The organism is Saezia sanguinis, assembly GCF_963921665.1.
Classification (GTDB): domain Bacteria; phylum Pseudomonadota; class Gammaproteobacteria; order Burkholderiales; family Burkholderiaceae_C; genus Saezia; species Saezia sanguinis.
The window spans coordinates 57,672-115,342 of the sequence record NZ_CAWUGC010000012.1; the positions used below are offsets into that span (position 1 = coordinate 57,672).

The following is a 57,671-nucleotide window of genomic DNA, read 5'->3' on the forward strand; positions in this document are numbered from 1 at the left end:
GTACGTGGGCGCATGATGGAAACCTGAAAAACGATGGCAATGCGACACGGCTGGATAACAAAGGCTGGGGCGTCCTCGTTGGATATGACGCTTATGAAAATAACGGCACTGTCGCGGGTGTTGCGCTGGGTTACGAGCAAACCAAGCTGGATGCTGCGTCAACCCGTTTGTCCAGTGCTGATGTTGATGCGGTCCACATGATGGTATACGGGCGAAGCAGTTTAGGCCCGGTTGATCTTAAAGGTGGTGCTGGCTACAGTTGGCTCGATGTTGATACCCAGCGCCATGTCACCGTACCTACACTGGTGTCTAACAACGAAGCCAGTTACAAAGGCGGCTTGCTCCAGATGTTCGTAGAGGGCAGCCACATCTTCACACTGACAGAACAGGCAAGCCTGACACCGTATGCTTCACTGGCCTACCAGCGCGTTAAAACCCGCAGCTTCACAGAAAAAGCAGACACTGTTCCCGGCGTTTACACCCAACTGCACAACAACAGCACCAGCGACGGTCTGGCAACCAGCACACTGGGAGTAAGAGGTAACTGGCAACTGAGCGAAACAGGTACCAATCTTTATGCGGACCTTGGCTGGCAACACCAGTTTGGCAGCACTGCTCCCGAAGTCAGCCTGAATTTTGCAGGAGGCACACGCTTTAATGTCAGGGGTACAGAAGTCAACCGCAACGCTGTGCAAATTGGCATTGGTGCCAACATCATATTGCAGCCCAATATGCAACTCAGTGTCGGCTACGAAGGACTGTTTGGCAACCAGAGCCGTGACCATGCAGCCAAGCTGTTGTGGGAAATAAAGTTTTAGGACTGTACCTCTGGTCACAGAGGAGATGACATAGCGCTTGAACTTACGCGAGCACCACCCGCAGAAAAATAATTATTTTTAAAGCGGATTTTGTCATGGCCTGAAATGGTTTGATATGCTGCTTTGACAGAGAGCGCATCCTGGCTATAACGTGTGTTGATGCACCTTTCAGCGTGGCAACAAAGGTACATGTACTTTGTCTTTGTATATGCCGGAGTGCGCCATTGACCGTCCAAATACATCCGGTCTCAAAAGATCGCTTTAAAGAATCCATCCTTCTAAGAATATGCTCAGACAGTCCTGAAAACGTGTTCTGTTCAACGCTGTCAGTTGAAGGTGCTGATGTGGATGAAACATCTTTATTCGATAAATTTATCAATGCATTCCAGTGATGAAGTATTTGTTGACACCAGTTGAAACTCATTATTTAGTACTCTAATAAACTTTAGGTTCACTAGGTATTTCAACATAACTACAACATCATTTAGGAATACGGGCGGACAAATTCATGTGATAAATCTTTAAAAAATATTGCGCAATTGCATTGTGTTATTGTAGGATTAACGGGCTCAAAATAAAAACTAAAGGTTAAGACAATAATGAATGACAAGCGCAGTGCGCTGCTTGGCATAGGCCAAGTATTGGCGTGGACAATCGCAATTTTCACTGGCACCATGATAAGCACAGCTGTACAGGCCCAGCCGATGCCTTTGCCAGACAAGGCCGCTCATGAGTTGCTGTTGCAGCAGCAACGTGACCGTGAGCTGCGTGAGCAGATGGGTTCTGCGCCTAACGCGCGCCTGGAGGAAATGGGACAACTCATTCCCAATGAAACGCGCATACCCGATCAGGAATCACCGTGTTTTACCATAGAGCGCATTGAACTGACGGGTGAGCTGGCAGAAAAATTTCAGTGGGCACTCAAAGCGGCTGATAATGGGCCGGGACGTTCTGTGGACCAGGCTACCGGACGTTGTCTGGGAGCGCAGGGTATCAACACCGTGATGAGCCGGGTACAGAATGCCATCATCGAAAAAGGCTACATCACCACCCGGATATTTGCAGCCCCACAAGACCTAAACGAAGGCACGCTGACCTTGACCCTTGTTCCCGGGCGCATTCGATCCATCCGCTGGGGGGAGGGCTCACAAACCCGTACCAGTTGGCGAGCCGCGTTACCCATGCGCGAAGGCGACCTGTTGAACCTGCGTGATCTGGAGCAGGCGCTGGAAGTATTCAAGCGTGTGCCCACAGCAGACGCCGATATTCAGATTGAGCCGGGCGCACAGGCCGGCGAAAGTGACCTGGTCCTGTACTGGCAGCAGAAATTCCCGTTCCGCTTGAATTTGTCAGTGGACGATGGAGGTAGCCGCGATACCGGGCGCTACCAGGGTGCACTGACACTTTCTTACGATAACTGGCTGACCATGAACGACCTTTTCTACGTCAGCCTGAATCACCATCTTGCAGACAGCCAGGGCGGCAATTCACGCGGTTATGCACTGCATTACTCCATCCCCTTTGACGGCGACTGGTTGCTGAGCTTCAATGGCAACTACTACAAATACGAACAGGACATTGCCGGCATCAACCAGAGCTACACCTACCGAGGCAGCAGCCAGAATGCCGACATCAGTCTGAGCCGCCGTATCTACCGCGACTCCAGCAAAAGACTGAATGCCTACGTCAAAGGCTGGACACGTCGCTCGCACAACTACATCGACGACGTCGAAATTGAAGTCCAACGCAGGCGCACGGCAGGCTGGGAAATCGGCGCTGACTACAGACAATTCATTGGCAATGCCATCTTGAATGCCAATCTGTCCTACAGGCGTGGCACCGGTGCTGACAACGCCTTGCCTGCGCTGGAAGAACAGTATGGCGAAGGCACATCGCGTATGAAGATCGTGAACCTCAATGCCACATTGAATGTGCCATGGCAGATCGGCAGCCAGTACTTCAGATACTACGGAACCTTGCGCGTGCAATGGAACGACACCCCGCTGATCCCGCAGGATCAGTTTGCCATCGGCGGACGCTACACGGTACGAGGCTTTGACGGAAGAAACAACCTGATGGGTGACCGTGGCTGGCTTACGCGCAATGATGTGGGCTGGATCATTGGCAATACCGGGCAGGAACTCTATTTCGGACTGGACTTTGGCTGTGTCTCCGGGCAGGCCACCCGTTATCAGGTGGGGCAAAACCTGGCGGGTGCAGTGATAGGCCTCCGAGGCGGTTATGGGCACGTGAGCTATGACGCGTTTGTGGGCACACCGCTGCATAAGCCCGATGGGTTTGAAACATCCAAGTTCACTTCCGGATTTAATGTGAATGTCTGGTTCTGACACGCTGCATTATTTTGAGTGAACGGTATTTTTGAAAACCATTAACCGTTTTAAACCCAGGCAACAGGGTTTGCGTTCAGGTTGTTTTTATGGCGACAGAGGGCAATTTCAGTAGCCATAGATGCCTGTTTGAGAAAATTAAAATTCAGGAGTATAAAAATGAATCGACAATGCTACCGTACCATCTTCAGTGTAATTCGTAACCAGTTCATGGCCGTGCAGGAAACCGCGACCAGTCTGGGGAAGGGCAAACATGGCGGTAGCAAACCGGCAGTCGCAAAAAGGCGCAGCCTGAAATTGAAGCAACTGGCTTTAGCCATGCTCTTGGGTATCGGTAGCATGCATGGTGCAATCGCCCAGATTATCGCAGACCCGAATGCAGCTAATCAACACCGCCCCAATGTCACCACACCTCCTAACAGCAACGGCGTACCTGTTGTGAATATCACGGCACCAAGCGCTGCAGGTGTGAGCCGCAATCTTTACCATCAGTTTGATGTGCAGCAGCAGGGTGCGGTTCTCAATAACAGTGTTTTTAATACGCAGACTCAACTGGGCGGATGGATTCAGGGCAATCCGAATCTGGCCGGTGGTGCTGCACGTGTGATACTTAATGAAGTCACCTCCGGGAATCCCTCGCTGTTACGCGGCTACATTGAAGTTGGCGGCCAAAGGGCAGAAGTCGTCATCGCCAACCCTGCGGGCATATCCGTTAACGGGGGTGGGTTCATCAACGCAGCCGGGGTAACGCTGACCACAGGAAGGCCACAGTTCAACCAGTTCGGCAACCTTGAATCATACCGGGTTGCAGGTGGTGCGATCAACATTTCCGGTGACGGGCTGGACACCAGCACTGCCGACTACACGCGCCTTATTGCACGTGCCGTGGAGGTGAATGCCGGGTTGTGGGCCAATGACCTCAGCGTTACGGCGGGAACAGGAACGATTGCACCCGATGCAACGCCGATTCAACTGACGGTTGAAGACGAAGATGGCAAACCGCTGTATGCCATTGACGTGGCCTATCTGGGCGGTATGTACGCAGGGAAGATCAGCCTTGTGGGCACAGAAAGTGGTGTGGGTGTGCGCAATGCAGGTCACATTGGTGCCAGTGCCGGGCAGGTTGCCATTACCACGGATGGGCAACTGCTCAACACCGGAACCGTCAACGCCATGGGTAGCGGTGCCAGCATACAGGTTGCAGCCGCAGGCAATATCGACAATATAGGCACCATCACCAGCCAGGGCAACCTGCAGGTGCAAAGTCAGCAACAGTTAAACAACCGCGGATTGATTGATGGCGAAAGTGCACTGGTCAGCGCGCAGACCGTCAACAATGTCGGCACAGGCCGTATTTATGGCACCCATCTTGCGGTGCAGGCCGATACGCTGAATAACCATGAAGAAACCGTTGATGGGCAAACACAGGCTGCTGTGATTGCAGCGCGCAGCAGACTTGATATCGGTGCCAGAGAAGTGCATAACCAGGAGAACGCCTATATCTACAGTGCGGGGGATATGGTCATTGGCGGTATTCTGGACGTTAACCGCTTGGCGCAAGGGAAGGCGGAACTGATCCAAAACGATGGCGCCAAGATTGAGTCAGCCGGGAATATGTGGCTGCAGGCTCAGCAGATTAGCAATACCAATTCCAATTACACCTGGGAGTATGAGACTGAGGCACTGAACAACGGCAATACGATCACGCAGGTAGCCTATGACCCGAGCAAGCCATTTGATGTAACCGAAGTGAAAATTGTACGGTATGGGCAGGTTTTGAATATTGCGTTCACGAGTGTTGGACAATTGTGGCAAGAACTGAGAGTGACCCCGGAAAATTCCCAGGTTTTGTTTCCTGATGGGCGCCGGGCTTCGGCCATTTACATTCTGGATACTAGGCAGACCTCTTACACACCGGTCACGGTTACCAGCCAGCCTGGCGAAATTCTGTCCGGGGGGCAAATGGTACTGGACGGAGACCTCCTGAATGACAGGAGCCGTATCCAGGCTGGTGGAACGCTGGCGACAACCGGTAGTGTCCAAGTGGAAGATGCGCAGGAGAACCAGTATATTCAACGCTCTGGTACATGGCGTTTGTGGATCATGGAAGACGACCACATCAGTTCCAGCAATACCGGGGTGTTGAGCGACCGGGTGAACAATACGCTGGTTAGTTTGACGGTGGCAACACCGCAGTCGCACACCGCGATTACGGACGGCGGATTGAGCGTTCCCAATAATGCTTTTTATAAAGTCATCCCAGGCAGCAACAGCAATTACCTGATTGAAACCGATCCGCGGTTTGCCAACTATGCAACGTGGCTGACTTCGGACTACATGCTGACATCGTTGGGGCTCGATCCATCGTTGGTTCAAAAGCGCCTTGGAGACGGGTTTTATGAGCAACAGTTGATTCGTGAACAGGTTGGTGAGTTGACCGGATTCCGTTTTCTGGCAGGTTATTCAAGCGATGAGGAGCAATACCGCGCACTCATGAATGCCGGGGTGGAGTTTGCGCAGGCTTACGGGTTGACTGTAGGTGTGGAGTTGACCGCTGAGCAAATGGCACAACTTACCACTGATATTGTCTGGCTGGTGAGTCAGGATGTGGCAATGGCCGATGGCAGTGTGGAAACCGTGCTGGTACCCAAAGTTTATGCCCGCAATGGTACAAGCATTGTCACCCCTGACGGTTCACTGCTGAGCGGTAACAATGTACTGGTTGCCAGTGCAGACAACACGCCCATTACATTAAATAACAGTGCCACCATTGCCGCACGCCAAAGCATGGTGATGGATGTAGAGCACATGCAGAACAATGTGGGGCAGATCCATGCCAATGATCTGTACATCCACTCAGCGACAGACATTGACAATGTGGGCGGCACCCTGTCAGCCAATAACAGTCTGGTGCTGGACGCAGACCGCAACATCAATGTCGCATCCACGGTTGTGAATGGGCAGAATATCAATGGACACTTTACCGAAGTTGGAAACGTCGGCGGGGTTTATCTGACTGGTGATACAGCAGGCGGACAACTGGTGATGCAGGCCGGTCAGGATATCAATCTGAATGCCGCGCTGATTGCCAATGCTTCACAGGATGGCACTACCACTTTGGCCGCAGGTCAGGATATCAACATCGGGACTGTCACCACAGAGTACCAGCAAACGTTGTCTTCACGCAGCAGTTCAAGGCGCCACTCGGTTACTTCATCAGGAAGCCAGGAGGTCGGAAGTGTCATCCAGACGACGGGTGATTTGAATATGGTTGCTGGCAATGCGTTGACTGTACGGGGCTCCAGTTTGACCAGTGATGCCGGTGCAATCAATGCGAATGCAGATTCAATCACGATTGAAGCGGCACGCAGCACTGAGAATCTTTCACAATATAACCGCCATTCATCCAGCATGGGGTTGATGAATATTACGTCAACCACACGGTCTGAGCGTAATGAAGGGACTGTGGATTCCAGCAATTTGAGTGCTGAAAGGATCAATCTGGCCAGTAATCAGGATCTGAATATCATTGGCAGTAATGTGGTGGCCACCCATGATGTGAATCTTTCCTCTGCTCAGGGGGATGTCAATATTGTGGCTGGAACGGGTAACTTGATGCAATATGAGTACGAGCGTACCAAATCATCTGGGTTGTCATATACAGCTGGGCTGTCTGGATTGTCTTTGACCTATGGCATACAGCAAGACACCAGCAAAGACCGCATTACATCTGATTATGCTGTGGGAAGTACTGTTGGCAGTTTGGAAGGTAATGTTAATGTCAGTGCCCAGAATGGTAACTACAATCAGATAGGCAGCGATGTTATTGCCCTAAATGGCGACATCAATGTTATCGCGCAGGATATCAATGTGGTAGAGGCACGGGAAAGTAGCTACAGGGAAAGGTCAGAAGAAAGCAAGTCAACTGGTTTTACCATAGGTATAGGCGGGCCTGGCTCGACCGCAGTTTCAATAGTTCAGAATGCTGCAACAATGGCTACCCGTGTTGAACAGGCAGACAGTAGCAGAATGCGGAATTTGGCTGCAGGAGCAGTGGCACTGAATGTTTATAACAACAGCGATAAGCTGGCAGCAGAATACGATATGGCGAAAGATAGTCTCGCGGCGATTGGCCGAGGGGATTTGGCTGGTGCTATACCAAATACAGGCTTTAAGATTTCTGCCGGTGTAACGACTTCAAAGTCTGAAACAAGTTCAACGCAGAATACACAAACAGCTGCTGGGTCAACTATGCAGGCCAATAATATCAACCTGGTTGCCACTGGTAAACCTAACAGCACCACTGGGGAAAGTGAAGGTGGAAATATCACGATCCGCGGTAGTGATATTACAGGTAGTCAGGATGTACTGCTGGCTGCTAATAATCAAGTGAATATCCTTGCTGCGTCAAATACAGATAATTTTGAAAGTGACAGTCGCAAGACATCGGGTTCTTTTGGTGTCAGCCTTGGCGTAGATGCCAAAGGGGGAGTTAATCTGGGAGCCAATATCGGATTGGGTCTTGGAAAGGGAAGCGAGAACAGCTCGGAGCAGACTTGGACTAATAGCCATGTAACTGCAGGCAATACAATGACAATTATCAGTGGAGGCGATACCAATATCATTGGCGGGCAGGTTGCCGGAGAGACAGTAAGGGCGAATGTGGGTGGTGACTTGAATATCGAAAGTTTACAGGACACATATTCCTATGAGAGCAGTAAAAGCAATACAAATGTGGGTGTGAATGTGGGGGTTGCCATCACTCCTGCCGGTTTAGCACCCACAGGGGGCGGCTCTTTGAGTATGAGCCGTCAGAATGTTGAAAGCGACTATGCAAGCGTGAGTGAATATTCGGGTATTATGGCTGGCGATGGTGGTTTTGATGTGACGGTTGGGGGTAATACGGACCTTAAAGGCGCTGTTATTGCGAGTACTCAGGAGGCGGTAGACAATAACCGTAATCAGTTTACAACCGGTAGCCTGACTACCAGCGATATTGTTAACACCAGTTCTTATGATGCTACGGGTAGTTCAAGTAGCGCCAGTGTATCGTTGGATGCTAAGGGAAGCTGGAACGGAGTAGCCAACTCATCGGGGAATTATCGTGACAATGGTTCCGATAACAGTGTGACCGTGAGCGGAATCAGTGCCGGGCAAATCACCATTACTGATGAAGCTGAGCAGCAGCGCCGAACCGGACAGGCAGCAGAGGAAGCAGTTGCTGCCGTAAATGACAGCGTGAGAACCGGGCAGGGAGAGAATACCCTTGAACGGGTGGATACTGGCAAGATCAGCGCTCAAACACAGGCCAGTGTTGAAATAATGTCTGAATTTAACAGCCAGTTTAAACAGGCTAGTAATACTTACCTCAAAAACCAGCTTGCAGAAGCGACCAAACTGAGGGATCAGGCAAAAACATTATCTGATAGTGACCCCAATAAGCAGATTCTGCTCAGCCGAGCTGACCAGATTGAGAATGTCTGGGGAGCGAATGGATCTGGTCGAATTGCATTGACAGCAATTGTTGGGGCTGTTAGTGGAAATCTGACCGGTTCAGGGACTGAAATTTTGCAAGGTGCCGCAGTTAATGCAATCCAGAGCTTGGCTGCTCATGAAATCAAAGAGCTGACAGATAATTATCTGGAAGGCAATAGTGCAGCAAGAGCGGCCTTACATTCTATTCTGGCTTGTGGCGGTGCAGCAGCTCAAGGAGGTGATTGTGGTTCTGGTGCGCTTGGCGGTGCAGCCAGTGTGGTGATTAATGAGCTTATCGGTGGTAATGCAAATAATCTGACAGAAGAGCAGAAGACCCAGAGAGCCAATTTGGTTGAAAGTCTGGTTACCGGTGTTACCAATATTGTCGGAGGAGATGGTCAAATGGCCGGACTGGCCGCACGTATTGAAACAGAGAACAATCAGCTCAGTCATAGTAATGCTACAGAGTATCCTGTTTTAGGAAATCAATATCAAATAGATCAGATCATTGACTGTCCTCAAGGCGGAGGTAAATGTATTGTGATCAATAAGAGGCCTGATGATCCAATTTTGGGCGGTTATGGAGATGGTGTCCCCAATAATGTTGCAAGGGAGATTTCAGAGGAGCAATATTTACAATATGTGGCCGAAGGAAAGGCTCCGCCACGAAATCTGGAAGAAGTGGGATTATTGAGTCCAGGTTTACTTTCTGCTGGCATGTCTATGGATGCTGGACCGTGGACATTGTGGCTTTCTGCTTTTCTTGATGCTGGCGGGGAAAATCCTATAACAGGCAAACCAATTACTTCTGAAGAAAGGAAGGCATTATGGATAAATCTTATAGAACAAAAGGTGATGAGTCCTGCTCCTTGAAAAGATTGATATTTGTGGGTTACTTATAGTAACGGTATAGTTTTAATTAGGGCGTGTTAACACAATTTGAATGGTTGGAGAAAAGAGCAGCTAATTGGAAGCAATGAAATTGACCTCCAAACAATACGCCCTAATTAAAGATGCATTGTCCGTTCAAAGGGGCAATGTGAAGATCAATAATGAAGACGTACTCAACGCTTCCTTTATGTTGCAGAGAATGGCTGTAGTGGCGAGTTTTGCCTGAACGCTTTGGTAACTGGCATGCACTGTATACACACATGAGCCGCTGGAGTAAGGCTGGGGTGTTGCGCAATGTGTTTGAACAACTCCAGCTCGAACAGGCGCTGCTGAGCAAAATTGACTGCATATGCCTGGACTCTACCAGCGTCAAAGTACATCCTGATGAGATGGCTGCATTATAAAAACGGCCCCCTAACTGCGATAAAGTCAGATTCCAGTTGCGTATGGGCATGGTCCATTTTTCCTGTGCGTTTTGCAGTCCCAGATACAGCAGTTTAAGCAGACTATTTTCATTTGGGAAAGCGCCTTTGGTTTTGGTCAATTTTCGGAACAGGCGATGCGCCGATTCTATGGCATTTGTCGTGTAAATAGCCTTGCGGATATCGGCGGGGTAGCGGAAGTAAGCCGACAGGTTCTCCCATTTGCGCCGCTATGATTGAATGGCCATCGGGTAGTGCTGCCCCCATTTGGTTTGTAGTTTATCCAGCGCCGATTCTGCCGCCTCTTTCGATACTGCGCGGTAAATCGTCAGGTATGTGCCTTAGGAGTATACAAAACTGTACCATGTCATCCAAATGTATCGTTTTAGGGATGGTGGAATTTATGGTAGAAAAATAAAAAAGCAGCCTTAAAAGCCGCTTTGTTACTTGCTGTCTGGCGGAGAGAGCGGGATTCGAACCCGCGGTGGGCTATTAACCCACACACGCTTTCCAGGCGTGCGACTTAAACCACTCATCCATCTCTCCGTGGCAAGCTGCACATTATAGCGCAGAAACTAGGAGTGTTGCTAGGGGGTAGAGTATGGGTGTGGAGAAATACAGGGTGGCGGACCTGTATTTTTGCTTTTCGGGGCCGCAGGCGGAGCAGTTTTAACTGTAAAAAAGAGTTTTCTAAGTATAAATGGGTAAGCAGCCGAGCGTTCTTTACAATAGAATCTGCAGGTGACAATTTAGAAAGCCTATCTCGGTTGTTTGTGGTTTTGAGCCGGGGCTGTGGTAGGCGATTATAAAAATGCAGTGAATTTTGATTGGGCGAGCAGGAGTAGGGGTTGATGGAAAAGAATATCACGGTGTTAGGCGCTGGAATGGTCGGGGTTTGCTGTGCGCTGGCGTTGCAGCGTTTGGGCGCCCGTGTGACTTTGATTGACCGTGGTGAGCTGGGCAATGAGACTTCTTATGGCAATGCCGGCGTGATCGCCAGGAGTTCTTTGATTCCATTCAATAATCCGGCACTGTGGAAGTCCTTGCCGCGCTACAGCCTGAACCAGTCGGCGCAGTTGCGTTATAACCTGGGTTTTATGATGCGCAACTGGACTTGGGCTGTTCAGTACCTGTCAAACACGAGAAAGTCACGTTTTAAAAAGACGGTGGTGGCCCTGAATTCTCTGATCAGCCTTTCTTCAGATCTGCATCAGGCTTGGGTGAAAGAGGCGGGGGCCGAAAAGCATTTGCATGACCAGGGGTGGATTCACCTTTACCGCACTGAAGCCGCTTTTGCAGGGCAGGCGTGGGCCAGGCGCATTTATGAGCAATATGATGTTGCTTTCGAGGTGCTGGATTCTGCCGGGCTGTATATGCTGGAGCCCTCCATCAAGTCTATTTTTGAGCGTGCGGTGTGGATCAAGGATACGATGAGTATCAGCAACCCACGCGCCGTGGTCAAAGCATATGCGCGTCTTTTCACTGCGCAGGGCGGCAGTATTGTCCGCAGTGATGTGCGGCATGTGAGTAAGGCGAGTAATGGTCACTGGGTTTTGCAGGAGGTGACCGGTTTGCAACGGGAGGCGCCGTGCCTGGTCGTGGCGCTGGGGCCGTGGTCAGCAGATATGTTGTTGCCGCTGGGGGTGAGGATTCCGATGGTGTATGAAAGAGGTTATCACATGCATTATCAGGTTGCGGATGATGTGGCGCTGAACCGCCCGGTTTACGATACCGGGGGCGGTTATGTTTTGACGCCGATGGAAGAGGGGGTTCGCTTGTCTACAGGTGTTGAGCTCAATGACTACAATGCACCTGCAATGACCGAACAGTTGGATATGGCCCAGCAATTTGCACAGCAGGCGTTTCCGCTGGGTGCACGCAAAGACCAGAAGCCCTGGCTGGGCAGCCGGCCAACGCTGCCGGATTGCCGCCCCATGATTGGCGCTGTGCCTGACCATGCAGGGTTATGGCTGGCTGTGGGGCACCATCACATTGGCTTGAATACCGGGCCGGCCACAGGCCAATTGCTGGCTGCGCTGATGAGCGGGGAAGAGCCACCAATTGATCCGCAGCCTTTTGCGCCGGAGCGGTACCTGTAAATCAGCACTGTCTGGCGGAGGAATAGTCGCTCGTGCAGTACGATATTGTCTATGGGGATTTGCTGGACCAGCCTGTTGATGTGATTGTGAATGCCTGGAATCGCAATGTGATTCCATGGTGGCTGTTGTTACCGCAAGGGGTTTCGGGGGCCATTAAAAAGCGCGGGGGTTATCAGCCTTTTAAAGAGGTTGCCCGGGCCGGGGTGATTCCACTGGGAGGCGCTGTTTATACCGGTGCCGGCTGGCTGCCTTTTAAAGGGATTATTCATGTGGCGGGTATTAATATGTTCTGGCGTTCCACATACAAGTCCATTACGGGTTCTGTGCTGTCTGCCATGCAGATAGCCGGGCAGCGCAATATCGGCTCAATCGCGTTTCCGGTGATTGGCGCAGGTTCTGGCGGGTTCTGGGGCTATAGCCAGAGGCAGGCTCTGGATCTGATGGAGAAAACCTTTGCCGGGATTGAGTCTGACGTGCAGACCAGGATCGTTATTTTCCGTCGCACATAGAAAATGGTTTCCCAGCATTATTCAGGCAAGGGGCCAGGAGCCCCATGCCATCTTAAAACGCTGCTTTGGTTTTTGCCAGATAGTAAATGGACGCAAAACAGGCCAGAGCCAGAAGAAAAGCGCCATAGCGGATGCCTGAGTTTAGTGGCTTGCGGCGCAGGGCGACAAACCCCAGCAGAATGTAAACCAGCAGCAGCCCCAGTTTTTCGGTAAGCCACAGGGATTGTGGTGTCAGCGGATACTGTGCGGTCAGGAAGATCAATGTCACACCGGAGCAGAACAGGACGGTGTCGTTGCAATGCGGTACGATCCGTACCCATATTTGCCGCATGACAGAGGCATTCAGGCGCAGACAGATAAAACGAGCGATCAGCAGGCTGATGCTGATGGCCGCACATATCATGTGCAGGTGCTTGATGATGGGATAGTAGTTGGACATGGCTGTGGCTGGTGAAGTGATGGTGTCAGGCGGGGTGCAAGGCTGCGGGCCTAGATGGCATGATATGAATCAACTTGGCTGGGCTGTTGCATCAGTTGGGTGAGTTTTTCCATCATGGGCTCCACCTGTGACTCAATGGTCAGGTAGCTCAATTGCTCCTGGTTCATGAACCCTGCGTTGACGCCTGTTTGCATGAAGTTCAGCAGGCCGTCGTAATAGCCGTCCACGTTCAGCAGGCCAATCGGGTTATCATGGTAAGCGAGCTGGCGCCAGGTCCAGACTTCAAAAAATTCTTCAAAGGTACCAATGCCGCCGGGCAGCGCTAAAAACGCATCGCTGGCCTGTGCCATGGCCTGCTTGCGCTGGTGCATGGTATCAACAATGCGCAGTTCGGTAATTCCCCGGTGTCCCTGTTCTTTTTTGATCAGGCTTTGCGGAATGATGCCATACACTTCCCCGCCTGCGGCAAGTGCAGCATTGGCCACCGTGCCCATCAGGCCGGCATTGCCGCCGCCGTATACCAGCCGTATCTGGTGCGATCCGAGCCATTGCCCGACCTGTTGTGCTGCTTGTACATAAGCCGGCGATACGCCGGAGCGCGATCCACAATAAACGCAAATAGATAGTTTTTGATTCATAGATTTTTGTTGTTATTGATTTGTTAAGTCTACCACCAATGATGTGACAGCCGTATGACAAGCAGGCTCAGCCATATGCCGGCGGCCAGCAGCATACTTGCCATGGCAGCCGCGCTGCCTATGTCTTTGGCGCGGCCTGAGAGCTCATGGTGCTCAAGCGAGATACGGTCTACAACGGCCTCAATGGCAGAGTTAAACAGTTCAACGATCAATACCAGTGCAATGCAGCCCAGCAGCAAGACATATTCAACCCAGGTGCGGGCCAGCAGCCATGCACAGGGCAAGGCCAGCAGCAGAACAAAAAGCTCCTGCCGGAATGATTCTTCATACCGCCACGCAGCTTTAAACCCCTTGACAGAATAAGTGAAAGTCGAAAATGCACGGCGCCAGCCTTTGGGTGCTGGTTTATTGATATTGTCTGGTTGTGTCATAGGTGATTCATCAATGGGTTGCGGCAAATACCGGCTTGAACGCTGTGAGGTTTATATTATGCCCGTTTCTGCAGAAGAGGTATTGAAGTACAGGGTGGCCGGGTACGGGAAAAGCTGCGGAAAATGGACATTTTCAGACGCCTGTATTTCAGATGGCATTTTGAATTGTCAAGATAAAGCCGGGGATGGTACATATCCTGCCGGGAATACGCACAGAGAATGGCAAACCATTAAAATAACAGGTTATGCAAAAAAATATGAAGTCAAATCAAAGCTATCAGGAGTCGTCCATTAAGGTGCTCAAGGGGCTGGAGCCTGTCAAACAGCGCCCGGGCATGTATACCCGCACCGACAATCCCCTGCATGTGGTGCAGGAGGTGATTGATAACGCTGCCGATGAGGCGCTGGCAGGTTTTGGCAAGCGCATCAATGTCATCATGCATACGGACGGCAGCGTCAGTGTTGAAGACGATGGGCGGGGTATTCCTTTTGGCATGCACCCGCAGGAAAAAGCGCCGGTGGTGGAGCTGGTGTTTACGCGGCTGCACGCCGGCGGCAAGTTCGATAAGGGTGACGGCGGGGCTTACAGTTTTTCGGGCGGCCTGCATGGTGTGGGGGTCAGTGTGACCAATGCACTGGCCAAGCGGCTGGAGGTGACTGTGTACCGTGACGGTCAGGTTGCCCATATGGCTTTTTCCGGTGGGGATGTGATTGAGCCTCTGACTGTGCGCAAAGCGGGTTCCGTCGCCGGTGTCAGTGACCGCAAAAGCGGGACGACTGTGCGGGTCTGGCCGGATGGCAGGTATTTTGATTCGGCCAATTATCCGATGGGGGATATGGTCCATCTGCTGCGCAGCAAAGCGGTGCTGATGCCTGGAACCATTGTGACACTGACGCAGGAAAAGAACAAAGAACAGCAAAGCTGGCAATACAAAGGGGGGCTGAAGGATTATTTGCTTCAGACGCTGCCGGCAGACCCGGTGATTCCGGTGTTTGAAGGCGAGCAGTATGCCGATGACCAGGGTGAGCAGTTTGCGCAAGGGGAAGGTGCTGCATGGTGTCTTGCCTTTACCGAGGAGGGCTCACCGGTACGTGAGAGTTATGTCAACCTGATTCCGACCACAGCCGGTGGTACCCATGAAAGCGGCTTGCGCGAGGGCATATTTCAGGCGGTAAAAAGCTTTATTGATCTGCACAGCCTGCTGCCCAAAGGGGTGAAGCTGATGCCTGAAGATGTGTTTTCGCGTGCGAGTTTTGTATTGTCGGCCAAGATCTTGGACCCCCAGTTTCAGGGCCAGATCAAGGAGCGTTTAAACAGCCGCGATGCGCTGCGGCTGGTGTCCAGTTTTATCCGGCCGGCATTTGAGTTATGGCTGAACCAGCACATTGACAGCGGTAAACGCCTGGCAGAGCTGGTGATTCGTGCGGCACAGACACGCCAGCGTGCCGGGCAGAAGATTGAAAAGCGCAAAGGCTCCGGTGTGGCTGTGCTGCCGGGCAAACTGACCGATTGTGAAAGCCGTGACCTGCAGATGAATGAACTGTTTCTGGTGGAGGGCGATTCCGCCGGAGGTTCTGCCAAGATGGGGCGCAACAAGGAGTATCAGGCGGTACTGCCCCTGCGCGGAAAAATTCTGAATGCATGGGAGGTTGAGCAGGACCGTTTGTTCGGCAACGCTGAAATCCATGATATTTCTGTGGCGCTGGGGGTCGACCCGCACGGTGTGGGGGATGAGCCTGATTTGTCCGGGCTGCGTTACGGCAAAGTATGCATCCTGTCTGACGCCGATGTGGACGGCTCCCATATTCAGGTGCTGTTGCTGACGCTGTTTTTTAAACATTTTCCGCGGCTGATTGCCAATGGCCATGTCTATGTGGCCAAACCGCCGTTGTTCAGGGTGGATGCGCCGGCGCGCGGTAAAAAACCAGCCAGCAAGATTTATGCGCTGGATGAGCGCGAACTGAATGCCACTTTGGACAAACTGCGCAAGGATGGCGTACGGGAAGGCGCATGGGGCGTCAGTCGCTTTAAAGGGCTGGGTGAAATGAATGCCGAGCAGTTGTGGGAAACTACGCTCAACCCGGATACCCGGCGTTTGTTGCAGGTGGGGCTGGGCATGATGGATTTTCATGCCACAACCACGGTCATGACGCACCTGATGGGCAAGGGCGAAGCGGCAGCACGGCGTGAGCTGATGGAAGTGTATGGCGATGCGGTCGAAGTGGATGTGTAAGGCATTGCCGGCCATCTGCTGAAAGACCAACAAGTACTGGAAAGGCACCGATGTTATGGAAGATCTTGCACCCCAAGTGGACAGATGGCTGAGTGTGCTGATTCCTGCGGCGCAGGTGGTTTTTATCATCGTTGTGGCGCTGCTGCTGAAAAAGCTGTCGAGCCGGCTGGTGGAAAAGCTGAAATCGCATTACCACCTGCCCATGGAAGTGCTGGTTGGCATCCGGCGCTTGCTGTCTTTCATTATTTTTTCGAGTGCGTTATTTTTGATTCTGGACCGGCTGGGCGTGTCCGGGACGGTGCTGTGGACAGCGTTTACCGGGTTTGCTGCCGTGGCGGCAGTCGCTTTTTTTGCGGCCTGGAGTGTGCTCTCCAATATTTTTTGCGCGGTGCTGATCATAACGACCCGGCCTTTCCGCCTGTATGACCATGTGGAGTTGCTGGAAAACGGTGAAAAACCAGGGCTTGTCGGGCAGGTGATAGATATCAACCTGGTGTACACGACCTTGCGCGAAACCCATGACGATGACACCAAAACGGTATTGCAGATACCCAACACCCTGTTTTTCCAGCGGACCATCCGTTGCTGGCAGGGCAATTCAATACCCAAGCGCAAAAAGAAAGTTGAAGAAGCTGCCAAGGCGGATGAGGGCAAGTAATCCGCCCTATCACTGTGCCAGCCGGTTTTTAAACTTGTTTTTGAATGAAGCATGTGCGGTTGCTTCGGCCCCGATTATTCAAGGTAGCGTTTAGCCCATTCACCGGTCCATTGTTGCAGCGCATTTTCTACCGTGCTGTTTTCGCTTGCAGGCAAACCTAACACGGCTGCGGCCAGATTCAGCTCAACCAGTGGCTTGCTCGTATCTGCAGCAGGGGCGCCGTGCTGTTTGCTGAGTTTTTCGCCATTGGGCATGTATACCAGTGGCATATGGCAGTAACGGGGCGGGGGCTGGTTCAGTGCCTGGTACAAAAGGATCTGGCGCGCTGTGTTGTCACTGATATCTTCTCCACGCACAATATCGGTAATGCCCTGGTCGATATCGTCTACAACCACGGCAAGCTGATAGGCCCAGATGCCATCGGCGCGCTTGAGCACAAAGTCTCCGACAACCTCGTCCACCTGCTGGCTTTGCATGCCCTGCCGCCGGTCTTTCCAGTCAATACGGCATTGTGCATGGTCCGGCAAATGAAAGCGCCAGGCGCGTGGCAGTGCACCGGCTGGCAAACCTCCATGTTCTGGCCGGCAGGTGCCGGGGTAGATCAGCGCTGTATGGCGCTGGTGCGGGCGGCCAGAATGTTCTAGCGCATGGAGAATCTGCGCTCGCGTGCAGATGCAGGGGTAGGCACGCTGGTGCAGCAGCAAATGGTCCAGTACCTGTTGATAACGGGCGTTTTTGTGTGTCTGGTAAACAGGTTTGGCATCCGGCAGCAGGCCAAAGCAGGCCAGTTGGTGCAGGATAGTGTCTGCCGCAGCAGGATCGCACCGCTGGGTGTCAATATCTTCAATGCGTACCAGCCATGTACCGTGGTGGGCCCGTGCGTCAAGCCAACTGGCCAGTGCTGCAACCAGCGAGCCCCGGTGTAAAGGCCCGGTGGGGGAAGGCGCAAAGCGGCCGATATAGGCAGGTGCAGAAGTGGTGTTCATGAAATCAGCGGCAATGCCACTTTTGTTAGCGCCTGACAGGTAGCCGGTGAGGCCAGTTGGCTCAGCCACCATTTCAGTGCGTTGCCTTGAGGGCCGTCACGCCAAGCGCAGACCAGTTTCATGTCGGGCATGATGTATTCGGTGGCTTTGGTAATGAGCAGCCCCTGCTCAATGAACGGCTCAGCAATGGTATGCGGTAAATAACCGCCACCCAGTCCGCGTAGCTGGGCGTGCAGTTTAACGGTGAGCGACGGTACGGTCAGAACATCCTGCCCGGGCTGTATGCCCAATGTCATGGGGGTGTTAACGCGTGCTGTATCGGCAATGGCGATCACGCGGTGTTTGGCAAGTTGGCTGTTGCTTAACGGGGCAGGCATCTTGGCAAGCGGGTGGTGTGCTGCCACGCAATACACCATGGGAACCTGGCCAATCGATTGCGTGCAAAAAGTGCGGTAAAGGTGTTCATCTTCAATCGCCAGAATCAAGTCAGCCTGTCCGCTGGCCAATGCTTCCCAACTGCCGGAGAGCACTTCGGCCCTCAGCCGGATGCGTGTGGGCGGCGAGTTCCGGTGTGGCTTTGGGGAGGAGGGGTGTTGTTGGCCGCTTTGAGCCGGCAGGTTTTTGATATGCAGTGCATAAAATGCTTCAACCAGATCAAGCATGGTTGGCAGGTTGATGATGCTGTCCACTGCAATGGTGAGGACACTTTCCCAGCCTGTGGCAATGCGGCGGATGCGGTTGGCGACAGCATCCAGATCTTCCAGCACACGCAACCCTTCCCTGAGCAGCTCTTCGCCTGCGGCGGTCAGCTTGGCCTGGCGCGAACTGCGGTCAAACAGAAGCACATCCAGGTTTTCTTCAAGCTGCCGGATGGTATAGGTCAGTGAGGAAGGGACTTTGCCCAGCTCACGCGCAGCAGCGGCAAAACTGCCGCTACGGGCAATCAGGTCAACCAGCGCAATGGCCTGTGGCCCCAGCGCCTGGGAGGCATGTAAGAGGGGTGGAAACTTTTCATTCATATATTTTGAATGATAACGTCAAATTTATCTCATTATGTACCGGATGTTTGCTTTTTACAATACTCATATGACTTATATAAAACCTTATTTATATATTCAATAATTTTGTATTAAAAATTACCTAGGAACCATGGCGCCATTCATGGAATGGCGTACAGATGACACACTTTTAAAGGATCAAAAATGAAAAATTTTCAATCTCTGTCTCAAGGTTTATTTCCTTTCATCGGGCGTATTCTTATTGCGCTGTACTTTATCCCGTCTGGCTTTGGCAAATTGGGCAGCGGATTTCAGGGGGCGGTGGCTTATGCAACTTCTGCCGGTCTGCCTTTTCCGACTTTGGGTGTGATTGCAGGCATTGTGATTGAAATTGCGATCGGGATTGCCTTTTTGCTTGGGTTTCAGACAAAGTTAAGTGCCCTGGTCTTGGCTGTGTTTACAGTGGTGGCGGCATTTTTCTTCCACAATTACTGGGCAATGCCAGCAGAGATGCAAATGATTCAGTCCATTCTGTTCTGGAATCACTTGGCTTTGGTGGGCGGCATACTGGCTTTCATGTCTTTTGGCGCAGGGCGCTGGAGTGTTGACAGTTTGTTGCACCAGCCTCAGTGGTCCGGCAAAGCTGAATATACAGGAGCTCGGACAGGCAGTCATGCATGATGTGTTGTTGTCAATGACGGACGTAAAAAGGAGGCATATGCCTCCTTTTTTCATGGCCATCACTGAACGGAATCATGCAACTGGATCGTGCTGAAGCCTGAAGCATTGACCGCATGTAGCATCTGTTTTGGCTGATATGCGATTGGCGTGTTGAATGGCGCTGGTTGGGTGTTACGCACATTTAAGCGGCGATGCCTATATGTGGATAGTGCCGCGAAGTATCTGTTACGCATAAAAAAAGAAGCCTGTTAAGACTTCTTTTCGGGTTGGGGCATAAGGCGTTTACTGGTCAAACGGCATATGCATTTTTGAAAGGTCTTTTTTGGTTTCCACCAGCACCAGCGGACCTTCGTCAACCACGACACGTGGTTTGGGCTCACGTGGAATATGCGGCTGTTTGGGCTCATTGTTGATGGCTTCCTGAACTGCTGCTGCACGTTGCGGATCGGTGTTGACCCATACCAGGCCGGCATTTTGCGCCACGGTGTTCAACTCGCTTTGAGGCAGGGTATACGCACCGTTTTTCTGCTCGGCAGCCGCATTGGATTGGGGCTTGTGTTCCTCAGAAGCCGGTGGCGCAGTTTTCAGCAAAGCCTGTTGTGTGACAACAGAATCAGCCGTGACAGGCAGATGTTCAACGGTAACTGTCATTGCCGTGCCGGTGACTTTTTCCACAACATTGGGTTCTGCATTGCCGCCAGCCTGTTCCTGTGTTTCTACAGTTGCTGACTGAACGGATTCACCTACATAAATGGTGGATGAGCCGGCTGGAGCTGTCTGCTCAGTGTTCTCCGCGGCATCTGACGTGATGCTGACCATGGGCTCCGTTTCCGGGATTTCAGCGCCAAATGTGCTGTCATGGCCATTTTGGGAATCGCTGAAACCGTCTTCCCGTGGCCCTCTTTGGCGGCGGTCACGGCCATAGCGATCGCGGGTGCGGCGGCTGCGCTGACGGGGTGCTTCCTGCTCGCTGTTGATGTTGACGTACCCGTTCTGATTGGCCGCTGCATCGTCGCTGCCTTGCTCTTTGGCTGTCTGGTCGGCGCTTTCCGGCAAACCCTGCTCAGGCGCATGATCTGCAGAGGTGGCTGTATCAACTGCGGGTGTCTGGGCCTGGTTGCGCGGGCGCCGTTCGCGGCGTTCCCGTTTAACCGGAGCGGTTCCGGTGCCGGCTTCGCTGCTTTGTTTTTCAGCCTGGTCCTGCGATTCCAGCACGTCGTCCGTAGCTGCACTGGCTGCTTGATCGTCACGCTGCTGGTCACGCCGTTTGCCGCGGCGGTTTTCGCGTGGCGGGCGCGTGTTTTCTGCACCATTGGATTGCTCCGCTTCACTGCCGGCCAAAATGCTTTTATCAGTTTCGGGCTGGCGGCGCTGGTTGCGGCGCTGCTGTGTATTGTCTTTGTCGGCAGTCTGGCGGTTGCTGTTGCGGCGGTCACCCTGTTTTTCGCCGGTTTGCCGCTCGGTGCTGCGCTCTCCGCTGGCTTTGCGGCCTTCACCACGGTCATTGCGGCGGGTGGAGGAACGCTCGCCACTGCGACGGTTGCCGGAGCTTGCAGTTCTGCCGGAGCGGCCTTTTTTCTTGGGCTCTTCGGGTTCGGGTTCCGGTACCGGCGTGGGCTGTCCGCCAAACAGTTTTTTCAGCCAGCCAAAGAAACCATTGGATGCCGGGGCAGCCAGTTTTTCTTCTTCGGCAGGTTTGTCTTCCATGGCCGGTGGCGGCGCATCGGGCAGGAAGTTTTTAATGACAGGCTCCTGCCGGTTGGTTTTACGCTCAGCCTTGCTGATCATCATGTCCGGGTTTTCTGTTTCCTCGGCCATGGTGTAGCTGGCCTGCAGATGCTCCAGTTGCGGGTCATCGTATTTCAGGCGTTCGAGCTTGTAGTTGGGCGTTTCAAACTGTTTATTTGGCACCAGGATCACGCTAACACGCTGTTTGAGCTCGATCTTGGTGATTTCCATGCGCTTTTCATTTAGCAGGAAAGAGGTGACATCCACCGGTACCTGCACCTTGACGGCAGCGGTGTTGTCTTTCATGGCTTCTTCCTGAATGATACGCAGAATTTGCAGCGCAGATGATTCTGTATCGCGGATATGTCCGGTGCCATTACAACGCGGGCAGGTGATGGAAGCGCCTTCAAACAGCGCCGGGCGCAGCCGCTGGCGGCTCAGTTCAAGCAGGCCGAACTTGGAGATGCTGGAGAACTGGACACGGGCACGGTCCTGCTTGAGCGCGTTGCGCAAGCGGTTTTCGACTTCCTGCCGGTTCTTGGGCTCTTCCATATCGATGAAGTCGATAACGATCAGCCCGCCCAGGTCGCGCAAACGTAACTGGCGTGCAATTTCATCAGCGGCTTCCAGGTTGGTGTTGGTGGCCGTTTCTTCAATATCGCCACCGCGTGTGGCGCGGGCGGAGTTGACGTCAATTGCCACCAGTGCTTCGGTGTGGTCCAGAACAATGGAGCCGCCTGAAGGCAGTACCACAATACGGGCATAGGCCGATTCAATCTGGTTTTCAATCTGAAAACGCGCAAACAACGGGGTGTCGTCGCGGTAGCGTTTAACCTTGCGGGCGTCATCAGGCATGATGTGCGCCATGAACTGGTTGGCCTGGCTGTAGATGTCATCGGTATCGATGAGGATTTCACCAATGTCAGGCGTATAGTAGTCGCGGATGGCGCGAATGACCAATGAGGATTCCTGATAAATCAGGAATGCGCCGCTTTGGGATTGCGCTGCACCGTCAATCGCTTTCCACAGGCTGAGCAGGTAGTTCAAGTCCCATTGCAGTTCGTTGACTGCGCGGCCAATGCCGGCCGTGCGGGCGATCAGGCTCATGCCGCGCGGGTATTTGAGCTGGTCAAGGTTGTCTTTCAGTTCCTGACGCTCATCGCCTTCAATCCGGCGCGAAACACCGCCGCCACGCGGGTTGTTGGGCATCAGCACCAGATAGCGGCCGGCCAGCGAGATGAAGGTGGTCAGGGCCGCGTTTTTATTGCCGCGCTCTTCCTTTTCGACCTGAACAATCAGTTCCTGCCCAACGTGAATCGCTTCATTGATTTTGATCTGCGAAACGTTGGAGCCTTCCGGAAAATACTGCCGGGAGATTTCTTTGAACGGCAGAAAGCCGTGACGTTCTTCACCGTAGTCGACAAAACAGGCTTCCAGCGATGGTTCAATGCGTGTGACCACGGCTTTGTAAATGTTACCTTTGCGCTGTTCCCGACCTTCTTGTTCAATTTCAAAGTTCAGCAGTTTCTGCCCATCAACCATTGCCAGACGGCGCTCTTCCGGTTGTGTGGCGTTAATCAGCATCCGCTTCATGATGCATGTTCCTTTTTACATTCAGTCAACAAAATCTGTATGCAAGCATAGCCTGCGCACAGCATACGTGACGATGCAGCAGAAAACATGTGAACGAATGATATGAACTGCCGTATGTTCCCAACTGATTTCCAGAAACTGAATCACCTGTTGGGGTGAGGGCACAAATTATGAAATCATCTGATTCAAGCGGCGATAGATATTAAAGCCTGATGAAGCATTGAAATTACCCTCTGGTGCACGGAATGCATAAAAACGTGAGGGTAAATTGCAAATGGGGTGGAGTGTTCTGGTTGCAGATGTGCGCCGGGCATTCACAGCCACACCGCCAGTCCGCTGGACCAGCAATGGATATGCACATGCAATTTGAAAATACAGCCACGCCATGATCATTTCACTAACGGGTAACAGCCTTATGACATATCACTTTATGCATAATGGCTGCTGCCACAAGATTTCATTACACTGTTCTTAGTCGTTCTACGTTGTTCTCTGTATATCATGGCCGCTTGGAACCACCGTTACACATTGGGTAACAGGCTGGTACACAGGCCGCCACGAAGCATCGTTATGGAACCTGCCGCCAGACCAACGATCCATTTTCATAGCGGATCAATCTGACTCAGATTCCTGTTTGCTGCGGGTCATTGTCTTCACAAAAGGCAATATGCCTTTTACATTGGGGCAAACCCCGCCAGCCACAGTTTATATGTTGTTCTGCAATAACTTGACGTGCTTGTTACACTCTGTGTGTATATGACAGGCCAGCATGCATCAAAACAATAAACCAAACATATTATAAGCGGGAAAATGTCTAAAAAGTTACAAAATTATCAACAGGGGAGTAAAACGGGTCGTCAACCCCCTGCTGAAAGTGGTCATCGGGCTCGCCAAAGCGTTTCGCCTGGCAAAACTGTTGCTGCCAAAAAAGTGCCTGGCAAGAGAACATCTTCAGCCGGATATGCCCAGGCAAAACCTGCTGAAGGGCCGTTGACGCATAAAAAACGGGGTACTCAGGCCGCTCCTGTGCCTAAAAAGAGAAGCAGGACTTCACCAAAGGCTGCGGATTCCGGCACAAGTGAAGCACAGGGGCAACCGATAGAGCAGGCGCAACTGATTGCGGTGGATGAGGGGCATGCCGGGCAGCGGCTGGATAATTTTTTGCTGAACCATTTAAAAGGCGTGCCTAAAACCTATGTATACCGGGTGATTCGCAGTGGCGAGGTGCGTGTGAATAAAGGCAGAGCCAGTGCGCAAACCCGAGTCGATTCTGGTGATATGGTACGTGTGCCTCCGGTACGGCGGGCATTGCGGCCCCAGGTGCCTGCCGCACCAGCCAGAGAATTTCCGGTCCTGTACGAGGATGGCGGCTTGCTGGTGGTTAACAAGCCTGCGGGTACCGCGGTGCATGGCGGCAGCGGTGTGAGTTTCGGGGTGATTGAGCAGTTGCGCCAGGCCAGGCCGCAATGCAAGATGCTGGAACTGGTGCACCGGCTGGATCGGGACACTTCGGGTATTTTGGCTGTAGCGAAAAAGCGCTCCATGCTGACAGCGTTGCAGGATCAGTTCCGTCAGCGGGAAACGGGCAAGACCTATCTGGCGCTGGTCAAAGGGATATGGGGCGAGGGCGTTTCTGGCTCAAAGCAGAAGGCCGTGGTTATTGATGTGCCGCTGCATAAATACCTGACGCCAGAAGGTGAACGCAGGGTCAGGGTCACCGGCAAAGATGATCCGCAGGGCAAGCGTTCGGTCTCTATTGTGAATGTGGTTCGGGTATTTGATGGTTTTACGCTGCTGGCAGTGACCATTAAAACCGGGCGCACGCACCAGATAAGGGTTCATTTGGCGCATATGGAGCATCCCATTGTGGGGGATGATAAATATGGCGACTTTGAGCTGAACCGTGTAATGGCCAAAGAACGCCGTTTCACCCGCATGTTTTTGCACGCATATCAGCTCAGTTTTGTGCATCCGCAAAGTTCGCAGACGATGCAACTGCAGGCGCCATTGCCTTTAGAATGTCAGTCTTTATTGCAAGAGTTGGAAAATGAGTCAAATATCTCAACGCCCGTTTGATTTGCTGGTTTTTGACTGGGACGGAACGCTGTTTGATTCGACAGCGCTGATTGCCCAATGTATTCAGGATGCCTGCCGCGATCTGGGATGCCTTATTCCCGATCTTTCTGCGGCCAAGCGGGTGATTGGCCTGGGCCTGGTGGATGCCTTGAAGCAGGTGGTGCCGGATTTGCCGCAGGAGCGTTACCCCGAGTTGGCAGCGCGCTACCGCTTTCATTATTTTGCGACACAGCATCAGGTAACTTTGTTTGACGGGGTGCCCGAGTTTTTGCAGCGCTGCCGTGACCAGGGCTATATGCTGGCGGTGGCAACGGGTAAAAGCCGCCGTGGACTGGATGAGGCCCTGAGCAGTGTGGGCCTGAGGACCATGTTTGATGACACGCGCACAGCGGATGAAACCGCTGGCAAGCCCGATCCGCAGATGCTCAATGAACTGATGCAGGTGCTTGATACGCCTGCGGCACGCACATTGATGGTCGGCGATACAACACACGATATTCAGATGGCTGTCAATGCGCATGTGCCGTCTTTGGCGGTCAGTTACGGCGCCCATACGCCCACGGTGCTTTCTTCCTATACGGAGGCGCAGGGCATGCTGGGAATTGTGCATTCCATTGATGAAATGGCCCACTGGCTGGAACGGCGAAATTCAAATGAAGCCGCTATCTGATGACACTGGCAGCGAACAGCGGATATATGTGTGCCGCAGTGACGAACTGGAGGACAGCGGCAAGGGCGCTTCTTTTGACGTGATGTTACAGGGTGCAAAAAAAGCCCGTGCGTTTGTGGTGCGCTATCAGGGGCAGGTGCACGGTTATATCAACCGCTGCCCGCACCTGGGTGCGGAGCTGGACTGGCGCAGGGACTTTTTCTTCAGCAGGTCGGGGCATAAACTGATTTGTGCCTTGCATGGGGCAACCTTCAGCCCTGTAGATGGAGCTTATCTGGCCGGGCCTTGTGAAACCGGGCTGACGCCGGTTCGTGTTGTGGAGCTGGATGGCGCTGTGTATTGGCTGCCCGATGAACTGATTTCGTTCCCAGCAGTCTAAATAATTTGGGCAAACAGGTGAATACTGTCACTTGATAAGGTAAAGGGCATTATGGCGTCGCTTAATTTCAGGACTGAAAAATTAAATTTCAAAAACTTTTACTCTAAAAACCAAACGGTACTGGATAACGCCAGATTGATGTTCAGTACCTTGATTTCTTCGCTCTTATCTGCTGAAAAAAATATCTCGCTTTATTCCATCAGCAGCCGTTTAAAAAGCCGCGATGAAGCTGTCCGCAAATTCACCCGGAAATATCAGGAGAGCCTGGAGAATGAAAAAATACCTTATGAAATAAAAGATCACATCACCGACCTGGTGGGGCTGCGCATTGTGCTGCTCTATGAGTCTGATATACAGGTTGTGGGTGATATTCTGAAAAGCGAGTTTGATGTCATTGAGGTGACCAATAAAACACGCATACTTGAAAGCAAGGGGGATGCTTTTGGCTATAAAGGCCTTCATCTTGACTTGAAACTTTCTGCCAACAGGGCAGCGATGAGGGAATACGCACCGTATGCGTCGCTGCGGTTTGAAGTGCAAATTCGAACCATTATCCAGGATGCCTGGAGTGTGCTGGATCATAAGATCAAGTATAAAAAAGCCATCCCGAAGTATCTTGAAAGAAGAATCAACTCATTGGCGGCATTGTTTGAGATTGCTGACCGGGAATTCCTGAACATCCATGAAGATACGCAGGCTGAAGAGGCGAAAGCCCATCAACACCAGAATGGCGACGAAAATATCAATGCATTTACGTTTTCTCAGATTATTAAGGATAAGCTGAGCGGATTTGCAAATGATGAAAGCCGTATCGGGGAGTTTGTTGACTTTTTATTGAGCTATGGTGATTTAAGTTACAACCAGTTGGTCGAATATATAGATCGCTACCATGATCTGGTTTATGGGTTTTTCAATCAGATCAAAAAGATGATTAAAAAGAATTACCAGATGGATGTGATGTCGTTTTTGTTTTTTGTTCTCTATGCAGCGGACAGGAAAAAATATAAGGATATTATTCATGGGATGGCAGAAGGCGAGTTTCTCGAATATCTGAACAGCGCTGGGAAAGGCGGAACCGTTTGAAGGGTACGCTATTCTTTTGGGCTGAGGCCCTGCCTGTCAACGATTCAAACTGTCGATACTTCTTGGTTGGGGCTGGCTATAATGCAAAATACGCTTTTCCAAGATGATTTGTTTAAAAACGCCATAAAGAGATATGTCAATGAATGATTCAGGCCATACAAGTTCGCAGGCTTCTTCCACGGGGAGCACGCCTGTGCCGTGGGAAAAGGATTTGCTACAGAACATGCTGCTGGCAACTGTGCGGGAGCAGCGTGCTGCCCGGCGCTGGAAGATATTTTTCCGGTTTTTCTGGACTTTTCTGCTGCTTGCTTATGTTGTGATGCTGATGGTGGTTGGCCGCGGCTCTTCCAGTGTGGGCAGTTCCGAAAGTCATACCGCTGTGGTCGATGTGACCGGGGCAATTGCCGCAGATTCCCAGGCCAGTGCCAAAGCGCTTAACCGTTCGTTGCGGGCTGCGTTTGAAAACAAGATGTCGCAGGCGGTGGTGTTGCGCATCAATTCGCCTGGTGGCAGTCCGGTTCAGGCTGAAATGGTGTATGACGAAATCAGGCGTTTGCGTGCGCAGTATAACAAGCCGGTTTATGCCGTGATTGAAGACGCGGGGGCATCTGCTGCGTACTACATTGCTGCGGCAACGGACAAAATATATGTCAGCCGTTCTTCCATTGTGGGCTCCATCGGTGTGCTGACCAATCAGTTTGGTTTTGTGGATTTGATGGACAAGCTCGGGGTTGAGCGCCGCCTGATAACCTCCGGCGGGCATAAAGGCATCATGGACCCGTTTTCTCCGATGAAGCCCGACGAAAAAGTGTTTGTCGAAAACATGCTCAACCAGGTGCATGAGCAATTCATCAACGCGGTCAAGGAAGGCCGGGGCGACAGGCTCAGGATCGATGATGACACGTTCTCTGGTTTGTTCTGGATTGGACAGGTGTCGGTGGACCGGGGGCTGGCAGACGGGCTAGGCACTGTGGATCAGGTGGCACGGGATATTGTCGGCGCGGAGAATCTGGTGGATTATACGTCCCGTCCCAGTGTGGCTGAACGTCTGGCACGCCAGTTTGGCGCAGGGATTGGCGATGTTGCTGTGGATGCGGTGACTGACAGTACCATGCAGATCAACTGAACACCCAAAGCGATCTGAATGAGCAAGAGGCAGGTGTTGCAGCTTCCGGACAATGACCATTTGCAGGCCTACCTCGATTCGCAAACACGTTGATATTGGAAAACAAATATGGTCATGTTGAAATATGGCAGGGTTTTCATTTTGCTTTGCCTGGCGAATATGCTGGCCGGGTGTTCATGGCTGGGGTGGGGGCGTGACGACCAGACACAGGTGCAGACAGCACCTGCAGCCCAAACGGAAACCATGACCTATGCATATGAGCCGCCTGCAACAAGAGATTTGTCTACGCCGTCCAACGTGGTGGTTGCTTTTTTCTGGGACGTGAATATTCGCTCGGAGACTGATGGGCAGCGTCAGGAAATCTGCCGCGCCTTGAATGATATGTCTGCATTGTCCGCGCCGGAGTTGCAGCAAAAGCGTTACGCCGATGCTTCGGGAGTATCAGGACAGTGGAACCTTGTGCAGTTATTGCAGGCTTATTTCGTGCCTGCGCAGCCGGTTACGCTTGATTTTTTGTATGAAGATATTGAAAAACCGGCGTCACGCGAAGTGATCCGGCAGACACTGGCCGATATGGATGATTACTGCGCGGGCAGAATGATCACGCCGGAAGTCACGGGCTGGTGATCCCTTCATGATGTCATTTGAGGATTTTGTAAAAAGTGGCAGCGTGGGGGTTGATCTGAATATTGCCATTGAGCAAATTCAAGGTACCTTACCGGGCGCAACAGTCCATTGGATTGATGCGGCAGAAAAATCTTATGGTGTGTTTTTTCAAGGGGTAGAAATTTTATTCTGGGGTGGCGTACTTTATTCTGTGCAGTTTGAAATAGCCAATATGGAAAAACTGCAGATCGGGCAATATACCATCGATGCAACAACCACCTGCTGTGCGTTTAAGCAAATGCTTGATGAAATGGGCCTGTTTTTCAGTGAAAGTGAATACCACGGGCAGAAAGTACTGGCGTTGCAAAGTGGTGTAAAACTCTACTTCGATGGCAGCAGCCAGTGTTTTCTGACCGCGATGAAAACCTACACTTGAACGGTGGGTATGGTACGGGCGGATGTATTGCCTGATGGCAGGCGTAACGGTCTGCCGGCAATGGGGCTATGGCGTAGCGGCTAAAATAGGGTTCAGTTTTGATGGGAGGGCGTTTTGCCTTTCTTTGGATATGTATGTGCGTGTTTAAATAGAGTGGATAGAAACCATGGAACCGACAACTGATTTTTCTGGTGTCCGCGAAAAACTCGAGCTGCCGGCAGGGCACGACAAACTGCTGCTGCATTCATGCTGCGCCCCATGTTCTGGGGAGATCATGGAGGCGTTGTCGGTGTCGGGCATCGATTACACCATTTTCTTTTACAACCCGAATATCCACCCGCAGCGTGAGTACCTGATCCGCAAAGAGGAAAACATCCGGTTTGCCGAAAAATACCAGGTGCCTTTTGTCGACGCCGATTACGATAAGGATAACTGGTTTGAGCGTGCCAAAGGCATGGAACATGAGCCCGAACGCGGCATCCGCTGCACCATGTGTTTTGATATGCGGTTTGAACGCACTGCGCTTTATGCGCATGAAAACGGGTTTGGCATATTTGCAACGTCGCTGGGGATTTCACGCTGGAAAGACATGCAGCAGGTCAATGGCAGCGGCATGCGTGCAGCCAGCCATTACCCTGGCCTGGTTTACTGGGACTATAACTGGCGCAAGAAGGGTGGCTCGCAACGCATGGTGCAGATCAGCAAGCGTGAGCAGTTTTATCAGCAGGAGTATTGCGGATGCGTTTACTCGTTACGCGATGCCAACCAGTGGCGGCGTGAACATGGCCGGGAGCCTATCCATATTGGTGAAAAGTTTTATGGCATTGACGAGCCGGTACATGTGGAAAGTCAATAATCTGGTCAGATTCTGTAACAATATAGCATTTCGTCATTTGAATAAAAAAACAGGTTGTAAATAAAATAATGGATCAGATTGTAGATACACCACTGAACGAGCACAGTGAATTTAATGAGCTGACACTGGGGCAGTATGCGCAGCAGGCGTATCTGGAGTATGCGCTGTCGGTGGTGAAGGGGCGTGCGCTGCCGGATGTGGCCGACGGGCAGAAGCCGGTGCAGCGCCGTATTCTGTACGCCATGGACCGCATGGGGCTTTCTTACAGCGCCACCGGCCCGGCACCAAGAGCGGTTAAAAGCGCCCGTGTGGTTGGTGATGTGCTGGGGCGTTTTCACCCGCATGGCGACCAGGCGGCATACGATGCGCTGGTGCGTATGGCACAGGATTTTTCACAGCGCTATCCGCTGGTTGACGGGCAGGGCAACTTTGGCAGCCGCGATGGCGATGGCGCTGCTGCGATGCGTTATACCGAAGCGCGCCTGGCGCCAATTGCACGGCTGCTGCTGGACGAAATAGATCAGGGAACGGTGGATTTTATTCCCAACTACGATGGCTCAACGCAGGAGCCGCGCCATTTGCCGGCCCGGCTGCCATTTGCATTGCTTAACGGTGCCAGTGGCATTGCCGTGGGGCTGGCGACAGAAATTCCCAGCCACAATCTGCGCGAGGTGGCACAAAGCTGTATTGCATTGCTCAAACAACCCAGGCTCACTGATGAGGAGTTGTTTGAACTTTTGCCGGGCCCTGATTTTCCGGGTGGCGGGCAGATTATTTCTGCGCTGGACGATATCCGCTCAGCCTATGCCACAGGCCGTGGCAGCCTGAAAGTGCGGGCCCGCTGGGTCATTGAAGATCTGGCGCGCGGGCAGTGGCAACTGGTGGTGACGGAGTTGCCGCCGGGTGTCAGCACGCAAAAAGTGCTTGAAGAAATTGAGGATATTACCAACCCCAAGGTCAAAACCGGCAAAAAGGCATTGACGCAGGAGCAGCAGCAGTTGAAGGCGACGATGCTTTCGGTGCTGGACGGTTTGCGTGATGAATCGAGTAAAGATGCCGCAGTGCGCATTGTGTTTGAGCCGAAGTCCTCTCGTATTCCACAGGAAGAGCTGATCAATACGCTGCTGGCTCAGACCTCATTGGAAACGTCTGTTTCCATTAACATGACCTCGGTGGGGCTGGATGGCAAACCGGTGCAGAAGTCATTGCGCCAGATGTTGCAGGAGTGGATCACGTTCCGGCAGGATACGGTGCGCCGGCGCAGTGAACATCGCCTGTCCAAAGTGCTGGATCGCATCCATATTCTGGAAGGGCGGCAACTGGTGTTGCTGAACATTGACGAGGTGATTCATATCATCCGCAATTCAGACGAACCCAAGTCTGCATTGATGGAAAAATTCCGGCTGACTGAGCGGCAGGCCGAAGATATTCTGGAAATTCGCCTGCGGCAACTGGCGCGTCTGGAAGCCATCAAGATCGAGCAGGAGCTTTCCAGCTTGCGCAAGGAGCAGGACAGCCTGCAACATGTGCTGGATAATCCGTCCGCCCTGAAAAAACTCATCATCAAAGAAATTGAGGCCGATACCAAACAGTTTGGTGATGAGCGCCGCACACTGATACAAGAGGAAAAGAAGGCGGCACTGGAAGTTAAAATTGTTGATGAACCGGTCACGGTGGTGGTCAGCCAGAAAGGCTGGGTGCGGGTGCGTACCGGGCACGGGCATGACGCACAAAGCTTTGCATTCAAATCAGGCGATGGGCTGTACGGCACATTTGAGTGCCGCACTGTCGATACCCTGCTGGGGTTTGGTTCCAATGGCCGTGTCTACAGCGTGCCGGTTGCCAGTTTGCCAGGTGCCCGTGGCGATGGTGCGCCGTTCATCAGTTTCATTGACCTGGAGGCTGGTACCGATGTGCCCTATTTCTGGGCCGGGGCGCAGCAAATCATGCTGTTACTCAGCGGCTCTGGCGGCTACGGTTTTCTGGCGCAGATCAGCGACATGACTTCGCGCCAGAAAGCCGGTAAGGCGTTCATCAGCATCAACAAGGATGAAACGGTGTGCAGACCCTCTTTGGCTGATGGCGCGGAGTCTGTGGCGTGCATTGCCAACAACCGGCATATTCTGACGTTTGAACTGGCCGAGTTGAAACACCAGGCCTCCGGTGGCCGTGGGCTGATGCTGATGAGCCTGGATAAGAAGGAACAACTGATAGGTACCTGCGCCTATACGCGTTCGGTGCGGATCTGGGGTGAGGGCCGGGGTGGCAAGGCGCGCGAAGAGGTGCTGGAAATCCGCTCGCTGAACAATGCCAAAGGTGTGCGTGCCCGCAGAGGGCGCAAGGCGGATCTGGGATTTAACCCCAGTGGCATTGAACGGGTGGAGTGACATGCGGGGGTGGCGCTGAATTGGCGTCTGTGAAATTGGCGTTTATTCTTTAGTGAAATAAAACATGCATATGAAAAAATTCTGGATGGTTTGTGCGAGTCTGGCTTTCAGCATTTCGCTGCGTGCAGAGCCGGTGACCTTGTTTGGTTTGTCGTTGGATCAGCCTGTTGATTTGCCTGCCTGTCCTTTATTCGATGGGGTGGCGGGTAGTGACCTTCGCTCGCAATTGGAAAAGGTTGATGAGACCTGTATCAGCCGCCATGGCAATCAGAGTGAGTACGGTGCCTTGGTGGTTTATAATGCATGGATTGCGTTTTCTGAGCATGAGAAGCCAGACCTGCCGCTTGAACGTGTGATCAATGCGCGGTTAGATGGAAATGACCGCCTGATTCATCTGGAGTTTGATTTATATGGTGGACTGCAAGAGCAGGAAGATGCATTTGCCATGCTGGTAACGCTGTTTGGCCAGCCAACGGAGCGTTATTACACCCAAGAGGGGGATGGCGACTGGTTCAGGTCAACAGGCTCCCTGAATGCCAAGTGGCTTTTCAATGACGGTGACGTGATTTTATTTACCGGGGAATATGGCGAAATTGAGAAAGGCTATCTGATCGTTTCGTCCAAAGCGATGGCTGAAGCGGCGGCGACATTGGAATAGATGAAAAAGCAAAGGTAGGTACATGGCTGTACGTGATGTGCTCAAAATGGGAGACGCCCGCTTGCTGCGTGTGGCGCAGCCGGTGCAGGTGTTTGATACGCCTGAACTGAAGTCACTGATTGTCGATCTGTTCGATACCATGGAAGCAACTGATGGTGTGGGGATTGCCGCGCCGCAGATTGGCGTGAACCTGCAGGTGGTGGTGTTTGGGTTTGATGAGAGCGAACGCTATCCCGATGCACCGTCTGTACCGAGAACGATTTTGCTGAACCCGGTGATTACGCCTTTATCCGATGAGATGGAAGATGGCTGGGAAGGGTGTCTTTCTGTGCCCGGCCTGCGTGGCCTGGTGCCGCGCTATCAGCATATCCGCTACCAGGGCGTTGACCCGCAGGGCCACCCAATTGAGCGTGAAGCGCATGACTTTCATGCTCGTGTGGTGCAGCATGAGTGCGATCATCTGATTGGCAGGTTGTATCCGACACGCATCAGGGATATGACGCAGTTCGGTTTTACCGATGTGCTGTTCCCCGGGTTGGATGAAGCTGATTGAGCTGTGCTAAACAATGAGGGCGTGTTGACACGCCCTGTTCTCAAGCGGGTTTATGGTGTTTCCCGGAGGACGATCAGGTGCTTTTTTTAGCGCTGCGCTGGGCGGTCCGCTTCCGTTTGACCGTGCCGCCTGCTGTCACACGCTGGTTGCCCAGTATTTTGAGTTTTTTCACGGTAGGGCGATGGTTGCCGCTGCGGGAGGGTTTGACGACTTTTGCCATGTGCGGACCCGGCTTGCGGTCGGGGGCCAGAGCATGTTCTTTTTCGGGCAGGGGGCGAAACAGTACCAGAAGTTTGCCGATGTGCTGCACCAGCCCCGCATCGAGTTGGTCGCAGAGTTTTACTGCGATCTGTTCGCGTTCCTGCCGGTCATCGCCGAGTACACGGATTTTGATCAGGCCGTGGGCATTCAGGGCCGCATTGGTTTCTTTGCTGACGCCTGTGGTCAGGCCGTCACTGCCGATCATGACGACGGGGTCAAGGTGATGTGCCTGGGCACGGAGTTCTTTGCGTTGTGCGGTGGATAATGTCAATGCGGTCATGGAAATGTGCTATTCGATATTTTGGGTTAAATCAATACGGTATCAGTTTGGGATGCTGTTTTTGCTAAGATGCACGCGTGTTTATTATTCTATGTTCAAAGCAGGTTCATGGTGTTCATGACCGGCTTTGCAAATATACTGTACTGCTATTGTGATGGATTCGCACCATGAAAATTAAAACAAAGAGCAAGAAAGTCAATAAAGCGTGGTTGCACGATCATATCACTGATCCGTATGTCAAGCTTGCCCAAAAGGAAGGCTACCGTGCCCGTGCTGCCTATAAGCTCAAGGAAATTGATGAAACATTTCATCTGATTCGCCCCGGGCAACTGGTGGTGGACCTGGGAGCTACCCCGGGAGCGTGGAGCCAGTATGTGCGCCGCAAGCTGGCCGGGAGCGAGCACGGGGGGCTTCAGGGCAGCATCATTGCCCTGGATATTCTGGATTTTGAGCCGGTTGCCGATGTGACGTTTATTCAGGGCGATATCCGGGAGGATGCCGTTTTAGAGGAACTGCAGAAGGTGGTGAATGGTCGGCCAGTAGATGTGGTGGTTTCTGATATGGCGCCCAATCTCTCGGGTATTGCGTCCGCCGATTCGGCCCGGATATCGCATCTGGTGGAACTTGCGGTTGATTTTGCGGTCAACCACCTGAAGCCGGAAGGGGCACTGGTGTGCAAGGTGTTCCATGGCAGTGGTTACAGTCAGTTGGTGGAGTTGTTTAAACAGCATTTCAAGGTGGTGAAGCCGTGTAAACCCAAGGCATCTAGGGATAAATCGGCCGAAACGTTTCTGGTCGGGCTGAAACTGAAAGCAACGGCCTGAAATAATTGAAACAGATTGTTACATGTGATCAGGTTTTGGAATACACGGTTTAAAACGGGTATTTGCAATAACTAGTAAAATGTCCCCGTTAAAGTGCATATGCAGTGAATAGAAAAATAAAATCTGTGTTCTGTGGTGAAAGCTCTTGTATTGCATAGGGCTGTCTCCATATAGAGGCAAAGTCTTTGGGCTTTTGAGCTGTCTGCACATCCGTTCTTGGCATTGTTTGCGGTTGTACCGCGTTGAGGAGTTCTCTTTTGAACAATCAATGGTTTTCTAAAGTTGCGATCTGGCTGGTGATTGCGATGGTGCTGTTTACAGCATTCAAGCAGTTTGAGCGCCCGACTTCGCCCAATGTGACCTATTCCCAGTTCATGCAGGACGTTCGGGACGGCAAGGTCAACCGTGTTGAAATTCAGGGTAATAACCTGACTGTAACGCCAAAAGACGGGCAGGCTTACAACATCGTATCGCCCAGCGACTTGTGGATGGTGAGCGATCTGCTGAAATACAACGTGCAGGTGGTTGGCAAGCCGCCTGAGCAGCAAAGCCTGCTGGTGACCCTGTTTGTGACCTGGGGGCCGTTGCTGCTGTTGCTGGGGTTGTTTTTCTACTTTATGCGGCAAATGCAGGGTGGCGGCAAGGGCGGAGCTTTCAGCTTTGGGAAAAGCCGGGCCAAGATGCTGGATGAGTCAGCCAACCAGGTGACGTTTGCCGATGTGGCCGGTTGCGATGAGGCCAAAGAAGAAGTGCATGAGCTGGTTGAGTTTTTGCGTGATCCGCAGAAATTCCAGCGGCTTGGCGGACGTATTCCCCGTGGCGTGATGCTGGTAGGGCCACCCGGAACCGGGAAAACGCTTTTGGCCAAGGCCATTGCCGGTGAAGCGCGGGTGCCGTTTTTCAGCATCTCCGGTTCTGACTTCGTGGAAATGTTTGTGGGCGTGGGTGCGTCGCGTGTACGCGATATGTTTGAACAGGCCAAAAAGAATGCGCCCTGTATTATTTTCATTGACGAAATTGATGCTGTCGGCCGTCAGCGTGGTGCTGGCATGGGCGGGGGCAATGACGAGCGTGAGCAGACACTGAACCAGTTGCTGGTGGAAATGGACGGCTTTGAAACCAACCAGGGTGTGATTGTGATTGCGGCGACCAACCGTCCCGACATTCTGGATCAGGCCTTGCTGCGTCCGGGTCGTTTTGACCGCCAGGTGTATGTGACACTGCCTGATGTGCGCGGGCGCGAGCAGATTTTGAATGTGCATATGCGCAAGGTACCGGCAAAAAATGTGCGGGCCGATATTTTGGCACGCGGCACGCCTGGGTTTTCCGGCGCTGATCTGGCCAATCTGGTCAATGAGGCCGCCTTGATGGCCGCTCGCCGCAATGCGCGTACTGTGGATATGCAGGACTTTGAAAAAGCGCGCGACAAGATCACCATGGGGCCGGAGCGCAAGAGCGCCATCATGCCCGAAGACGAGCGCCGCAATACAGCTTACCATGAAGCCGGCCATGCGCTGATCGGGCGCTTGTTGCCCAAGTGTGATCCCGTGCATAAAGTGACGATTATTCCGCGCGGCCGGGCGTTGGGCGTGACCATGAGCCTGCCTGAACGTGACCGCTACAGTTATGACCGTGAATATATTCTGGACCAGATCAGCATGCTGTTTGGCGGTCGTATTGCGGAAGAGGTGTTCATGAACCAGATGACCACTGGTGCTGCCAACGACTTTGAGCGTGCGACCCAACTGGCCCGCAATATGGTGACCCGGTTTGGGATGTCTGACGCGTTGGGGCCGATGGTTTATGCCGAAGATGACAGCAATGATTTTTCGTTTGGCCGCTCGGTGGCTAAAACCAACAATGTGTCTGAAGTGACGATGCAGAAGGTTGACGAAGAGGTTCGCAAAATCATTGATGAGCGTTATGCTGTGGGGCGCAGTCTGATTGAGGACAATAAGGACAAGATGCACGCCATGGCAAAAGCCTTGCTGGAATGGGAGACCATTGATTCCGACCAGCTGGATGACATCATGGCAGGTAAGCCTCCGCGTCCTCCAGGCACTGGCGAAGCATTCAAGGAGATTTCCAAGAAGCAGCCACCCCAGGATGGTGGAGCGGCTTCCGTTGCAGGGGAAGAGCCCGCAAAACCGGAGCAAAAGCCCGATGATGCACCACAGGCAACCTGATACCGGAAATGTCAGGACTTTTTAAGCAGTAACAATTAAAAAGGGTATAAGTGCGCACTTATACCCTTTTTGCCGCTCATTGCTTGCAGCAGGTTGAGCGGTAGATGCAGCAAGGTGCTGCTCACAATGACAGATGAAAGGTAGCTGTTGAATGGCCATATGGCAAACATCCCGTTTTAAACTGGATTTGACCCGCCCGCAGGTGATGGGCATTGTCAATGTCACCCCTGATTCTTTTTCTGATGGCGGAACGCATGACACTCCGGTCAGCGCATTAAAGCACGCGGAGCAATTGCTGAAAGAGGGTGCGGATATTCTGGATATTGGCGGGGAGTCGACCCGGCCGGGGATTGCTGCTGTATCGCTGGAAGATGAACTGGCACGCGTGATGCCGGTTGTACAGGAGGCGGTTAAATTAGGGGTGCCGGTTTCTGTGGATACCTACAAACCGGAAGTAATGCAGGCGGTGCTGGATGCCGGGGCCGATATCATCAACGATATCTGGGGGCTGCGCATGCCGGGGGCAGAGGCTGTGGTGGCTGCACACCCTAACTGCGGGGTATGTGTGATGCACATGCATGGAGAGCCGCAGACCATGCAACTGACGCCGATGGCTGGTGATGTGGTTCCGGTGGTGAGCCAGTTTCTGTTTGAGCGGGCCTGCTCTCTGATGCAACAGGGCATCAGCTATGAGCGCATTGTGCTGGACTACGGTATTGGTTTTGGTAAAACGGTGGAGCAGAATTTTGCGTTGTTGACGCATCAGCAGGATATTCTGGCATTGGGTTTTCCGCTGCTGGCCGGCTGGTCCAGAAAATCATCGCTGGGGGCTGTGACCGGGCGCGATGTGACGCAGCGTACCGCTGCCAGCATTGCGGTGGCAACATTGGCGGTGGCTCAGGGCGCACGTATTGTGCGGGTGCACGATGTGGCCGCGACAGTGGATGCAATCAAGGTGTGTTGTGCTGTGACGCATGGCGGATAATCGCGTGTGGTGTGATTGCGAACGGCTTAAGCCGCAGTTGGATAAAATGATAACGACAGTGGATGTAGCGATGCCAGAGTTGGCATGACAATCATGAAAAGACAATATTTCGGAACGGATGGTATTCGGGGAACAGTCGGGCAAGCGCCCATTACGCCTGATTTTGTATTAAGGCTGGCGTATGCTGTAGGGTGTGTTTTACGCCGCAAAGAGACCCGCCCTGTGGTGGTGATCGGCAAGGACACGCGCATTTCAGGCTATATGCTGGAAAGTGCTTTGGAGTCAGGCTTTAATTCAGCCGGGGTTGACGTTGTACTGCTGGGACCTTTGCCAACGCCTGGCGTTGCATACCTGACGCGTGCTTTGCGGGCGAGCCTGGGAATTGTGATCAGTGCATCGCACAATCCGTTCCATGACAACGGCATCAAGTTTTTTTCTGCAGAGGGTCGTAAATTGCCGGACCAGTGGGAGCTTGATGTTGAAGCGATGCTCGAGCAAACGCCACAGTGGGTGGATTCTGCCCACCTGGGGCGGGCCAGGCGGCTGGATGACGCCGCAGGGCGCTACATTGAATTTTGCAAGAATACGTTTTCGCATGATTTAACGCTGAAGGGGATGCGTATTGTGGTGGATGCTGCCAATGGTGCTGCATATCACATTGCGCCCAAAGTGTTTCATGAGCTGGGTGCAGAGGTGGTTTCCATTGGTGTGGCGCCGGACGGATTCAATATCAATGAAGGTGTCGGTGCGACGCACCTGCAAGCACTAACAGAGGCTGTTAAAACGCATAATGCCGATATTGGAGTTGCGCTGGATGGTGATGGCGACCGTTTGATGTGTGTGGATGCTGATGGCAAGCCGTATAACGGCGATCAGCTTTTGTATGCGCTGGCCCTGGATCGTCTGCAACAGGGTGAATCTTTACCGGGCGTTGTCGGTACGCTGATGACCAATATGGCCATAGAGCTGGCGTTGAAAGAGAAGAACGTGGTGCTCGCGCGTGCGAAAGTCGGCGACCGTTATGTGCTGGAGGAATTGCAGGCACGTGGCTGGCGCCTGGGTGGAGAGGGGTCTGGCCATTTGTTGATTCTGGACAAGCACTCCACAGGCGATGGTTTGATTTCTGCCTTGCAGGTGTTGCAGACCTGTATAAGGCAAGGCAAAACGCTTGCCGATTTGCTGCATGACGTGTCATTGTTTCCGCAGGTGCTGATCAATGTGCGGTTGACGCCTGAAATGAAATGGGAGTCGAGCGCCAGTTTCCGCAAGGCTCAGGATGAAGTGGTCAGGCAGCTTGGAAATGATGGACGCATTCTGATACGGGCCAGCGGAACCGAGCCGTTGCTGCGTATCATGGTGGAAGCCCGTGACCAGAAGCAGGCACAGCAAATGGCTGAAAAACTGGCTGGTGCATTGTAGGGAAGTGCCGAAAAATGTGTTTGGCATCAGCGCCAGTGCTTCACTGGCCCGTGTATGGATACAAGGTGTTGTAACACACTCAATTGATAATGAATCGGAGATGAAAATGAAAAAATGGTATCGCTGGATACTACCGTTGTTTGTGGCATTGCTGTGTTTGAATGTGCAGGCGCAGACACAAACACAGATGCCAAGCGACGCATCAATTAGGCAGTTGTTGCAGGTGTCCAATGCGCAGGGCGCACTGGCAAATTCCCAGGACATGCAAAAAGACATGCTGACGCAACTGACCCAGCAACTGCAGGTGATTTCACCACAGCTCAACAACAAACAGCGTGCGATACTGGATCAGATGGTCAATGATCTTGCGGCGCTGATTGGCAAGTACACCAGTTGGGAACGGTTGGAGCCTGTGATGCTCAGCATCTATAAACAGGTGTATACGCAAGAAGAAGTGGATGCGCTGATTGCGTTTTACTCGTCCCCAACCGGACAGTCTGTTGCGCAGAAAATACCACAGCTCACCAGCCTGACAACCCAGGTGATGCAGGAACAGATGATGGAAATGATTCCGGAGTTGCAGCGTATTCAGTCTTCGGCCATGCAGGCAATGGAAAGTGCCCAGTAATATCCTGTTTTGTATATGCTGAACAGATGTAGATGTGCGTGAAATAGGCAACCGGCTGTAGCTGCTGGTTGCCGTTGGAATTGATTTATGGAAATTTGGGATATTGTCGTTGCATCATTCAGTTTTCTGCTGGATTTTGTTTTGCATATTGACGAGCACTTGTACGCGTTTGTTTCGCAGTATGGCAACTGGGTTTATGCCCTGCTGTTTTTGATTATTTTTGTTGAAACCGGTGTCGTGGTCATGCCTTTTTTGCCGGGCGACTCCCTGTTGTTTGTCGTCGGGGCAATGGCCGGGGCCGGTATGATCGACTTGCCTTTGGCAATGGGGCTGATGTTTACGGCAGCGTTTTTAGGTGACCAGTGTAATTATACGATCGGGCACTGGCTGGGCCCCAGGGTGTTCAAATGGGAAAACTCCCGGTTTTTCAATAGAAAAGCATTTGATGCAGCACACCGGTTTTATGAAAAGCATGGCGGTATCACCGTGATTGTGGCGCGTTTTATGCCGTTCATACGGACTTTTGTGCCGTTTGTCGCAGGCGTTGCGCACATGACGCGCAGCCGCTTTGTGTTTTTTAACCTGATTGGTGCCATGATCTGGGTTGTTGGTGTGACCTCCATCGGGTATTGGTTTGGCGGGCACGAGATGATACAGCGTCATTTTGAAAAAGTGATCTGGGCGTTGATTATCATCCCTGGTTTGATCGCGCTGATTGGCGGGTGGCGTGCCGGGCGGCACAAACATGATGCGCCGACGTCTTCGTGAGTGTTCTTCGGCCTTATGCTCATGCATTTGGAACATAAAAAAACCGGGCATTGCCCGGTTTTTTACATGATGTCAGCTTTTCAGGTCCGTTTAAAAGCGGATCTGGGATCTGGGATCATTCGGATCCAGCCGGGGCTGATTGCCTGATGCAGGGTCAGGCCTGATCGGCTGAATGATCAGCGGCGCTTGTGGCGTCGCTGCTTCATCGTCTGGCTCAGTCATCGGCTGCGGTGCCGGGTTTTGATAGGAGGCCGGCAAGCGCGATGTGGCAGGGTATCCTGCCGCGTTCAGGTAATTGTCCCATTCGGCCGAGTTGAAGTTGCTCAGTGTTTTATTGCCAACCGTCAGAGCTGGAAAGCCGCCGTTATTTGTGCCTGTTTTTTGCTGAAATGCCTGCATGTCTTTGGTGGTATTGACAGTCATTTCTACATAAGGCAGGCCGCGGTTTTGCAGCAAAGTCCGCCCGTCATTGCAGGGCGCACAGTTATTGGTGGTATACAAGGTGAGCGGATAGGTGGAAAAGGCCTGGCGCACATCTGCCGGCAGTGCGGTAACATCCACCTGAGTGGGTAAGGCAGCAGGCGAAGGCTCTCCGGTGGAAGCATTTACCGGCTGCACATTTCTGGCTTGTGCCGGTGGCGTATCTGAATAGGTGACTGTGCCATCCGGAGCGACCGACCGGTAAAGGCCTTGCGCCTGTGCGCCAATGCAAAGACCTGCGAGCAAACTGCCAGCAAGCAGGTATGAGAGTAACGGACGTTGGTAAATCATAATGCTCTCGTGAGTGACAAATACTTTGATTTTAATACGAAATTTCCGAATCGACCATTCCCTGATGGCGCAGTAGCGCATTTATGCTGGGTTCGCGTCCCCGGAACGCTTTAAATGACGCCATTGCCGGGCGGGAACCGCCTTGTTCTAAAATCTCGCGGCGGTAGCGTAATCCGGTCTGCGGATCAACGATCTGCCCGTTCTTTTGGGCCTGTTCTTCAAACGCGGCGTAGGCATCTGCAGAGAGGACTTCAGCCCATTTGTAGCTGTAGTAGCCGGCTGCATAGCCTCCTGCAAAGATGTGCGAGAAGCTGTTTTGAAAGCGGTTATACCCAGGCGGAACCATGACGGCCACTTCCTGCCTGACTTCGTCGAGCAGTTGCTGCACAGTCTGGGTCGTGGGGTCGTAGCTGGCGTGCAGCAGCATATCAAACAATGAAAATTCGATTTGGCGTACCGTTTGCATGCCGCTTTGGAAATTTTTGGCCGCCAGCATTTTTTCATAAAGTGCCCGCGGCAGGGCTTCTCCGGTATCGACATGGGCGGTAATGTGTTTGAGCACGTCCCATTCCCAGCAGAAGTTTTCCATGAACTGGCTGGGCAGTTCAACCGCATCCCACTCGACGCCGGAAATACCGGATACGTCCAGTTCATTGATTTGCGTTAGCATGTGATGCAGCCCATGGCCGAATTCGTGAAACGTGGTGATGACATCATCATGCGTCAGCAAGGGCGGTTTGCCATCAATGCCACTGGCGAAGTTGCATACCAACTGGGCTACCGGGGTTTGCAGCTGTCCGTTGTCCGGGCGTAACCAGCGGCCACGCACGTCATCCATCCAGGCACCTCCCCGTTTGCCCTGGCGCGCGGCCAGATCGGTGTAAAACTGCCCGATCAACTGGCCATTGCGTTCGATCCGGTACAGTTGAACGTGCGGGTCCCAGGTTTGCTGAGCTGCCGGTGTTTGGTCTTCTGTGATCTGGACATCAAAAAGTGTTTGAACAATGTGGAACAACCCGGCCATGACTTTGGGCTGCGGGAAGTAGGCTTTGACTTCCTGCTCAGAAAACGCGTAACGTGCTTCCTTGAGTTTTTCGCTTGCGTAGGCGCTGTCCCAGGCCTGCAGTTCTTCGATGCCCAATTGTGTATGGGCGAATTCGCGCAATTCTTTCAGGTCTTTCTGGGCGTAGGGACGGGCTTTTGAGGCCAGCTCACGCAGGAAGCTGATGACCTGCTGAGGGCTTTCCGCCATTTTCATGGCTAGGGATACTTCCCCATAATTGGCATATCCCAGCAGTTGCGCCTCTTCCTGCCGCAATGCAACAATCTGATTGATCAGCGCTGTATTGTCATAACGCGTATCGCCTTTGTCAGAGGCACGGGTCACATAGGCTTTGTACAGTGTTTCCCGCAGGGCCCGGTTGTCTGCATACTGCATGACCGTGATGTATACCGGGGGTTGCAGGCTCAGGCGCAGACCGGTCTGGCCTTTGTCCTGTGCGGCCTGCCGCATGGCACTCAGCACGTCCGGTGGAACGCCCTGAAGTTCATCTTCAGAGACATACATTTCCCATGCATCGGTTGCATCCAGCAGGTTTTCGGAAAAACGCTGGGTCAGTTGCGCCATTTCTTCCTGAATCTGGGCAAAGCGCTGTTTGGCTTCGCCCTGCAGTTCCGCGCCGGAAAGCACAAACCCCTTCAAGGCCAGCTCAAGCGCGCGTTTTTGTGCTGCATTCATCTGCGTATAACCATCGGACTGGCGAATGGCTTTGTATTTGGCAAACAGCCGTTCATCCTGTCCTAAGCTGGTCCAGAATTCGGTGATTTTGGGCAGCTCGCTGTTGACAGCCTGGCGCAGTTCGGGCGTGTCTTTGACGGCTTTGAGATGGCTGACGGCACTCCAGGCACGGCTCAGTCTTTCAGTATGGACGTCAAGCACTTGAGAAATGCCATTCCAGGTGGCAGGCGTATCGTCACTGACCGCACGGGCCAACGCGGCCTGGGCTTTTTGCAGCAGATCATCAATGGCCGGAACAACATGCTCAGGCCGGATATCTGCAAAACGGGGCAGGTCGGAAAAATCGAGCAAGGGGTTCTGGGGGGAGTTTTGAATGTCTGCTGAAGCGCTCATACGGTTGCGGTTCCTTGTTGAATGGGCATGGGAAACAAGTGGTTCCCATGCATATATGTCTTTATTGGTTTGCTTTTAGCCGGTGCTGTGCCGATTCAATCGTATTGACCAGCAGCATGGTGATGGTCATTGGCCCAACCCCTCCGGGAACGGGAGTGATCCAGCCGGCAACGTCCTTGACACTGTCGTAATCCACATCGCCACACAATTTGCCTGCTTCATCACGGTTCATCCCCACATCAATGAGCACGGCACCCGGTTTGACCATGTCTGCCGTGATCAGTTTGGCTTTACCTACTGCTGCAACGATGATGTCGGCATCTTTGGTGAAGTGCGACAAATCCGGCGTAGCACTGTGACAGATGGTGACGGTTGCGCTTTTTTCAAGCAGCATCAGTGCCATGGGCTTGCCGACGATGTTGGAGCGGCCGATGACAACGGCATGTTTGCCTTTGATCGGGTAGTCGATGGACTTGAGCATTTCCATGCAGCCAGCCGGTGTGCAGGGGCGAAAACCTGTCAGCCCTGTTAACAGCGCACCGGCACTGGCGACGTGAAAGCCGTCGACGTCTTTTTGCGGCGAAATGGCTTCGATGACCTTGTGTGCATCAATGTGCTTCGGTAGGGGCAGTTGGACCAGAATGCCGTCAATGTCTGCCGCAGCATTCAGCCGCGCGATATGTTGCAACAGTTCGGTTTCGGTGATGGTTTGCGGATAGCGTTCCAGTACCGAGTAAATACCTGTTTGCTCACATGCTTTGACTTTGTTGGCCACGTATACCTGTGAGGCCGGATTGTCTCCGACCAGAATCACTGCCAGCCCCGGTTGATGGCCGGCCTGGGTCAGTTGTTGTGCCTGGCTGGTAATTTGCCCGCGCAGTTGTTGAGCTAATGCTTTTCCGTCGATGATTTGTGCAGTCATGTGATGTGCCGTAATGGAAGTTGTCAAAAATATGGAACGCACTTGCTCAAATGCCTGGCAGCAGATGGGAAAGTGCGTTCAGTTCAACCTGCCGAAGGCCTGGGGCCGGCAGGCTGGTTGTTAGCTGGGTTTATTGGCCAATACCACTTTCAGCAGGTCAGCCACGGTGTTGGCGCTCAATTTTTCCATGATGTTGGCGCGGTGCGCTTCCACCGTTTTGATGCTGATGCCAAGGTCATCGGCAATCTGTTTGTTCAGCCGGCCAGCAACAATGCGCTCAAGCACCTGGGCTTCGCGCGATGTCAGGCGGGAGAGCAGCGCTTCGCGGGTGGCGGCTTCCTGTTGTGCGGCAAATGCCGTCAACGCCTGTTCCTGCATGCGTTGAATCAAGGGAATCAGCTCTTCTTCATTAAATGGCTTTTGAATGAAATCAACCGCGCCTTTTTTCATGGTTTCCACCGCCATGGGAACATCGCCATGGCCTGTGATGAATGTCAGGGGAATCGGGTGGTTCATTTCGATGAGCTTGTTTTGCAGGTCCAGACCACTCATGCCATTCATACGGATGTCGACAATCAGGCAGGCGACTTCTTTGGGGTCAAAGCGTGCGAGAAAGGTTTCCGCACTTTCAAAACTTCGTACACGAAATCCCTGGCTTTCTAACAACCACTGCAGAGAATCACGAACGGCTTCATCATCATCAACGACGTATACAATGCCTTTTTTTTGGGTCATGGTGCCTCATCCGTAAAAAGGTTGGAATGTAAAATGGAATCATGCTGAATGGTTGTATATTCCTGCGTAGTCGGCAAAGAAAACGCAAAACGACAGCCTGTCAACTGATTCTGTTGGTATAAATTTTCAATCCGCAGCCGACCACCATGTGATTCTATGATGGAGCGGCATAAGTTCAAACCAATACCCAATCCGTTGTTTTTGGTTGTGTAAAAGGCCTCAAACATATGCTCTAGTGTATCAGGGGCGATTCCGGTGCCGGTGTCGCTGACGCTAAACTCTACTGCTTTAATGGTTCCTTTGTCGGAGCTCCGCTTGACCTGTAGATCAATTCGCCGCTGTTCCGGCGGGCGTTGTGCCTGTTCGATGGCTTCTGTGGCGTTGCGAATCAGGTTCAGCAGGACCTGTTCAATCAGAATGGGGTCGACAACCAGAGCGGGCAAATCGCTGTCAACCTCCACATGCAACTGGATATTGCGGCGGCGTGCATCAATTTCAGAGAGCTCCTGTACGTTCTCGATGATGTCGTCTATCGGCGATAGGGTGCGGTTCGGGTCGCTCTTTTTGACAAATGAGCGGATACGCTGAATCACCAGCCCGGCCCGCAATGCCTGTTTGGAGGTTTTTTCGAGCGTAGCAATCAGGTCCTGCTGCGGCAGGATGTCTTGTTTAATGCGGCTGATCAGGCCGGTACAGTAGTTGCTGATGGCGGTCAGGGGCTGGGTCAGCTCATGGGCCAGCGAAGAGGCCATTTCACCCATGGTGGTCAGCCGGTTGGCATCCTGCGCGCGTGCGGCCTGAATGGCGGCCTGCTCCTGGGCACGGTGGCGTTCAGTGATGTCTGTGGCAATCAGCATCTGCGCCAGGCGGCCGTCCACCCAGGGCAGGTAGCGGCTGCGGACTTCGACCCAGCGGTTAATCGAGGCGACATAAATTTCATTGTATTTTTTGCTGTAATCGAGCAGGTCTTCTTTGGGCAGGCCGGCAAATTCATCCACCCCGTCATCTTCGGCAACTTCTTCAATAACGGCAGAACGGTTGGCTTCGCCGGCCAAAATGAAATGCCCGCGTGCATCATTGCCAAACAGGTGGCGGTAAGAACGGTTGGCAAACAGCAGTTCCTGTGAGCCGACGGCAACCACCGAGATGGCGGAGTCCAGCGCCTCAAGCACTGTGGTAAAGCGCTGCCCTGTCAGCGACAGTTCTTCCCGGATGCGTTTGGCTTCGGAAATGTCGGTGACCGCGGTCATCCATCCTGTATGGTGGCCTTGCCCGTCAATGAGCGGGGAGACATAAAGGCGTGCATAAAACAATTCACCATTGCGGCGCTGGAGCTGTACTTCGTAGCCGGTTGCCAGCGGGGTGCCGGATATTTCATCCTGTATGGTTTCGTGCAGTTCGTCCAGGTTATGCTGGGGCCAGTAAGGGTAGGGCGGCATGCACCCGACCAGCGCCTCTTCGCTGTAACCGGTCATGCGGCAAAACGCCGGGTTGACATAGGTGATCCGCCCGGTCATATCCAGCGTTCGCATGCCTGTGACCATGGAGTTTTCCATGGCGCGGCGGAAATTGGTTTCCTGCTGCATGGCCCGCTGCACTTTGATGCGCTGGTGGGTGTGGCGCCAGTTCAGCAGCAGCAACGTGACAATGAAGAAACACAGGCACACGGCAAACCAGAACAGTACGCTGGCAGCCAGCGTTTGCGAGGCACGGATGTGCTGCACGTAAACCATCAACTGTTTGCCAACCGGCCCTATGGCAACGCCATAACTTGGCGGCTGGTTGTGCTTTCTTTCATACAGCGTACGTGCATTGGGGTTGGTGGTTGCCAGGATTTTGTCGTTTTCGCCCTGGAACCAGATGGTGGAGTACAGCGATATTTCTGCCGGTATCTGGCTGCGCAGCAAACGGTCCAGGTCGTAAGTGGCGGTCAGAATGCCCTGCGGGTGGCGGTTGTTTGGAATCAAGACACTGCTGTTCATTGTGGCAGCCGTGTCAGGGGATAATATTTCAGGCGTACTGTAAAAGAACGGCAGGCGTATGATGGTAGAGGTGGCCGATGAGTTCTGCTGCACAGAGGAAATGCCTGCGGCATTGATATGCTGAACACTTTCCGGAACAGCCGTGTTTTCCGTCAGATGGTAGCTGTAAATCTGGCCGGCGTTTAGATCGTGCCAGTAGAGTGCAATAATTTCAGGATGATCTGCCATGAACACAGGCGCCAGATCTGTCAGTGCGGCGGCTTTATCTCTGGTTCGGCTGATATCGGTTGCCATGCTTTGCAGGCTGTCCTCATTGCCGATCAGACGCAGGCGGATCTGCTGCTGGATGGTTTCTACACTTTGCCGTGTGGTGACCAGCTCTCTTTCCCGTTCCTCATTGTTAAGGTACCAGAATGTCAGCATGATCACAATGAAAAAGATAATCACTGCCAGCAAGGGGGTCAGCGCAATGATTCTGTCCTGTTTGTTGGACGACAGATTAGTCCACCAGTGCAACCAGTTGGATGGTTTGGGTGTGGTGGCTGTTTCTGATGAATCAGTGGGTGTATCGGACATGAGAGGGAAAGTGTTCCAGTCGCGGTGTCTGCATATTGTAGGATAGCACGGATATGAATTTCATAAATTTCACGATATGAAAATATATATCATAATTTGAAATATTGAGGATAGGATATTCAAAACTGGTTTATGATTGGCAAATCGCCAGATCTGGTAACCATAAGTCGCAGCTTCTGGCATCAACAAGTGTTCCACACCCTATAAATGTGGGACCTACCAAAATATAGGAGAGGTGGCAATGTCGGCAATCCCAGAATATATTCTAGGCGCTGGAGCGGGCAAGGACGAAGATCCAACAGAAACCCGTGAATGGCTTGAGGCAATGGCAGCAGTCATTGAAAGTGAAGGCAAAGAACGTGCGCATTTTCTGCTGGAGCAGATGCTGGAAGAGGCCAGGCAGCACGGCATTGATCTGCCTTTTTCAGCGACAACCGGTTATGTGAATACGATTGAGCCCGAAGACGAAGAAAAGTCTCCGGGTAATCTTTTTCTGGAAGGCCGCCTGCGTGCCTACATGCGCTGGAACGCCATGGCCATGGTGGTCAAAGCCAACCGCCTGCATCCGGAAGATGGTGGTGACCTGGGCGGGCATATTTCTTCCTATGCGTCGGTTGCGACGATGTTTGAAACCGGCTTCAACCATTTCTGGCATGGCGACCAGGATGGCAATGGCGGCGACCTGCTGTATTTTCAGGGCCACTCCGCTCCGGGGGTGTATGCCCGCGCGTTTCTGGAAGGGCGTTTGAGTGAAGAGAACCTGCTGAACTTCCGCCAGGAAGTGCATGGCAAAGGGTTGTCGAGCTACCCGCATCCCAAGCTGATGCACAATTTCTGGCAATTTCCGACAGTGTCGATGGGGCTGGGCCCGATCATGGCGATTTACCAGGCGCGCTTTCTCAAATACCTGCATGCGCGCGGCATTGCAGATACATCCAAGCGCAAGGTCTGGGTATTTTGCGGTGACGGTGAAATGGACGAGCCTGAATCCCGTGGTGCTATCGGGCTGGCTGCGCGCGAAGGGCTGGATAACCTGATTTTTGTTATTAACTGCAACCTGCAACGCCTGGATGGCCCGGTGCGCGGCAATGGCAAGATCATTCAGGAACTGGAAGGTGAGTTCCGCGGTGCCGGCTGGAACGTGCTCAAGCTGATCTGGGGCAGTTACTGGGACCCGCTGCTGGCGCGTGACAAAGACGGCGCTTTGCGCAAGCTGATGATGGATACCAACGATGGTGAATATCAGGCCTGCAAAGCCAATGATGGCGCCTATGTGCGCAAGCATTTCTTTGGCAAGGACCCGCGGACCTTGAAGATGGTGGAGCACATGAGTGATGACGCCATCTGGAGCCTGCAGCGTGGGGGGCATGATCCGCGCAAAGTGTATGCAGCTTTTGCCAGAGCCAGCAAACATGTCGGGCAGCCGACGGTACTGCTGGTGAAAACCATCAAAGGTTACGGCATGGGCAAGAGCGGTGAGGGTAAAAACATTGCGCACCAGGTGAAGAAGCTCACGGACTTTGATATCAAGGCTTTCCGCGATCGCTTTAACATTCCGGTGCCGGATGAAAAAATTTCTGAAATTCCATTTTGCAAGCCGGAAGAAAATACGCCGGAAATGGAATACCTGCATTCACGCCGCAAAAACCTTGGAGGATATTTGCCGGAACGCCGTACCAAGTCGGACGAAAGCTTTACGGTGCCTTCCATGGATGCATTCAAGGCGGTGCTGGAGCCTTCTGGAGAGGGGCACTCCATTTCCACCACCCAGGCATTTGTGCGTTTCCTGAACCAGTTGTTGCGTGACAAGGCCCTGGGCCCGCGTGTGGTGCCGATTCTGGTGGATGAGGCACGTACCTTCGGTATGGAAGGGTTGTTCCGCCAGATCGGTATTTACAACCCGGCCGGCCAGCAGTACACCCCAGTGGACCGCGACCAGGTGATGTATTACCGTGAAGATGTCGCCGGCCAGGTGCTGCAAGAGGGTATTAACGAAGCGGGTGGTACCAGTTCATGGATTGCTGCGGCCACATCGTATTCGTCCAACAACCGCATCATGCTGCCGTTCTATGTGTTTTATTCGATGTTCGGCTTCCAGCGGGTGGGAGATCTGATCTGGGCCGCGGGTGATATGCAGGCCAGAGGCTTTTTGCTGGGCGGCACTTCAGGCCGTACCACGCTCAACGGCGAAGGGCTGCAACACGAAGACGGGCACAGCCACATGATTGCTGCGACCGTACCGAACTGTGTCAGCTATGACCCGGCGTATGCACATGAAGTAGCCATCATCATGCATGATGGCCTGAAACGCATGGTGGAAAAACAGGACAATGTGTTTTACTACATCACGCTGCTCAATGAAAACTATGCACAGCCCGGACTGAAACCAGGTACCGAAGAGCACATCATCAAAGGCATGTATCTGCTCGAAGAGGGCAAAGCCCCGAAGAAGGGCGCGCCCATGGTGAACCTGATGGGCTCAGGCTCCATCATGCGTGAATCGGTTGCAGCGAAAAAACTGCTCGAAGATGACTGGGGCATTGGCGCCAACCTGTGGAGCTGCCCGAGCTTTACCGAGCTGGCCCGTGACGGCCGTGCGGCAGAGCGCTGGAACATGCTGCATCCGGATCAGCCCGAACGCCAGCCGTTTGTGACCGAGCAGTTGAGCGGACATGCCGGCCCGGTGGTGGCTTCGACCGACTATGTGCGTGCCTATCCGGAGCAGATCCGTGCGTTCCTGCCCCAGGGGCGTACGTTCAAGGTGCTTGGAACGGATGGCTTTGGCCGCAGTGATTTCCGTACCCGGTTGCGGGAGCATTTTGAGATCAACCGTCACTATATTGTGGTTGCCGCTTTGAAAGCGTTGGCAGAAGAAGGTACTTTGCCGGTGGCAAAGGTCACTGAAGCCATTCGCAAATATGGACTGGATACAGACAAACTGGATCCCTTGTACGCCTGATTCCTGTGATCAGTCAATCAATTCATAAGAAAGAGGCAAACAAATGGCAACAGTTGAAGTAAAAGTTCCTGATATTGGCGATTTCAAGGATGTCGCCATCATTGAAGTGCTGGTCAAACCCGGCGACCAGGTGCAAAAGGATCAAAGCCTGATCACGGTGGAGTCGGACAAGGCGTCGATGGAAATTCCGTCAGACACAGCCGGCACAGTCAAAGAGATGAAGGTCAAGCTGGGTGACAAGATCAGCCAGGGTTCGGTGGTTCTGACGCTGGAGGTCGCAGCAGACGCGGCCAAACCCGCTGAAACCAAAGCAGCAGCACCAACTACTCCGGCACCGGTGGCGGCTCCTGCTGCATCACCTGCTGTACCGGCAGCCAGCGCAGTGGCAGAGCCCATTAACGTGAAAGTGCCTGACATTGGCGACTTCAAGGATGTGGCGGTGATTGAGGTGCTGGTCAAACCTGGCGATGAAATCAAAGTGGATCAAAGCCTGATCACAGTGGAATCGGACAAGGCATCGATGGAAATTCCATCGAGTGCGGCCGGAGCGCTGAAGTCGCTGAATGTTAAAGTCGGCGATAAAGTCAATGCTGGCGATGTGATCGCGGTGGTTCAGGGCATTGCGGCAGCACCGCAGGCGGCGGCATCATCTGCATCCGCTGCGCCAGCGCAGAATGCCGCTGTAGCACCCAGTGCTGCGGTGCCAGCATCAGCGCCTGTGCCTACGCCTGCACATGATCCTTCATCAGTGGTTCCAGGCAAGCTGCCGCATGCTTCACCCTCTATTCGCAAAACAGCGCGTGAGCTGGGGGTACCACTGGCTGAGGTGAAAGGTTCAGGTCTTAAGGGCCGCATTACCTTGCAGGATTTGCAAGGCTTTGTGCGCGGTGTGATGGAAGGTTCGGTGCGCACCCAGGCCCAGGCAGCCAAGGGCGGCAGTGGTGTCGGTATGGACTTGCTGCCATGGCCGGAGGTGGACTTTACCAAGTTTGGTGAAGTGGACCGTAAGCCGCTGTCGCGCATTAAAAAGATTTCAGGCGCCAACCTGCATCGCAACTGGGTGATGATTCCGCATGTGACCAACTGCGAAGATGCGGATATTACCGAACTGGAAGCATTCCGCGTGCAGTTGAACAAAGAGGCTGAAAAGTCCAAGAGCGCTGTCAAATACACATTGCTGGCATTTCTGATCAAGGCCAGTGTGGCCGCACTGAAGAAATTCCCGGAGTTCAATGCCAGCCTGCAGGGCGATGAGCTGGTGTACAAGAAGTATTTCAACATCGGGTTTGCGGCTGATACGCCCAATGGCCTGGTGGTGCCGGTGATCAAGAATGCCGACCAGAAAGGGCTGGCTGACATTGCGGCTGAAACAGCGGCACTGGCGGCCAAGGCCAGGGAAGGCAAAATCAGCCCGGCGGATATGAGCGGTGGCTGTTTCTCTATTTCGTCACTGGGCGGGTTTGGCGGTACTTACTTTACCCCCATCATCAATGCGCCTGAAGTGGCGATATTGGGCGTGTGCCGCTCGGCTACCCGGCCGGTGTGGGATGGCAAGGCATTCCAGCCCAGGCTGATTGTGCCGCTGTCGCTGTCGTATGACCATCGTGTGATCGATGGTGCTTTGGCGGCTCGCTTCAACGCTTATCTGTCCGCAGTGCTGGCCGACTTCCGTCGTGTCTTGCTGTAACGAAAGGAGCAAAGACATGGCTACAGTTGAAGTGAAGGTACCGGATATTGGCGATTTTAAAGATGTCGCCATCATTGAAGTGCTGGTCAAGCCCGGCGACCAGGTGCAAAAAGACCAGAGCCTGATCACGGTGGAGTCGGACAAAGCGTCGATGGAGATTCCGTCAGACACAGCCGGCACGGTTAAAGAGATGAAGGTCAAGCTGGGTGACAAGGTCAACCAGGGCACTGTGATTCTGACGCTGGAGGCTGCCGCAGGTGCTGCGGCTGCTCCCGTGTCTGCATCCGCAAAACCGGCAACCGAAAGCAAACCAGCTTCTGCCGCACTGGCAGCAGATACCACACCGGCGCCACAGGCAGGCAGTTATGCCGGAAGTGCCGACCTGGAATGCGATGTGATGGTGCTGGGTGGCGGGCCCGGCGGGTATTCTGCGGCTTTCCGTGCGGCAGACCTGGGCCTGAGCACCGTGATTATCGAGCGCTATCCGACGCTGGGCGGCGTGTGCCTGAATGTGGGCTGTATCCCATCCAAGGCGCTACTGCATGTGGCCGCGGTGATGGATGAGGCCAAACACCTGGAAAGCCTGGGTGTTGCTTTTGGCAACGCCAAGGTGGATATTGACAAGTTGCGCACGCACAAGTCTGCTGTTGTCGGCAAACTGACCGGCGGACTGGCGATGATGGCCAAGATGCGCAAGGTCACTGTGGTGCAGGGCAAGGGGCAACTGATTGACCCGAACCACATTCAGGTGGAACTGGCTGCAGGCGGGCAACAGACTATCCGGTTTAAAAAGGCGATCATTGCCGCCGGGTCTGAGGCGGTTAAACTGCCGTTTCTGCCGGATGACCCCAGGGTGGTAACGTCTACCGGTGCGCTGGAACTGCGCCAGGCACCCAAACGCATGCTGATCGTCGGTGGTGGCATCATCGGGCTGGAAATGGGCACGGTTTATTCCAGCACATTCGGCACCCGTCTGGACGTGGTGGAAATGCTGGATGGCCTGATGCAGGGCGCTGACCGCGATCTGGTCAAGGTCTGGCAGAAGATGAACGCACCACGTTTTGACCACATCATGCTCAAGACCAAAACAGTGGGCGCCAAAGCTACGGCCAAAGGCATTGAGGTGACCTTTGAAGGCGAGGGTGCACCTGAGCCGCAAACGTACGATCTGGTGTTGCAGGCCGTGGGGCGTAAGCCCAATGGTGCGGCCATTGGTGCGGACAAGGCAGGTGTCAAGGTTGGAGAGCGCGGGTTCATTGACGTCGACATTCAGATGCGCACCAATGTTTCCCACATCTTCGCCATTGGCGATATTGTGGGGCAGCCGATGCTGGCGCATAAGGCCGTGCATGAAGGGCATGTGGCTGCTGAGGTGATTGCCGGTGAACTCAAGGGGGATGACAAGCTGGCCAAGTCGGCTTTTGAGGCACGTGTGATCCCCAGCGTGGCGTATACTGACCCGGAAGTGGCCTGGGTGGGCCTGACCGAAGAGCAGGCCAAGGCGCAAGGTATCAAGCTGAAAAAAGGCCTGTTTCCCTGGAGCGCATCAGGCCGTGCGATTGCCAATACGCGTGATGAAGGCTTTACCAAACTGTTGTTCAGCGAGGAAACGCATCAGATCGTCGGTGGCGGTATTGTCGGCACCCATGCCGGCGATATGATTGGTGAGATTGCGCTGGCCATTGAAATGGGCGCTGATGCCGTGGATATCGGGCACACCATTCACCCGCACCCAACCTTGGGAGAATCGCTGGGAATGGCTGCGGAAGTGGCAGAAGGCACCTGTACCGATATGCCGCCCAGCAAGCGTTAACATTAATAGTGTTAAAGGGTTCTTCTGAGCCATGTAAGTAAAAAGGAAGCAATTGCTTCCTTTTTACGTTTTGGCGTGTATGCGGGCTATGCTGCTTAGGGTGTATTGCTTCTGCCGGTAATCCAGGAAAAAATCAGTAAAACAGCCACATAGCTTAACAATAAAGCGAGCAGGCACAAGGCAATCCACGCCGGGAGCAATACCCATAGCCAGGGCCATGGGATCAAGCCGAGTAATTTCAAAGCGATCAGTGCCAAGCCTGACAATCCTAACAAAGCAGCGATTGCTTTATAGAGCATAAGATCTCCCTGAACCATGTTCAGTGCGGGGGCACTGAAAGGCTCCATTTATTCATGTATTTTCAGAAAGGATAAACCGTATTCTGAATGCATCTTTAGATGAATTTTTACATGTTTTTGGCATGAATTTTTGTTCTTAATCATGTTTTTATGACATGAATGGCATGGAGCCCGGCTTTTTATATTGATGTGGGAGAGGTTTCAAGAAAAAACAGGCCGCAGCACATCTGTACAGGCAGTTTCTGTCAGGTTGCTGGCATGAAAAGCAGGCAAGAGAAAAGCCGTATGCGCTTGCGCTGCATGAGCGGTCTAGCAGGCCGGGTGAACTTAAGAAAAATAATGTGAGAGGGTAGCCGCTTTAACGCAGTTCAACGCGGCGGGCTCCGGTAAAGCGGGTATTCCAGTAGGTTGCCGTCATGTCTTCAATACGTATGCGTGAGCCGGTACGGGGCGCATGAATGAATTTGTTGTCACCAACATAGATGCCGACATGGCTGTAAGTGCGGCGGTTGGTATTGAAGAATACCAGGTCTCCGGGCTGCAACTGTGTGCGGTTGATTTTTGTGGTGGCGGCTGCTTGTTCCGATGTGCGGCGTGGCAGCGACTTGCCTGCTACCTGCAGATAAAGGGCCCGTACCAAACCGCTGCAATCAAAGCCGGTTGCCACATTGTTGCCACCGTAGCGGTAGGGAAGGTTCAGATAATTGAAAGCCGAGTCTGCAATCATCTGGCGGGTATTGTCCGTTGTCAGAATGTTGCCGGTGTGAATCAGTGTTGCCAGCGGGTCTGTGCTTGCCGTACCGGCTTTGACATGGCTGATTTCTTTTTCTGCTGTGAGATGGTCAATGTCTTGACTAATAGATAACGATGCCACCTGTATTTGCTCTACTGGTGCTTCCTGTTGCGCAGGTTCGGGGGTGTTGAGCAGGGCTTGAACCTGCAGTAAACGTCCGATCGGATCCCCTTCTTCATCTGCCCAGGCGTGTGAACAAGTGAAGAGTGTGCTGGTCAGCAAAACGATGAATTTGGAAGAGGATCTCATCATATACTATAAGTTAATGGTGTAACATGTTGTTGTCAATAGAGTTTTTCCGTTATTATTTGATTTGTAGGCTAAATGATACATCAAAATGCATATCTGAGTTGACAAATTCAATTTTCGATATTTGATCAGGGTTTAAGCTTGCTGTTACCCAGCCGTGAAAAGAAGATGGAAGCTGCTGGGACTTGTTGGCAGACATGTCAGCCCTTTATCTGGCGAAACTGCAGCGCCTGCGGGTTGAGAATGGGTAGCGGCTTGCCTTCTGTGAAATTAACGATGTGATCGAACGCTGCGCAGAAATGGGTTTCGTAGCTTTCCTGGTCAACCGAACCGATGTGCGGCGTACAGATGGTATTTTCCAGCCGCAACAGTGCATGACCTTGCAGGATAGGCTCAGAATCAAACACATCCACCGCGGCAAGTCCCGGGCAACCGCGGTTCAGGGCGCATACCAGTGCGTCTGTATCCACCAGTTCTGCATTGGCTGTGTTGACAAACAGGGAGGTGTTTTTCATCAGCGACAAATCATCCAGCTTGACGATGCGCCGGTTGTTTTCTCCCAGCCGCAAGTGCAGGCTGAGAACGTCGCTTTCTTTGAACAGTTCTTCGCGGGATTGCGCCACATCATGCCCGGCATCAGCCGCTTTTTTGCGGCTGGCATCACTCCCCCAGACCAGCACATGCATGTTGAAGCACTTGCCGTAATGGGCAACCAGAGAGCCGATACGGCCATAGCCCCAGATGCCGAGTGTTTTGCCGGCTAACCTGCAACCCAGCGCAAAGTTGGCCGGCATGGCGGCGCGTTTTAAACCCGATTGCTGCCATCCGCCATGTTTGAGCATGCCAACGTATTGTGAAAGACGGCGCATGGCTGACATGATCAATGCCCAGGTGAATTCGGCTGTGGCGGTAGGGGACTCATGGCCTTCTATCACTGCAATACCAGAGCTGGTGCAGGCATCCAGATCAAGATGAGGCCCGACCAGGCCGATCTGGATAATGAGTTTGAGTTTGGGGAGTTTTTCCAGAATCTGCCGGGTGATCTGAGTCCGGCCATGGTTCAGTACCAGAATATCGGCGTCCTTGAGACGAAAAACCAGTTGTGAAATGCCTTTTACATTGTTGGTGTAGACTTTGGCGCTGAATGGCTCGAGCCTGCTGGCGCATGCCAGTTTACGGATCGTATCTTGATAATCATCCAGGATCACAATATTCATGTCTACCAATTGTGCCTTGAAATGCAAAAGCCTGTATGACAAAAAGGGGTAATTTGTCATACTTTGGCGTTTTTTAGGTATCTCCAGAATATATCTGGTCTATCCAGGCGATTATATGCTGTTCCCTTGCGCAGCCAATGAATAGTCAAGCAGGGCGCTGTTTTAAAGGCAGGTTTTTTTAATGGGAGTATGAGCGCGATGCCCTGGATATCCAGTGAAAAAAAGCGCTGATCAGGCAAGGAGAGAGCCTGATAGCGCCAATCGGGGAGGGTAAGTTTTAAGCTGAAGGGGCAGATAGCTTCAATCAGTTGCCCGTATCATGCATGCGGTTGAGCATGGAGCATACATCGGCCATGCGGCCGCTGAGTATCAAACGCTGCTGCCCGTTTTGCCGAGTGTCCTGCACAC

At 52.8% G+C, this 57,671-nt stretch carries 45 protein-coding genes, 1 tRNA gene and 2 pseudogenes (2 of these 48 cut by a window edge); 30 read left to right on the forward strand and 18 right to left on the reverse strand.

Features of this window, described 5'->3' with window-relative positions; genetic code table 11:
• From AACY98_RS07065 to AACY98_RS07080, 4 genes and pseudogenes are all read left to right on the forward strand, one after another.
• On the forward strand, positions 1–818 hold the final stretch of the coding sequence (locus AACY98_RS07065) for an autotransporter domain-containing protein (RefSeq protein ID WP_339803352.1). It extends 3,070 nt beyond the left edge of the window; 818 of the gene's 3,888 nt are visible here — the last part of the coding sequence; the start codon falls outside the window, past its left edge; the stop codon is at positions 816–818.
• 674 nt (positions 819–1,492) lie between these two features.
• Complete coding sequence (locus AACY98_RS07070; RefSeq protein ID WP_339803355.1) at positions 1,493–3,166, forward strand: ShlB/FhaC/HecB family hemolysin secretion/activation protein; 1,674 nt, start codon at positions 1,493–1,495, stop codon at positions 3,164–3,166.
• 159 nt (positions 3,167–3,325) lie between these two features.
• Positions 3,326–9,514, forward strand: coding sequence for a hemagglutinin repeat-containing protein (locus AACY98_RS07075; RefSeq protein ID WP_339803357.1), 6,189 nt, complete (start codon positions 3,326–3,328; stop codon positions 9,512–9,514).
• Between the two features lie 103 nt (positions 9,515–9,617).
• Positions 9,618–9,964: pseudogene (locus AACY98_RS07080) on the forward strand (transposase); the annotation flags it as partial.
• Here the strand turns inward: AACY98_RS07080 and AACY98_RS07085 are convergent.
• Positions 9,936–10,280, reverse strand: a pseudogene (locus tag AACY98_RS07085) (transposase); the annotation flags it as partial. The pseudogenes AACY98_RS07080 and AACY98_RS07085 sit on opposite strands and share 29 nt — an antisense overlap.
• A 129-nt stretch (positions 10,281–10,409) precedes the next feature.
• A tRNA-Ser gene (locus tag AACY98_RS07090) sits at positions 10,410–10,500 on the reverse strand.
• 305 nt (positions 10,501–10,805) lie between these two features.
• Between AACY98_RS07090 and AACY98_RS07095 the strand changes: the two genes are divergently transcribed.
• Both AACY98_RS07095 and AACY98_RS07100 read left to right on the forward strand, forming a co-directional pair.
• Complete coding sequence (locus tag AACY98_RS07095) at positions 10,806–12,053, forward strand: NAD(P)/FAD-dependent oxidoreductase (RefSeq protein ID WP_339803359.1); 1,248 nt, start codon at positions 10,806–10,808, stop codon at positions 12,051–12,053.
• A gap of 32 nt (positions 12,054–12,085) precedes the next feature.
• Positions 12,086–12,562 carry a macro domain-containing protein gene (locus tag AACY98_RS07100; protein WP_339803362.1) on the forward strand — a complete coding sequence of 159 codons (477 nt, stop codon included), beginning with the start codon at positions 12,086–12,088 and terminating at the stop codon, positions 12,560–12,562.
• Between the two features lie 52 nt (positions 12,563–12,614).
• Here AACY98_RS07100 and AACY98_RS07105 read toward each other — a convergent pair whose 3' ends face one another.
• From AACY98_RS07105 to AACY98_RS07115, 3 genes are read right to left on the reverse strand one after another with little or no spacing between them, the layout of a single operon-like run.
• Positions 12,615–13,001 (reverse strand): SirB2 family protein, encoded by a 387-nt coding sequence (locus AACY98_RS07105; protein ID WP_339803365.1) that lies wholly within the window; start codon positions 12,999–13,001, stop codon positions 12,615–12,617.
• 50 nt (positions 13,002–13,051) lie between these two features.
• Positions 13,052–13,639: a TIGR00730 family Rossman fold protein gene (locus AACY98_RS07110; protein ID WP_339803368.1), complete on the reverse strand. Its 588-nt coding sequence runs from the start codon at positions 13,637–13,639 to the stop codon at positions 13,052–13,054.
• A 29-nt stretch (positions 13,640–13,668) separates the two neighbouring features.
• Positions 13,669–14,070 (reverse strand): diacylglycerol kinase, encoded by a 402-nt coding sequence (locus AACY98_RS07115; protein WP_126977112.1) that lies wholly within the window; start codon positions 14,068–14,070, stop codon positions 13,669–13,671.
• A 13-nt stretch (positions 14,071–14,083) separates the two neighbouring features.
• On the opposite strand from AACY98_RS07115, the gene AACY98_RS07120 reads away from it, so the two are divergent.
• Genes AACY98_RS07120 through AACY98_RS07130 form a run of 3 tightly spaced genes read left to right on the forward strand, consistent with a single transcriptional unit; the run spans position 14,084 to position 16,962 of the window.
• The gene (locus tag AACY98_RS07120) at positions 14,084–14,365 is read left to right on the forward strand and encodes a hypothetical protein (protein WP_339803371.1); all 282 of its coding nucleotides are present in this window, start codon (positions 14,084–14,086) and stop codon (positions 14,363–14,365) included.
• A complete protein-coding gene (locus AACY98_RS07125; RefSeq protein WP_339803374.1) occupies positions 14,328–16,304 on the forward strand; it encodes a DNA topoisomerase IV subunit B in 1,977 nt (658 codons plus the stop codon). Before AACY98_RS07120 ends, AACY98_RS07125 begins: the two co-directional genes overlap by 38 nt.
• Positions 16,305–16,359: 55 nt before the next feature.
• Positions 16,360–16,962 (forward strand): mechanosensitive ion channel family protein, encoded by a 603-nt coding sequence (locus tag AACY98_RS07130; protein WP_339803376.1) that lies wholly within the window; start codon positions 16,360–16,362, stop codon positions 16,960–16,962.
• A gap of 74 nt (positions 16,963–17,036) precedes the next feature.
• Here the strand turns inward: AACY98_RS07130 and gluQRS are convergent, their stop codons facing one another.
• On the reverse strand, positions 17,037–17,948 hold the full coding sequence (gluQRS, locus tag AACY98_RS07135) for a tRNA glutamyl-Q(34) synthetase GluQRS (RefSeq protein ID WP_339803378.1): 912 nt from the start codon (positions 17,946–17,948) through the stop codon (positions 17,037–17,039).
• Positions 17,945–18,967, reverse strand: a complete 1,023-nt coding sequence (locus AACY98_RS07140; protein ID WP_339803380.1) for a LysR family transcriptional regulator — start codon at positions 18,965–18,967, stop codon at positions 17,945–17,947. Before AACY98_RS07140 ends, gluQRS begins: the two co-directional genes overlap by 4 nt.
• Positions 18,968–19,150: 183 nt before the next feature.
• On the opposite strand from AACY98_RS07140, the gene AACY98_RS07145 reads away from it, so the two are divergent.
• On the forward strand, positions 19,151–19,627 hold the full coding sequence (locus AACY98_RS07145) for a DoxX family protein (RefSeq protein ID WP_339803382.1): 477 nt from the start codon (positions 19,151–19,153) through the stop codon (positions 19,625–19,627).
• Between the two features lie 282 nt (positions 19,628–19,909).
• Here AACY98_RS07145 and AACY98_RS07150 read toward each other — a convergent pair whose 3' ends face one another.
• The gene (locus AACY98_RS07150; protein ID WP_339803384.1) at positions 19,910–22,948 is read right to left on the reverse strand and encodes an Rne/Rng family ribonuclease; all 3,039 of its coding nucleotides are present in this window, start codon (positions 22,946–22,948) and stop codon (positions 19,910–19,912) included.
• 1,098 nt (positions 22,949–24,046) lie between these two features.
• On the opposite strand from AACY98_RS07150, the gene AACY98_RS07155 reads away from it, so the two are divergent.
• From AACY98_RS07155 to def, 11 genes are all read left to right on the forward strand, one after another.
• The gene (locus AACY98_RS07155; protein WP_339803950.1) at positions 24,047–25,024 is read left to right on the forward strand and encodes an RluA family pseudouridine synthase; all 978 of its coding nucleotides are present in this window, start codon (positions 24,047–24,049) and stop codon (positions 25,022–25,024) included.
• On the forward strand, positions 24,996–25,694 hold the full coding sequence (locus AACY98_RS07160; RefSeq protein WP_339803387.1) for an HAD family hydrolase: 699 nt from the start codon (positions 24,996–24,998) through the stop codon (positions 25,692–25,694). Before AACY98_RS07155 ends, AACY98_RS07160 begins: the two co-directional genes overlap by 29 nt.
• Positions 25,678–26,073, forward strand: a complete 396-nt coding sequence (locus AACY98_RS07165) for a Rieske (2Fe-2S) protein (RefSeq protein WP_339803390.1) — start codon at positions 25,678–25,680, stop codon at positions 26,071–26,073. The genes AACY98_RS07160 and AACY98_RS07165 overlap by 17 nt, the downstream gene beginning before the upstream one ends.
• Positions 26,074–26,211: 138 nt before the next feature.
• Entirely contained in the window at positions 26,212–27,156 is a 945-nt protein-coding gene (locus AACY98_RS07170) for a GTP pyrophosphokinase (protein WP_339803953.1), read from the forward strand.
• A 139-nt stretch (positions 27,157–27,295) separates the two neighbouring features.
• Positions 27,296–28,282, forward strand: a complete 987-nt coding sequence (locus AACY98_RS07175) for a S49 family peptidase (RefSeq protein ID WP_339803392.1) — start codon at positions 27,296–27,298, stop codon at positions 28,280–28,282.
• A 108-nt stretch (positions 28,283–28,390) separates the two neighbouring features.
• Positions 28,391–28,909, forward strand: a complete 519-nt coding sequence (locus tag AACY98_RS07180) for a hypothetical protein (RefSeq protein ID WP_339803396.1) — start codon at positions 28,391–28,393, stop codon at positions 28,907–28,909.
• A gap of 7 nt (positions 28,910–28,916) precedes the next feature.
• Positions 28,917–29,324, forward strand: coding sequence for a hypothetical protein (locus AACY98_RS07185; protein WP_339803399.1), 408 nt, complete (start codon positions 28,917–28,919; stop codon positions 29,322–29,324).
• A gap of 166 nt (positions 29,325–29,490) precedes the next feature.
• Positions 29,491–30,180: an epoxyqueuosine reductase QueH gene (locus AACY98_RS07190; protein WP_339803401.1), complete on the forward strand. Its 690-nt coding sequence runs from the start codon at positions 29,491–29,493 to the stop codon at positions 30,178–30,180.
• 68 nt (positions 30,181–30,248) lie between these two features.
• Positions 30,249–32,567: a DNA topoisomerase IV subunit A gene (gene parC, locus AACY98_RS07195; protein WP_339803404.1), complete on the forward strand. Its 2,319-nt coding sequence runs from the start codon at positions 30,249–30,251 to the stop codon at positions 32,565–32,567.
• Positions 32,568–32,631: 64 nt separating this feature from the next.
• Positions 32,632–33,225 carry a hypothetical protein gene (locus AACY98_RS07200; RefSeq protein WP_339803407.1) on the forward strand — a complete coding sequence of 198 codons (594 nt, stop codon included), beginning with the start codon at positions 32,632–32,634 and terminating at the stop codon, positions 33,223–33,225.
• 22 nt (positions 33,226–33,247) lie between these two features.
• Positions 33,248–33,778 carry a peptide deformylase gene (gene def / locus AACY98_RS07205; protein ID WP_339803410.1) on the forward strand — a complete coding sequence of 177 codons (531 nt, stop codon included), beginning with the start codon at positions 33,248–33,250 and terminating at the stop codon, positions 33,776–33,778.
• A gap of 73 nt (positions 33,779–33,851) precedes the next feature.
• Here the strand turns inward: def and yhbY are convergent, their stop codons facing one another.
• Positions 33,852–34,319, reverse strand: coding sequence for a ribosome assembly RNA-binding protein YhbY (gene yhbY, locus AACY98_RS07210; protein ID WP_339803413.1), 468 nt, complete (start codon positions 34,317–34,319; stop codon positions 33,852–33,854).
• Positions 34,320–34,486: 167 nt separating this feature from the next.
• Between yhbY and AACY98_RS07215 the strand changes: the two genes are divergently transcribed.
• The 6 genes from AACY98_RS07215 (at position 34,487) to AACY98_RS07240 (ending at position 41,129) form a co-directional block, all read left to right on the forward strand.
• Positions 34,487–35,143, forward strand: a complete 657-nt coding sequence (locus tag AACY98_RS07215) for an RlmE family RNA methyltransferase (RefSeq protein ID WP_339803416.1) — start codon at positions 34,487–34,489, stop codon at positions 35,141–35,143.
• Positions 35,144–35,400: 257 nt separating this feature from the next.
• Positions 35,401–37,329, forward strand: coding sequence for an ATP-dependent zinc metalloprotease FtsH (gene ftsH / locus AACY98_RS07220; protein WP_339803419.1), 1,929 nt, complete (start codon positions 35,401–35,403; stop codon positions 37,327–37,329).
• A 151-nt stretch (positions 37,330–37,480) separates the two neighbouring features.
• Complete coding sequence (gene folP, locus AACY98_RS07225; RefSeq protein ID WP_339803421.1) at positions 37,481–38,314, forward strand: dihydropteroate synthase; 834 nt, start codon at positions 37,481–37,483, stop codon at positions 38,312–38,314.
• A gap of 93 nt (positions 38,315–38,407) precedes the next feature.
• The gene (gene glmM, locus AACY98_RS07230) at positions 38,408–39,733 is read left to right on the forward strand and encodes a phosphoglucosamine mutase (protein WP_339803424.1); all 1,326 of its coding nucleotides are present in this window, start codon (positions 38,408–38,410) and stop codon (positions 39,731–39,733) included.
• A gap of 106 nt (positions 39,734–39,839) precedes the next feature.
• On the forward strand, positions 39,840–40,361 hold the full coding sequence (locus tag AACY98_RS07235; RefSeq protein ID WP_339803427.1) for a DUF2059 domain-containing protein: 522 nt from the start codon (positions 39,840–39,842) through the stop codon (positions 40,359–40,361).
• A gap of 87 nt (positions 40,362–40,448) precedes the next feature.
• The gene (locus tag AACY98_RS07240) at positions 40,449–41,129 is read left to right on the forward strand and encodes a VTT domain-containing protein (protein ID WP_126977158.1); all 681 of its coding nucleotides are present in this window, start codon (positions 40,449–40,451) and stop codon (positions 41,127–41,129) included.
• 90 nt (positions 41,130–41,219) lie between these two features.
• Here AACY98_RS07240 and AACY98_RS07245 read toward each other — a convergent pair whose 3' ends face one another.
• The 5 genes from AACY98_RS07245 to AACY98_RS07265 all read right to left on the reverse strand — a co-directional run bounded on the left by AACY98_RS07245 (position 41,220) and on the right by AACY98_RS07265 (position 48,246).
• Complete coding sequence (locus AACY98_RS07245) at positions 41,220–41,900, reverse strand: glutaredoxin family protein (RefSeq protein ID WP_339803430.1); 681 nt, start codon at positions 41,898–41,900, stop codon at positions 41,220–41,222.
• A gap of 31 nt (positions 41,901–41,931) precedes the next feature.
• Complete coding sequence (locus AACY98_RS07250) at positions 41,932–44,031, reverse strand: M3 family metallopeptidase (protein ID WP_339803433.1); 2,100 nt, start codon at positions 44,029–44,031, stop codon at positions 41,932–41,934.
• Between the two features lie 61 nt (positions 44,032–44,092).
• The gene (folD, locus tag AACY98_RS07255) at positions 44,093–44,953 is read right to left on the reverse strand and encodes a bifunctional methylenetetrahydrofolate dehydrogenase/methenyltetrahydrofolate cyclohydrolase FolD (RefSeq protein WP_339803436.1); all 861 of its coding nucleotides are present in this window, start codon (positions 44,951–44,953) and stop codon (positions 44,093–44,095) included.
• A 120-nt stretch (positions 44,954–45,073) separates the two neighbouring features.
• A complete protein-coding gene (locus AACY98_RS07260; RefSeq protein ID WP_339803439.1) occupies positions 45,074–45,688 on the reverse strand; it encodes a response regulator transcription factor in 615 nt (204 codons plus the stop codon).
• The gene (locus AACY98_RS07265) at positions 45,685–48,246 is read right to left on the reverse strand and encodes a PAS domain-containing sensor histidine kinase (protein WP_339803442.1); all 2,562 of its coding nucleotides are present in this window, start codon (positions 48,244–48,246) and stop codon (positions 45,685–45,687) included. Before AACY98_RS07265 ends, AACY98_RS07260 begins: the two co-directional genes overlap by 4 nt.
• 241 nt (positions 48,247–48,487) lie before the next feature.
• On the opposite strand from AACY98_RS07265, the gene aceE reads away from it, so the two are divergent.
• From aceE to lpdA, 3 genes are read left to right on the forward strand one after another with little or no spacing between them, the layout of a single operon-like run.
• A complete protein-coding gene (gene aceE, locus AACY98_RS07270) occupies positions 48,488–51,205 on the forward strand; it encodes a pyruvate dehydrogenase (acetyl-transferring), homodimeric type (RefSeq protein ID WP_339803445.1) in 2,718 nt (905 codons plus the stop codon).
• Positions 51,206–51,248: 43 nt separating this feature from the next.
• Positions 51,249–52,892, forward strand: coding sequence for a dihydrolipoyllysine-residue acetyltransferase (gene aceF / locus AACY98_RS07275; RefSeq protein ID WP_339803448.1), 1,644 nt, complete (start codon positions 51,249–51,251; stop codon positions 52,890–52,892).
• Positions 52,893–52,908: 16 nt separating this feature from the next.
• The gene (gene lpdA, locus AACY98_RS07280) at positions 52,909–54,705 is read left to right on the forward strand and encodes a dihydrolipoyl dehydrogenase (protein WP_339803451.1); all 1,797 of its coding nucleotides are present in this window, start codon (positions 52,909–52,911) and stop codon (positions 54,703–54,705) included.
• Between the two features lie 95 nt (positions 54,706–54,800).
• Here the strand turns inward: lpdA and AACY98_RS07285 are convergent, their stop codons facing one another.
• The 4 genes from AACY98_RS07285 to AACY98_RS07300 form a co-directional block, all read right to left on the reverse strand.
• Positions 54,801–55,004, reverse strand: a complete 204-nt coding sequence (locus AACY98_RS07285; protein WP_126977177.1) for a hypothetical protein — start codon at positions 55,002–55,004, stop codon at positions 54,801–54,803.
• Positions 55,005–55,362: 358 nt separating this feature from the next.
• Entirely contained in the window at positions 55,363–55,758 is a 396-nt protein-coding gene (locus tag AACY98_RS07290) for a C40 family peptidase (protein ID WP_239442008.1), read from the reverse strand.
• A gap of 488 nt (positions 55,759–56,246) precedes the next feature.
• Positions 56,247–57,263 (reverse strand): D-2-hydroxyacid dehydrogenase family protein, encoded by a 1,017-nt coding sequence (locus tag AACY98_RS07295; protein ID WP_339803454.1) that lies wholly within the window; start codon positions 57,261–57,263, stop codon positions 56,247–56,249.
• Between the two features lie 304 nt (positions 57,264–57,567).
• Positions 57,568–57,671, reverse strand: partial view of a hypothetical protein gene (locus tag AACY98_RS07300; protein ID WP_339803456.1) — the final stretch only. Its footprint extends 238 nt past the window's final position; 104 of the gene's 342 nt are visible here — the last part of the coding sequence; the start codon falls outside the window, past its right edge — the gene reads right to left on this strand; the stop codon is at positions 57,568–57,570.

Excerpts from the sequence above, each read along its gene's own strand:
- AACY98_RS07070 (WP_339803355.1), top strand. The coding sequence starts at position 1,493 with ATGATAAGCACAGCTGTACAGGCCCAGCCGATGCCTTTGCCAGACAAG.
- AACY98_RS07075 (WP_339803357.1), top strand. The coding sequence starts at position 3,326 with ATGAATCGACAATGCTACCGTACCATCTTCAGTGTAATTCGTAACCAG.
- AACY98_RS07095 (WP_339803359.1), top strand. The coding sequence starts at position 10,806 with ATGGAAAAGAATATCACGGTGTTAGGCGCTGGAATGGTCGGGGTTTGC.
- AACY98_RS07105 (WP_339803365.1), bottom strand. The coding sequence starts at position 13,001 with ATGTCCAACTACTATCCCATCATCAAGCACCTGCACATGATATGTGCG.
- AACY98_RS07110 (WP_339803368.1), bottom strand. The coding sequence starts at position 13,639 with ATGAATCAAAAACTATCTATTTGCGTTTATTGTGGATCGCGCTCCGGC.
- AACY98_RS07115 (WP_126977112.1), bottom strand. The coding sequence starts at position 14,070 with ATGACACAACCAGACAATATCAATAAACCAGCACCCAAAGGCTGGCGC.
- AACY98_RS07120 (WP_339803371.1), top strand. The coding sequence starts at position 14,084 with ATGGGTTGCGGCAAATACCGGCTTGAACGCTGTGAGGTTTATATTATG.
- AACY98_RS07125 (WP_339803374.1), top strand. The coding sequence starts at position 14,328 with ATGAAGTCAAATCAAAGCTATCAGGAGTCGTCCATTAAGGTGCTCAAG.
- AACY98_RS07130 (WP_339803376.1), top strand. The coding sequence starts at position 16,360 with ATGGAAGATCTTGCACCCCAAGTGGACAGATGGCTGAGTGTGCTGATT.
- gluQRS (WP_339803378.1), bottom strand. The coding sequence starts at position 17,948 with ATGAACACCACTTCTGCACCTGCCTATATCGGCCGCTTTGCGCCTTCC.
- AACY98_RS07140 (WP_339803380.1), bottom strand. The coding sequence starts at position 18,967 with ATGAATGAAAAGTTTCCACCCCTCTTACATGCCTCCCAGGCGCTGGGG.
- AACY98_RS07145 (WP_339803382.1), top strand. The coding sequence starts at position 19,151 with ATGAAAAATTTTCAATCTCTGTCTCAAGGTTTATTTCCTTTCATCGGG.
- AACY98_RS07150 (WP_339803384.1), bottom strand. The coding sequence starts at position 22,948 with ATGAAGCGGATGCTGATTAACGCCACACAACCGGAAGAGCGCCGTCTG.
- AACY98_RS07160 (WP_339803387.1), top strand. The coding sequence starts at position 24,996 with ATGAGTCAAATATCTCAACGCCCGTTTGATTTGCTGGTTTTTGACTGG.
- AACY98_RS07165 (WP_339803390.1), top strand. The coding sequence starts at position 25,678 with ATGAAGCCGCTATCTGATGACACTGGCAGCGAACAGCGGATATATGTG.
- AACY98_RS07170 (WP_339803953.1), top strand. The coding sequence starts at position 26,212 with ATGTTCAGTACCTTGATTTCTTCGCTCTTATCTGCTGAAAAAAATATC.
- AACY98_RS07175 (WP_339803392.1), top strand. The coding sequence starts at position 27,296 with ATGAATGATTCAGGCCATACAAGTTCGCAGGCTTCTTCCACGGGGAGC.
- AACY98_RS07180 (WP_339803396.1), top strand. The coding sequence starts at position 28,391 with ATGGTCATGTTGAAATATGGCAGGGTTTTCATTTTGCTTTGCCTGGCG.
- AACY98_RS07185 (WP_339803399.1), top strand. The coding sequence starts at position 28,917 with ATGATGTCATTTGAGGATTTTGTAAAAAGTGGCAGCGTGGGGGTTGAT.
- AACY98_RS07190 (WP_339803401.1), top strand. The coding sequence starts at position 29,491 with ATGGAACCGACAACTGATTTTTCTGGTGTCCGCGAAAAACTCGAGCTG.
- parC (WP_339803404.1), top strand. The coding sequence starts at position 30,249 with ATGGATCAGATTGTAGATACACCACTGAACGAGCACAGTGAATTTAAT.
- AACY98_RS07200 (WP_339803407.1), top strand. The coding sequence starts at position 32,632 with ATGCATATGAAAAAATTCTGGATGGTTTGTGCGAGTCTGGCTTTCAGC.
- def (WP_339803410.1), top strand. The coding sequence starts at position 33,248 with ATGGCTGTACGTGATGTGCTCAAAATGGGAGACGCCCGCTTGCTGCGT.
- yhbY (WP_339803413.1), bottom strand. The coding sequence starts at position 34,319 with ATGACCGCATTGACATTATCCACCGCACAACGCAAAGAACTCCGTGCC.
- AACY98_RS07215 (WP_339803416.1), top strand. The coding sequence starts at position 34,487 with ATGAAAATTAAAACAAAGAGCAAGAAAGTCAATAAAGCGTGGTTGCAC.
- folP (WP_339803421.1), top strand. The coding sequence starts at position 37,481 with ATGGCCATATGGCAAACATCCCGTTTTAAACTGGATTTGACCCGCCCG.
- glmM (WP_339803424.1), top strand. The coding sequence starts at position 38,408 with ATGAAAAGACAATATTTCGGAACGGATGGTATTCGGGGAACAGTCGGG.
- AACY98_RS07235 (WP_339803427.1), top strand. The coding sequence starts at position 39,840 with ATGAAAAAATGGTATCGCTGGATACTACCGTTGTTTGTGGCATTGCTG.
- AACY98_RS07240 (WP_126977158.1), top strand. The coding sequence starts at position 40,449 with ATGGAAATTTGGGATATTGTCGTTGCATCATTCAGTTTTCTGCTGGAT.
- AACY98_RS07245 (WP_339803430.1), bottom strand. The coding sequence starts at position 41,900 with ATGATTTACCAACGTCCGTTACTCTCATACCTGCTTGCTGGCAGTTTG.
- AACY98_RS07250 (WP_339803433.1), bottom strand. The coding sequence starts at position 44,031 with ATGAGCGCTTCAGCAGACATTCAAAACTCCCCCCAGAACCCCTTGCTC.
- folD (WP_339803436.1), bottom strand. The coding sequence starts at position 44,953 with ATGACTGCACAAATCATCGACGGAAAAGCATTAGCTCAACAACTGCGC.
- AACY98_RS07260 (WP_339803439.1), bottom strand. The coding sequence starts at position 45,688 with ATGACCCAAAAAAAAGGCATTGTATACGTCGTTGATGATGATGAAGCC.
- AACY98_RS07265 (WP_339803442.1), bottom strand. The coding sequence starts at position 48,246 with ATGTCCGATACACCCACTGATTCATCAGAAACAGCCACCACACCCAAA.
- aceE (WP_339803445.1), top strand. The coding sequence starts at position 48,488 with ATGTCGGCAATCCCAGAATATATTCTAGGCGCTGGAGCGGGCAAGGAC.
- aceF (WP_339803448.1), top strand. The coding sequence starts at position 51,249 with ATGGCAACAGTTGAAGTAAAAGTTCCTGATATTGGCGATTTCAAGGAT.
- lpdA (WP_339803451.1), top strand. The coding sequence starts at position 52,909 with ATGGCTACAGTTGAAGTGAAGGTACCGGATATTGGCGATTTTAAAGAT.
- AACY98_RS07285 (WP_126977177.1), bottom strand. The coding sequence starts at position 55,004 with ATGCTCTATAAAGCAATCGCTGCTTTGTTAGGATTGTCAGGCTTGGCA.
- AACY98_RS07295 (WP_339803454.1), bottom strand. The coding sequence starts at position 57,263 with ATGAATATTGTGATCCTGGATGATTATCAAGATACGATCCGTAAACTG.